The sequence below is a fragment of the Vibrio sp. 10N.239.311.G01 genome (genome assembly GCF_041465805.1).
Lineage (GTDB): Bacteria > Pseudomonadota > Gammaproteobacteria > Enterobacterales > Vibrionaceae > Vibrio > Vibrio crassostreae_C.
This window is the reverse complement of record NZ_JBFSRM010000011.1, coordinates 115343-163980: the sequence shown is the minus strand read 5'-3', so window position 1 is coordinate 163980 and position 48638 is coordinate 115343. Positions and strand designations below refer to the sequence as shown.

Sequence of the window (48638 nt, the reverse complement as noted above, 5' to 3'; positions counted from 1 at the left end):
ATAGGTTCACTAACAACGTCAGTTGGCTAGGTGACCCTCGGCTTAAGAAGGGTCAATATATACATTGCAGTTAGTGTGCCAACTTTTAAAACCACGTAAAACGGCAGTTTTATAGCAATCTGGTGCGTATTTGAGCGTTTAATTTGCGTTTTTGAAATGCCCAATTGCAAAATGCAATTGCGATTTGCAACTTTAGAGTGTTTATTCGTTTTTCGGGTTTGTGTTCTTTCTGGCGACGAATGGTGAAATAAACAAAAAGCCCGTGCGATCTAAGAGCGCACGGGCTTGGGTATTGTTTCACCAATAGGAAGTATTAGATGGAGTAGAAGAAGTACAGTTGAGACTTCATTCTAATGATGATCCCGCGTATTACGTCTAGGAACGCCATAAAGCTGATAGGCTTCTCACCGCTTACCCACGCTAATCCGACAGAGCCAACAGGAATATCGTAACCCTCTGCCTCATCAATTTTTAAACGAACAAAGTGGTGCTTGTTCTGAAGGTTTTTGCCTGTGGTAACACGAACCTGCTCATCGATACCCAGCAAACTTGCTTGCGCTTCACCAGTGGCTTCTACAATGCCTTCTACGGTTGCAGAGAACACTTTTCCTGGGTATACCGCTGTCGCAAATTCCGCAGGTTGACCGACCTTAATATTACGAATCGCTTGGTGGTTAACTCGCATCAGCACGTACTTCTCTTCGGTATACATCTGGATACGAGGCATCATTGAAACACGCTGACCTTCACGAAGAATAAAGTTCGTTACAAAGCCGTCAGTCGGTGCCGTGACTTTGGTGCTGTTCAAGTCCCATTGTGCTTGTGCCAGTGTTGCCTTTGCTGAATCGACCTCAGTTTGCTTCTTGCTCACATTGGTTTCAGCTTTGTGGATGTTCAACTTCGCATTCTCGGCATCGACTTCTTTCTTGCTAAGCTGAGATTCCAATGTCGTAACGTTATACGTCGCTAAGTCTACCTTTGCTGTTTGTTGGTCGATGTCAGTTTCAGTGATCGTATGTTCTACCACTTTGTTTTGCTTCTGGTAACGATCAAGCGTCTTTGACTGCAGTACTAAGTCTGTTTTAGCCGAATCTATTTGTGCGACTGAAGCTTTGATGTCTTCAAGCGCCGATTGATAGCTGACTTTTGCAATGCTCACTTCTTGACGAGCTGTGTCTAAAGCGACCTCTGCAGACTCAAGTTGAACGCTGGCTTTGTCTCTTGCGATGACATATTTAGTGTCATCAATTTCGTAAATTAGCTGTCCTTCAGTCACATCCTGGTTTGGGTCGATGTGGACTTTGGAAGTTTTTCCCGACACATTAGTTGAATCGGGACGCAGCTGAATATGTGGAGACTGAACCACTGAGCCTCCCGATAGATCCATCGGAGTAAAATTGAGTAGGCCAACCCATACAATCAGCAACCAAGATGTACCCCCTAGGTACGCAAACGCCTTGGTGCCTTTGTTCCAAGGCATACCAACAAGTCTGAGTAAGTAAATGAACAGTGCCCAAATTGCCAAGCCTTCTAACATGTTTGGCTCTCCTCATCTTGCTTGTCGGAAGTTGTTTGCTCCTTGGTTGTGGTCGGTGACTTCCATGTGTCTCTTAGATTGATGATGGCTTTTTCCATATCAACGAAGGCCAAAATTACTGCTAGTACCCATACCCAGTGCCATACAAAACCAATCCATGTTAATGCGGTGATCAAACCGAGTTGTTGATGCTCTTTACTGTGAGCCTTGTTGATTGGTAATTCATGCACACGCCAGAAGCCGTAACATGCAGCAGCGATGGTTGCGACTAACACTACGCCTGCAACTACGTGTAGTGCGGTATCTGCGCCGGTTCCGACAAATGGGACACTAACTAAACTCATTGATATACCCTAGGTTAAATTGAGCACCGAGTGTTATTGATATCAGATTTAGAAGTTGATAATTTACCAATTACTTTAATAATGATGTCATTATGATTTGATCTGTAATAGTGACTTCTAAGTATGGTGGCTAATGAACAATTGTAACTTCTTAAGAGCATTGGGTATTTTGGGTATTTACCAATACGCAACGACTAATAAGGCTGTGAATACTGAGCAATTAGGTATTCCTAAATCGGTGTTTAATAACCCGATGAACCTTATCCCCGTAAGTGAAGTGGACAAATGGTATGGCTTACTTGAACAACAAACCGGTGATTCCGATATTATCTTGAAGCTGGCTGATAGAGTGGATATTGAAAGGCTAGGTCCTCTCTCTAACTGGTTTTTCTCGGGGCACGATCTGGCGTCGTCTATACGCCGAGTTAACATCGGGTTGCACTGTTTGCAGTCCGGGGCTTTTCTATATGGCGCTCAAGTCGGTAATTTCATCAAATGGTGCTACGACAATCCTGCTTATACTGAGGTGGGTAAAGTTCATGACTCAATTCGAGTTGCCATCTTTATGATGAAGATATTAAGGCGTTACTTGGGAGACGACTTTACTCCCGCAGCCGTCTCTATCGCAGGTTATCGCGAGAACACTCAACTCTATCAAGAGTATTTTGGGTGCAATATTCAGTGGGGCCAGCCACGAACTGAAATCTGGATACCAAGCCAGTCGAGGTTATCGAGCAATCAAGCCCCTTCTAGCGGCAAGATGAGCTTGGCAATGAACTTTCATGACTTAGATAATTACCTCAACATGCCTGATGCCGCGGATGAGCATAAGGTGACCTATGAGATGATCAATTACAGTCGCCATTTCGGCCTGCCAACACTGCATAAAGTGTCGAGTTTGCTTGGGTTATCTGAACAGCAATTTCAACGTCGATTGCATAACTTAGGCATCAACTTTTCTACCATTATGGGCTATGCGTTAAGTAATGTGGCGGTGGAGTTGTTGATGTATTCAGTGCCAATAGATAAAGTCGCGACGAGGCTCGGCTATACCAATGTCGCGAGCTTTAATCGGATGTTTAAGAAACATCGAGGTTTGACACCCAAGCAATATGTTGAGCGCCTAAAAACTGGCCTGTAACTATTCAGAGCTAACTTATGGTTCGTTTATGGATCAGGCTGGACAAGTAAACCATCCCCCAAGTACTCAAAATGAAAGGGGCGGTGAGTGGTAACAGTGACAGTTCATGAAAACCAAGTGTGATGAGACAGCTTAACAGCATGCCTAATAGGATTAACGGCCAACGGATTCGCGGATAGGGCACAAGTGCTAAAGTGGCAAGAATGGCGTTGTACCCGTAAAGACCTTGGGCTACCAGTTCGTTAGAAGCGCCAATCAACCCGCTAAATACGGTGCTAATTATTACTGCGAGCATAACCCAAATGGCATGCTTGATATTGTTGAGTGCGATGGCGACTAAGATAACGAGCCCCGACAACGCATTTTCGATGAAGCTGACTTGGCTTATCCCTTTTAACAACGGGATCACCACTGTCGGCAGGTTGAACCACGAGTTAGCCTCAATACTGATGAGTGGCATCAGTGCGGAATCAGGTGCAGAAAACGCTGACAGCTCAAAGGTTGATTGGATAATATAAATCAGCCAAGTGGTGAGGATAAAGGCGCTAGTGTAACCGCGATATTTCTCAAAACTGAATACGATGTGGGCAATCGGCACCGTGAGTAATGCACCTAACGCAGTCACTAAAGCCAATAATGGTGTCACACCAAAAAAGTTACCGATAAATAAACCAATCAAAGCGCCATTTAGCGCGTACATTCCACTATCAATGTCGTCAACTGACTTGTTGGTGTTGGTGTTGGTGTTGGTGTACATATAGCCATAGAAAGCTAATGCATAGCTGCAACTGGCGCCAAGTAAGGTAAGAAAAGCCAGCGCCAGTGACTCAATAGAAATGGCAAGCAACAGCAAAGTCGACGTCATGATAGACGGTGTGAAATAGACTTGCCCAATGCCATTGAGCAAGCCTTGAAACGGCAGAATATCCTTGTTCGTTTTCATCGTCTGATTACATTATTGAGTCATGTTAAATTTTTGTAATTCAGATTGTATACAATTTTATCAAGTTCACCATCTTCGAGTGTTAATTCTGATACCATCGTTCACCATAAGCTTGTTGGTAATCTGGTGTTTCAATGATGCCTTCTTGTTCTGGAACGGTTTCTAACGGCCCAACAACAGTTCTATAGGGTAATACGCCAGCCCAAACTGGAATGTCCATATCGGCTTTATCATCATTCACTCCATGTTTACCAATCTTCACGGAAGCTTCTGTTAAAGGTATCGCCAACAACTCGGTCGCAGTGAGTTCTTTTTCATTACTGAGCCTCACTTCATCGGTTCTGCCCGGTGCGATTTGCTCAATAAAGATATTCAACAAGCGATCCTTTTCTTGATTGTCATCGATGACTGAAAATGACCCCAATACCACAGCAGAACGATAATGCGCACTATGATGAAATGCCGAACGAGCCAGCACCCAACCATCGAACAAGGTGAACGTTAAACAGGTTGGTTCTCCCTTTTTTAGTCCTTTTAGTAGGCGACTGTTTTTAGCTCCATGAATGTAGACTATATCACCCACTCGCCACGCGAGCATCGGGATGACCATTGGTCCTTGTTCGCCCTGCAATGCAATGTGTGCGATTAAGCTCTCATCAATAATTTGGTGCAGTTTCTCTTGTTCAAATACGGCTTTGTGAGCCCCTTTTTTAATCGTGGTTCTTTTCGTGTTAGATAACATAATCGCTCCTTAATCATTGCCTTTTGATTAATGTAGCGATTAACTGGTCTATTAAATAGAGCCACTTTTAAACACTATTTGGATCCAGTTATGCAGCCTATCGATGTCGGTGATCTACAGTTAGACGAACAACACGGCACGCGTCAAACCGCCTTGTTCCACGCGATAAGAGAGAAGATCGTTCAAGATTTATGGAGCAAGGGCAGTAAGTTACCTTCAACACGTAAGTTGGCTGTCGAGTTATCGGTGAGTCGAAATACGGTGATTTATGCGTACGAACAACTGGTTACTGAAGGCTATATCGAGAGTAAGCAAGGCTCAGGGTTTTATGTCTCGGTTGAACAACCAGAACACTTTCTAAGTTTGTCGAAGCCAAACAGTGTTCAGGATCCGAAGGTCAAACAAACAGTCAGTAAACCGAGTACAAACATAGCGACACCTAACGACATTAACCGCAGCTTTGCCCCAGGAGTTCCTGACTTAGATGCGTTCCCTTTTGCGAAATGGCAGAGGTTGCTGCAACGTCACTCTACACGTCAGAACATTGCGGGCAATCAAGAGGTTCAGGGAAGCTCAGCCTTGAGGGAAGCGTTGAGTGGGTATCTTGCAAGCAGTCGTTCCGTTCATTGTAATGCCGACAAAATCCTCGTGGAGGAACCCGGTTATCGACAAGTACATAAAATTATCGATCTGTTGAGACTAGAGTTAGAAGGTGTAAGTGTGCGTGAAAAGGTGGGGTTGGATATTGAGAAAGTGTTGGCCAGTAATGCTAAGGCTCTGTATGTCACACCGAGTAACCAATACCCAATGGGCACGACTTTAAATACTGAGCAACGCCTTAAACTGATCGATTGGGCCAATCAACATCAGTCATGGATCATTGAAGATGACTATGACAGTGAGTTCCAGTTTGCTCATCGCCCTTATACCTGCATGCAAGGGTTGGCGGGAAAGTTGGGGTTCGATGATCGCATCATCTATGTCGGCTCTCTGAGTAAGGTTATGTTCAATGGCCTTCGATTAGGGTACTTAGTGGTACCAGAAAGTCTGGTGGCGAAGTGTCTTGAGATCAAAGACGCGCTTACTGGAGACACGGCGTCCCACACACAGGAAGCTTTGGCGGATTTTGTTCGAGAAGGCGACTTGCTGCGTCATATTAGAAAGATGCGTCGGTCATACAAACTCAAGTATGAAGCCATGATAGAAGCGATTGAAAGCGAGTTTAACGGTGATCTTGAAGTGATCAGTCAGGCAGCAGGGCTACATGTGACCGTGAAGTGGTATCAAGGTATATCTGAGACTGAATGGAGTCATAGAGCTGAGCTTGAAAATATCATCATTCGTCCGTTTGATTTTTATGAATATGGATCAAGTGATGCTCGTGATTGGAGTGGGGTGGTGTTGGGGTTTGGAAATATCCGATTGGCTGACATAAAGCCGAAGATCAAACAGATCGCTCGGCTTTTTTATCAGTAATATTGGTAGGGCTTGTTTACCATTTTCTGATTCATCACGAATCGAGTTACAACTTGTCGATAGAGACGGTGGGTTTACCTTTACCTAGCCACTTCCGCCAAGGGAGTGACAATGTCACAAAAACAGTCACAGCATAGAGCATCGACCAACTTAAACAGATAAACACCAAGGTACAGATGACCAATGAAAGCATGGCAGTGTATCTAGATGCGCCTGTTAGTAATCGGCAAGCGGCTAACATTGCGAGCAGATAAACCAGAACAAAAATACCGTTGGCGAGCTTGAGAAAGAACTCAAGGTCTAAATTAGACAGCTCACCAATCACACACGAAATAAGCACGACAAAGCCAATTGCTAACGTTGGGTAGAGCGGTACGCCGCGGCTGTTCAGTTGAGCCATTCGACTTGCAGGGCTGTGTTGGCGGGCCTGAGCCCAGATCATCCGAGACAGGCTTTGTGTGTAAAGGTTTAGGCTGGCAAAGCAAGCAAAGAACCCCAGCACGCTGATGACGGTTTTGAAGCCATTACCAAACAGTTGTTCTGTTACCCAAGGGATGGATGCGGCATCGAATTCAGATGAACCGAAAGCACCCAGCTTAAGAATCACTACTGAACAAGCCCAGTACACTAGCCCCGCAACAAAACAGCCTGCAATGATGGCGATTGGGAAGTCACGTTGTGGATTTTTGAATTCCTCTCCCATGTGAGCAAAAGCTTCTATTCCGACAAAGCACCAAAACATGACAGCTAAAGCAGCGCCGATAGACCACATTGAATTGGATGAGATGGCAGGAAGAGCAACATCGGTTGCCGTGATGTCGGCTTTCCAAACAAAAGCGCTGACTAAGGCAAAAATCGACAATGCGATCACGGTTTGCAGTCGGCCAGAAGATTTACTGCCCATCAAATTGACGGCAATAAGCAGGGCGACGGTAAAGGATTGAGCACCAAGTGGTGTATCGAGAGGTGCGGGTAACAATTGTTGAGCAAAACCACCAGCCAGTGCAATGGCCGCTGGAATACCGACAGGAATAACACTCACAAACAACCACGCCACGCTTGTTTCTAATCGCTCGCTAAACGCCTGGCGCACAAAATAGGCAGTACCACCTGCATTCGGGTAGCGTTTTCCTAATGATGCGAAGGTCAGTGCAATCGGGCAAATAGCGATAAACAGGATTAACCAAGCGAGAAGAGACAACTGTCCTGCAATGCCTGCTGCGATCGCAGGGATCATAAATAATCCAGTGCCTAGCAAGGTCGTCGAGAGTTGTCCGATTCCTGAAATAAGCGTGATTTCTTGTTTGAGTTGTGTCATTCGCTCTCCTAGCTATTTGATTCTGGTCACGGTCTTCCAGTAACTTTCTTCTGGTGTGTGAGAAGTTATGATTGAGAGCATACATTGTTGACATCAATAATACAGCTAGCGAAACGTCGTAAGACACCGTCATTTTAACGGTATTAATCCGATTCAGTGTGAAAGTGTCGGCTGTCAGAATGGCTGTTATAAGTAGGAAAGTTGTGTCAAATTAGGCGTTATAAATAGAACAATAAATGAAAAGAATCAGAAGCATGGATAAATTTGATCGCCAGATTTTGGATATTCTCAAAACCAATGCACGATGCTCAGTGAGCGATATCGCCCGAGATGTCAGCCTCTCGCGCTCAGCGGTGAACGCCAGAATCAAGAAACTGGAAAGCGACAAAGTGATTACGGGCTACTGCGCTCAAGTGGCAGAACCCAACCAAACGAAGAATGTGTGCGCTTATATCTTGTTGAAGTTCGACATGTCGAGTAGTGACCATAGTTGTGAGTCTTACGCGAAACAAATCCAGAGTATTGATGAGGTGCAATGGTGCCACTCTATTAGCGGTGAGACAGATATGATGTTGTACGTGGAAGTGGAAAGCATGGAGAGCTTGAACCGAGTTCGCGATCAGCTGCAAAGTTACCCGGATCTTCGCCACTTAATGACTCATACGGTTTTGACCGAGTTTTTCAACAAACAGAATGCGACGGTGCATTCATGTTAGGCAATATCAACTTAAACCTACTGCGTTCACTGCATGTACTTCTTGAAGAGTGTCATGTGAGCCGTGCCGCCCAACGTTTGCATATCACACAATCCGCGGTGAGCCGTCAGCTCAGCCAGTTACGTGATTTGTGTGGCGACCCTTTGCTGGTCCGTGACGGCAACAAACTGGTGCCGACCAACCGTGCATTGCTACTCAAAGGTAAACTCGACGACCTGCTTGGCGAGTTTGACCACCTGTTAGATGATAAACCCTTCGAGCCGCAAGACTGGCAGGGTGAATTGGTGTTGTCTTCGAGTGATTATGTCGCTCAGTATATTCTTCCTGTGATTGTGGCAGAGGTGTCTGCTGAAGCGCCGAACATTAATCTGGCTTATCGATTGTGGCAGCCAAACTACCTTGAAGCACTGAACGAGTCTGGGATTCATTTGGCTTCCAGTATGTTTCCCACAAAGCCAGAACATGTCTCAAGTATCAAACTTGGTGAAGATAAGTCGGTGTGTTTGATGCGAAAGTCGCACCCGCTGGCTCAACAAGCGGTTTTGAGTGCAGAAGATATTGTTCACTACTCTCACATCAAAGTGACGGGTGGTGGAGATAAAGACAGTTACGCGGACATAGCATTGAAGAAGCAAGGGCTGAAGCGAAGAGTGGCTTTACAGGTTCCGTTCTTTTCATCTGCTGGTACTGTGTTATTGCAAGACGACTATCTGATGATCGTGCCAGAACATATCGCCTATAACCTAGGTCGACACCTCGATACTACCTACTTTTCGTTGCCATTTGATACGGAAATGCATACCTATTGGTTAATGTGGCATCCTAAATATGACAACGACTCTGCCCACAAATGGGCGCGAGAAAAAGCATTCCAAGCCATGCAAAAGTCGAGTTACAATATCAGTATGACTTGAAATCATAGGTGTGATGATAATCTTTGATTTCAAATAATACCTCCTGCGAATTATGGTAAGTGCCAAGTATTGAGTATTAAGCGTAGAGCGTTCAGCTGGAACGCTTTATTTTATTAGGAATGGAATGATGACAGTAACAATTTGGTTTTCTTTATTAGCGATTTGCTTGTTGGGTGCAATGTCTCCGGGCCCAAGCTTGGCGATGATCGCTAAACACAGTTTGGCTGGTGGCCGTATGAACGGGCTTATCGCAGCTTGGTCACACGCTGCTGGTATCGGTATTTATGCGTTCGCAACCATTGTTGGTTTAGCCGTTGTGCTTGAGCAATCCCCAATGTTATTTAAAGGTATTAGCTTAGCGGGGGCTGCTTATCTGCTTTATCTTGGCGTTAATGCGTTACGTTCGAAAGGTGGTGTTGCCGCGAAATTAGAAGCGGGTGAAAAGATGAGTTACATGCAGTCTGCTCGTGAGGCTTTCTTGATCTCTATCTTGAGCCCAAAGATCGCATTGTTCTTCATCGCTCTGTTTAGCCAATTTGTAGCGCTAGGTAATGAACTGACCAATCAAGTGATTATTGTCTCAACGCCGCTGATTGTCGACGGCCTTTGGTACACCTTTATCACCTTGGTACTGTCTAGCCCGTTGATTGTTGAACGTATTCGCTCGAAAGCTCAGTTGATTGATCGACTATCTGGCGTGGTGCTGATCCTGCTTGCTGTTCGCGTGGTGTGGACGATATAGCAGTAAACGATAAGAATAAGTAACTAGGGTCTGTTAACTTTTAGTGGTTAAATTTTGTTCGAGATAGAATCGTTTTAGGCGCGGCAAGGAGTATGTAGCCTAGTCATTCTAAGTTAATACTTCTTAACAAAGCATAAAACGATTCTAGCCGAACCCTTCGGGCAGCCTTTGTGGTTCATTTCTACTGCGTTATCGGCTTCTCATGTAGGCTAGCTACACTTCAAAGCCTCTGCCTTGTAGAAATTTCCCACAAAGTGCTGCAAAAATCAGCTCTAAAGGTCAACAGACCCTAGACGTTCACCAGAAACGACACTCATTAAAAAAGGCTCACTAGACGTTATCTAGTGAGCCTTTTTGATTTCTCTGGATTAGCTTTTGGAAGACTTGAGCTTATTAGCCTTCAGAGTTCAGTACGGCATCTAGCTTCGCCATCGAGTCTGAGAAGTAGGGGTTGTAGGTCAAACGCGCATGGTTCTTCCCTTCTTCACGATAGCCCCAAGCTGAGTACCAAACCTCACTGGTTGCATTGCATTGTTCTTCAAACCCTTCTGCCTGACCATTGGAGCAAATCTTCTCGCTACCATTGATTCCGTAATAAGGGTTGTTTGGTGAGAACAGTAAGCCCATGTGAGAGCCGTTCGAGATGCGTTGCTCTGGGATCTTCATGCTGTACTGAACAGCGCGAGGATCCTCGAGAGTCGTCTCTCCTTGCCAAACCAACACATTGTTTGGATTCGGCATAGATTCAGTAAAGGCTTGCTGAACGTAGTTGGTGTCAATCACGCTGTCGCCTTCACTCATCATAATAAAAACTGGTTTATCGAAGTGTTTATCTTGTAAGTCACCACGTACGACTTCTGATGTCTCGTAGTAAACCGATGCACCATTCATTGGCAACGAGTTGTAACGCAACACATTGTCTTCAGGATCTTGATCCGCCCAAGTGACAAAGTAGCTTGCTAGTCCCGCGTATTGAACGGCAGACGAGCTCGGTTGAAACGCAGGTGAGAACAGCAGTAACCCAGAGATCTTTGGATCGTTCATCGCCTGTGAAGTCACGAGGTTCGCGCCGGTTGAATAGCCGCCTAGCCAAACAGAATCATACTCTTGCTCAAGTAACTTCGTATGATGAGCCACCACACCTTGCCAATCTTCTAGGCTCGGCTGCATTAAATCACCCACGCGACTGCCGTGACCCGGAAGTAATACGGTTCTCACTAAGTAACCTTGCTCTGCCAAATGGGTAGCGATGTCTTTAAATGAGTAAGGTGAGTCGCCTAATCCATGAACCAATAATACCGCCTTGCCGTTTGGCGAGGTTGGTTGATACTCGGTTGGTGAATTGAGTTGGATCTCGAGTTGCTTGTCTTCCGTCATGAACACGCGGTTTTTCAATAACCAATCTTGTGTGTCATTGACGTAGGCATCAAAGCTGTCTTGCTGATAGCTAGGCAAGTCTGGAGATGTTTCGTAAGCGGGTATCGGTGTCTCGTTGGAACAACCAACGAGACTTAAAGTCGTTAAGGCCAGCAGTGCTAGGAGGGGCTTTCTTTGCATTATGTAATCTTGTCTCTGTTGTGCTTTCACTATGTCTGAAACTAAAGTTTAGGTTACTTTTTGCTTGAAAGGTCTTCGTATTCACCTTCAATAACACCGGCATCATTGGTTGATGACTGACGAGTGTTCATATGAGCTGCGAAACCTTGTTTCTTCATTTGATTCTGAATGCGCTTGCCAGTAATTAAAGCTGCAATAGCTAAAGGAATAGCAAGGATCAAGCTTGTGAATAACGCCAAAAGGCCAGTAAACAATGCAACAATCGTAACTAATATATTTTTCATATTCATTCCTCTTTTTCTATGTTGTTACTTTATCGCTTCTATTCTGAACGAAACATGAACGCCGTTAATAAATCTCTGAGAGTCACTATGACACGGATGTGTGCTGTTAGGGAGTTTATATGTAGTCATAATCACGCACCAAAAACATGGAATAAAACTAAGTTTAATAAAATCAATATGTTAAAAGTTGGCACGCTTGATGCTCTATAGGGGTTGGAATAAGTCACTGTAAGCAAAGTACTTACAGTTAATAAAAATTACTGGAGCCCTTATATGTTCTGTATTCAATGTGAACAAACAATTCAAACCCCAACCGTAAAAGGCTGTTCTTTCGCACAAGGTATGTGTGGTAAAACTTCGGAAGTATCCGACCTTCAAGACGTGTTGGTGCATTCTCTTCAAGGTGTTTCTTTTTGGGCCAATTTGGGCCGTGCGTGTGATGTTATTGATACTGAAATCGACGAGTGGGCGCCAAAAGCGTTTTTCGCAACACTAACCAACGTTAACTTCGACCCTGCTCGTATCATCGAATTCGCACAACAGTCCCATGAATTCAAGCAGCGTTTAGAGCAACAGGTTCGCGCGGCAGCGACATTGATTGGTTTTGAGATCCCAGCGCTTTCTGCTGCTGCTCAATTCGACCTTCCAACGGACTCTTCAGAGCTATTGGCGCTTGCCCCTCAAGCGGCGGTAAACCGTGGTCACGACTCTCAACACGAAGATGTGATTGGTCTTCGCCTTCTTTGCCTATACGGTCTAAAAGGTGCAGCAGCTTACATGGAGCACGCACGTGTTCTTGGTCAAACTGATAATGCTATTTTCGCTGAATACCATGAAATCATGGCGTTCCTAGGTACAGATCCATCAGACCTAAAACAACTGTTAGATACGTCTATGCAGATCGGCTTAATGAACTACAAGGTCATGGAAATGTTGGATAAAGGCGAGACAGATACCTTCGGTCACCCTCAACCAACAACCGTGAATGTGAAGACGAAGCGAGGTCACTGTATCCTTGTTTCTGGTCACGACCTGCATGATCTAGAAAAGATCCTTCAACAAACGGAAGGCAAGGGCATTAACGTTTACACCAACGGTGAGATGCTACCTGCACACGGCTACCCTGAACTAAACAAGTACCCACACCTTGCGGGTAACTACGGCAGCGCTTGGCAGAACCAGCAAAAAGAATTTGCGAACTTCCCAGGTGCGATCGTAATGACATCTAACTGTCTGCTTAACCCAGATGTGGGCTCGTACGCTGACCGCCTATTTACGCGTAGCATCGTAGGCTGGCCGGGTGTTGCTCACCTTGAAGGTGACGATTTCAGTGCAGTGATCGATTGTGCTCTTGCGCAAGAAGGCTTTAAGCATGACGAGATCGAGCAAATGATCACTGTCGGTTTTGGTCGTAACGCCTTGATGGAAGCAGCGCCTGCGGTTGTTGAACAAGTGAAAGAAGGCAACATCAAACACTTCTTCCTAGTGGGTGGTTGTGACGGCGACAAATCTGAACGTAGCTACTACACAGATTTCACAGCTCAAGCGCCAGAAGATTCAGTAATCCTGACATTGGCATGTGGTAAATTCCGTTTCAACAAAAACCAATTCGGCGACATTAACGGTATTCCACGTCTGCTCGATGTTGGCCAATGTAACGATGCATACTCAGCGATTCAGCTTGCTCTTGCGCTGTCTCAAGAGTTTGATTGTGGCATCAACGAACTACCACTAACACTTGTTCTTTCTTGGTTCGAGCAAAAAGCGATCGTTATCCTGCTTACTCTGTTCGCACTGGGTGTGAAAGGTATCTACACAGGCCCAACAGCGCCTGCATTCCTAACTGAAAACCTACTAAAGATTATTCAAGACGAGTTCGATATGCGTTCTATCTCAACGCCAGAGCAAGATCTTAAAACAATCTTAGCGGCTTAATCTAAGCCCACTCCCAAGCCCCGTTGTTGCTGTTCTCTAGGAACGTGCAGCGGCGGGGCTTTTTAGATTTAATTCTTTAGTATCAGTGAGGTGTGTGAACTATGTATGCATGGTCGGATAGCGATTCAATCAATTTAGTGTGTTTAAAGAAATGGCACGAGACGCCAGATACGGTCAGCTTTGAGCTTGGCAGTATTCCACAAGATTTACATTTCAATTTTAAGCCCGGTCAGTTCATCACCTTGGGTTTAGATATGCCGACGAAAACGGATTACCGTGCTTATTCCGTGGCTTCTTGCCCCGAAGATAACCGCCTGAAGTTGACGGTCAAGCGTGTGGAAGGTGGCTTGGTTTCGAACTTTATTGTTGATGAGCTTGATGAAGGTGACGAGGTTTCTGTGTTGAAGCCGGCAGGCTCGTTTAACTGTATTGATTGCATGCCAACGGCAACAAAGAAAGTAACGCTAGTGAGTGCGGGCTGTGGCATTACACCCGTAATGGCGATGGTAAAATATTGGCTGTCTCAAGACAGTGACAGTGACATTGAGATTGATTTCGTCCACATGGCACGCAACAAGCTTGAGACTATCTACTTTCAAGAACTTCATCAGCTCGATGAATCACATGCGAATTTCAACTTAAAACTGCTGTTAAAAGACAACGAAGGAACAACCGCCCCTCAAGGTCGTTTAGATAAAAACTGGTTGGTGAAACTGAGCCCAGATATCTTAGATAGAACGGTTTACCTGTGTGGGCCTGTCGGCTTCATGCAAGATATTGAGAGTTATCTGAAAGAGCTTGAGTTCAACATGGATAACTTCTATCAAGAAAGCTTTACTCCTGCTACTCAGGATGCTCAATCAGAAGCGTCAAACGCCGAAATTGCTGACGATACGAATAGTGCTGTTAAGGTATTTGTGCCTGCGTTCGGCGCTGAAGTTGAAGCGGAAACTGGCACACCATTGGCGGATTCATTAGAAAAAGCAGGCGTTCCAATTATTATCGCTTGTCGTAGTGGGATTTGTGGTTCGTGTAAATGCAAAGTGACCAAAGGATCTGTGGAATCAAGCAGCCAAGAAACATTGACGCCAGAGCAGATTGAACAGGGCTACGTGCTTGCATGTTCAAGCTCGATTCAGTCAGATGTTGAGGTTGAGTTATAACAGACGTAAAGCTGTGCAAGAGTGATGAAGACAAGATCTTATTATAGCGATAAAAGTTAGGGCGCTAGATGTAAAAAGGCCACCTAGATCAGTTAGAGAGAGCAGATCTAAGTGGCAACCCTCTTGTTTATACGGGGGAGTAAAACAAAAGGGGTTGCGAAGTCCATACAGACTTCGCAGATATAGTTATTATGTTGTGGAGCTTGTTGCGATGGACGTATCTACAAGAGCGAAGTTAATTAAACTTCTGGGTATGTCTTGTAGCGTACCCCCATCATCTGTTCCATACAGTGAACAACTTGGCAGCTGTAGCCAAACTCGTTATCGTACCAAATGTACAGCACGGCACGGTTGTCTTGTGCGATAGTCGCCACACCGTCAACCACACCTGGGTGACGAGAGCCAACCAAGTCGGTAGATACAATCTCAGTCGAGTCTGTGTAATCAATTTGTGCAGACAAAGCAGAAGACAGCGCCATTTCACGCAGGTACTCGTTCAACTCTTCTTTGTTTGTGCCTTTCTCAAGGTTTAGGTTCGCAACTGCCATTGAAACGTTTGGCGTAGGAACGCGAATCGCATTACCTGTTAGCTTACCTTCCATTTCCGGCATCGCTTTTGATACTGCTTTAGCAGCGCCAGTCGATGTCAGTACCATGTTCAATGATGCAGCACGACCACGACGATCACCCGAGTGGAAGTTATCGATTAGGTTTTGATCATTGGTAAATGAGTGCACCGTTTCGATGTGACCAGACAGCACGCCAAACTTGTCGTGAACCGCTTTCAATACTGGCGTGATTGCGTTAGTAGTACAGCTTGCTGCAGAGATGATGGTGTCTTCTGGCTGAATAACATTTTCATTCACACCAAATACCACGTTCTTGATGTCGCCTTTACCAGGTGCAGTCAGTAGCACTTTCTTCGCACCGTTACACGCAACGTGTTGGCTCAGGCCTTCCGCGTCACGCCATACGCCTGTGTTATCAACCACAAGTGCATTTTCAACACCGTAAGCCGTGTAATCCACTTCTTCTGGTTTGTTTGCGTAGATAACTTGGATGAAGTTACCGTTAACGATGATCGCTTTGCGTTCTTGGTCTACAACAATGCTGCCGTTGAATTGGCCGTGTACAGAGTCACGACGAAGCAGGCTTGCACGTTTTTCTAGGTCGCCATCTTTGCCGCCGCGTACAACGATTGCACGTAAACGCAGTGGGTACCCCGGGCCACTTTTCTCGATCAACAGACGAGTTAGCAGTCGGCCAATACGACCAAAACCGTACAATACAACGTCACGAGGTTCTGTCATTGCATCGCCTTCAAGCGATTCGATAAGTGCAGTTTGTAGGAAATCATCCAACCCATGTGTGTGTTCGCGCTCTTGCCAGAATGAATGCGCAAGGCGACCAACATCAATACGACATGGAGATAACTCCATAGAGAGAAGGTGTTGAATAATAGGTTGAGTCTGTTCTGCTGTAAGAGGAGAACCAGTGTAACGTTTTGCGATGCGGTGAGCTTTGATGATGTCGATAGTTGTCGCGTTAACTAAGGTCTTACCAAAGAGGATAACTTCTACGCCTTTTTGACGGTATAACTGACCTAAAGTTGGAGCGATGGATTCAGCAATGGTTTGACTAGTTTGCCAATCTAGGAGGTGCTTTTCGGGACTCATCTTTACTCGGGACCTTTCACGTTAAGTTTCTGCATTCATGGCGGTTGTAGGGAAGCCAATCAGCATAGGGGATTTGAGGCATCAGTCTGTGGTCTTTATTGCCACTTAAATGTGCTGATATACCTTGTGTGTAACTTGTAATTTTTATGTGGCAGGATTGTAAGGTACGACGGGTTATTCTGCTAGGAAAAATAAATGCAGACAAAATATCTGTAAATTGGCTTTATATTAGCCATAAATCAAGATTTGAACGTCGATAAAGACTATTGACTTTAATAATCTGTAGCACTTATTTTTCGTCAAAAAATACTCAATTCAAAGGATAATATGTAATACAGGTCATATTGAACATTAAAGGTGTGATCGCTAACTCAAGTTACACGTAAACAGTAAACGATAAATAAGGGAATTAACGAGTATTGATGTTTGACCTTTGAATAAGCCTAGCTTGAGTGTGAAAAGTGCATCACGCAAACGATTGGATGTCACAATTTTAACCTAACTATCCACTTTGTTAGCACGCAGAGTCATTATTCACAGTCTAGTTGAGCCGCAGAATGTGGATGTGTACTTGTTATGCCGGTGATAATAACTGGAGAAAACGTCTTTTGTTTACATTTTGCTCACTAAAACCTCGCTTGCTTACATCTCATTTGTAGAAACCTCCTCGAGTAGACCTCTCTCACGTAACGTTCACTTGTCTAAAATCGGCTTGTCTCAATCTCACTTAGTAAAGCAGACTCCTCCGCTTTAAAGCCCTGTTTTGGATGCCTGTTGATTCTAATTTTTCGTTCTGGGCTCAGAGTATCATTTGTTCATATCCAATTTGATCAATAACCCCCTGTTAATGTCCTATTCTTAATTTGGGCTAGGTAAATTACTTTCGGGAAGGGAGTAGTTATAAAAATGATAAATATGTCAATTAGATGGCGTCTTATTTTTCTTTCCACGGTTTCGGTACTCATTATGTTCGGGTTTACAGTGAATGAAGTGCTTAAGAACGATGAGAAGATGAATCACCTTGAAACAACGCGTATTAAGGTCGAAGCGCTTCAATTTTTTAATACGGTTTCAAGTGATGCTTATCGATGGTTGGTGCTGTCTAATGATTCCCCTGAGAAAGGTCAGTTGCTTTTAACACTGCAATCAGAACTGGATAGACTGACTCAGTATGGAATGCGACTTCAACGGTTCGACAGCAATTGGAGTATTGACCCTCAGTTAGCTGAATTGAAAAAGTTGTTGATGATCCTAGCTAGTACACCTGAAACGACAGACAGCAGAAAATTGACAGAGCGCGCTTTCGACTTGTTAAAAGACGTGCTGATGGAGCTGTCTGAATATCGTATGGCCTTAGTCGATGAAAATATCGGTCAAGCTGAAGCGATGTTTATCAATCTTACGCATTATGTGTTTTGGACTCAGAGAGAAGCGTGGTTAAGCTTCAGTTTGAATCGCTCCCCAGAGTTTAAAAACCAATACTTGCTTAGCTATGTCGCTGCTCTAGAGAGGCAGCAACAGCTATTAGATACATTTTTCCGTTCGGATACGCGTTCTCCAAACATTAGACAGTTGCTAAACGCTGTCGCCAAAGATGAATTCCAAGACAAATTTACATCTCGAATCCTCAAAGGGGACTTTTCATCACCCGAAATATATCAACACTTGAAAAGCTTAGAGGTTAAAAAACGGGCTATTTCAAACGCGATTGGCGCTTACACCAATCAAATACAGTTTGAACTGACCAAGAATATCGCGTTGCAGAAAAGGCAAACCTTGGTCATGACGTTGCTTATACTCATCGCTTCTGGTGTTTTGATGTGGCTTGGGGTTGCGACATCTCTGCGCTTAAACAGAAACCTGTCGATTATCTTGAAAGGTGTGTCGGAATGCGCTGATAGCTACGGCCAGCCAAAGGTGATTCGTATCCAAGGGAACGATGAGCTTGCCGAGTTCACTGAAACCCTAAATCGAGTGATGGAACGCAACTATCTGCACAACAAAGAGTTGATAACAGCAAAAGAAGACGCGATTTCGGCTAACAAAGCCAAAAGCGCATTCTTAGCAAATATGTCACATGAAATACGCACGCCACTTAACGGGATCATTGGCATGGCTGAGATCTTATCTCAAAGCCAACTGAGCCCAAATCAACAAGAAGTACTGGGGGATATCGAATCGTCTTCTCACTCTTTACTGGTGCTGCTGAATGACATACTCGACCTGTCTAAAATCGAGTCGGGTAACTTGATGTTGTCACCACACAATGCTGATTTGCGAGAAGCGGTTTATGACTCTGTGAGTGTGATTCAGTCGAAAGCGATAAGTAAGGATATTGAGCTCGACATCAATATCGATTATCAAACGCCGTCACAACTGTTTTTCGATGAGTACCGCGTGAGACAGGTGCTGACCAATCTGCTTTCTAATGCCATCAAATTTACGTCTAAGGGCACAATTACAACTGACATTGCTTATACACCTATGTCTATGGGCAGGGGCAAGCTTGAATGCAGCGTGTCTGATACCGGGATTGGGATTGAGCCCGAGAAGTTAGAGTCCATATTTGAACCTTTCACTCAAGAAGATGGCAGCATTACCCGTCAATTTGGCGGTACGGGGTTAGGGCTTGCGATTTGTCGACAGCTTGTTGATTTGATGGGTGGTTACATTACCGCGCGTTCAGTGAAAGGAGAGGGCTCTACATTCACTTTTTGTTTGTATGTCGATGTTGTAGAAGCGCCTGTTCAAACTTTCGATAACCTGAGCCGAGCGACCATCATCTCGAACTCTTTCAATTACCTCGATCAGCTCGTTAAAGAGTGTGAGCGTTTGAATGTTCGAGCCAATGTGGTGTCATCCATTGCTGCTCTTAGTGAAAGTGTAAAAGAAAGTGACTTCATACTTTATTGTCATACCTTGCACCACTCTATGGAAAAAGATCTTGCGACGTTGAAGGTGATATATCCTCTTGCTCGCGTCATCGTTTGTCAGCATCACCTATTTAAAACCAACCTAATCAGAGAAACGGTCCACTCGACTCATACCTTGCCATTCTTGGGCCGACGTTTCTTAACCAGCTTACAATCTCTCGATGTGGGCGAAGAGCAAACGCCTCAAGTGGAAGCAAAAGATGAAGAAGTTCGCTCTCTGAATCGACGCATTTTGATCGTTGAAGACAATCTGATGAATCAAAAAATAGCGAGCTTCTTCCTTGAGCAAGCGGGTTATGAATATTTGATTGCCAGTAATGGCCAAGAAGCGGTGGATGTCATCACCCAGGGTGCTCAGTTTGATGCAGTCTTAATGGACTGCATGATGCCTGTTATGGATGGCATAACGGCGACTCGTGCGATACGTCAGTGGGAAGCCGATCAACAAGTCACACCATTACCCATCATAGCTTTAACCGCCAGTGTTCTAGAAGAAGACATCAAAGATTGTTTTGAAGCCGGTATGAACGCCTACTTACCTAAACCCTATAAATCTCACCAGCTGTACGATCTTTTCAGTAGCCTTGATATTGTCTAGGGCTCCCGTATCAAGGCTAGCGCGGCGCTACTTAACGAACTTCCAATCCAAGGTTGTATTGTGCAAGGCAACGACCGACATAGCTGATGTTCAGCAAGGCTGCGACTAAGATGGTGCTGATGTGGGCGACGATTTGAATTGGCAGTGAGAAGTGATCGGCCATTGGATAAGCAACAATAATACTGAGAAGCATAAGCAAGGTTGTGATAGCTAGACTGAAGTTTGAAACAGAAAGCAGAGTTTGAAAGCGTTGAGTCATCGTCTTCATATTGAATTCCTAATTGCTATTAATAATTATGATACTTGTTATTAATATCAATTAGCGTTCCAGTTTTAATTTACATTTAAAATCATAATCTTATGTAATTTCGCTTGTTTTTAGAGTCTAAGTGACACGTGCGAATTGCAGGTCTTTATGACTTGATCGTGTTTCTTTACCATTGTCTAAACCCACAAGTATCGATGTGGAATCGAACACCTGAATATAAACCAAGCCCAACATTATTTTTTTGCCCGAATTCCGAATGAATCTTTTTAAGTTTCACGTGTAGATCTTCGCGAGTAATGTCATTTGCAGGCACTAGGTCTAAGGCACAAAACTCTAAGTGCTTACTTCGCAGTGCACCACCAGCTTGTTGATTGTAGATATCGGTTCGCTCTCCAGATACTGGTATAACAATACCGATTTCAGGCTCAATATATTGTTGTATGTACTTCAGGGTATTGATCATGTTTGGCACATGTTTCTTATTTGGGAGGGTAAACAAGGTTGTATTACTCATTGCCCAATCCGTCCCTTGCAATAGAACGAGATGCAGAGGCATGCTCTGAGTAACGCCATTGTCCTTGAGTTGTTGTCCGATTGCTCTCACTTGGTCTTGAGCGTGATTGAGGAGCATCCAACCTCGAAATGCTGATCGGGTCGGAACCTTGTAGCCATGAACATCGACCACGAGATCGTCATAAGTGATTTCGGTTTCTTCGGTATAAAGTTTCTCAAATTTTTCAGGGTAAGGTTGTGTCGTTGATAACGCCAAGGTAATCAGAATACTTCCGTACATAAAGTCTCTCCATCGCTAGTGTACACTTGTTATTTAGTTTGATACTGCTGTTGAGTTTCATTCATTTTGCTTAGGTACGCTTAAGCCTAGACGGTTAGGTTTAGATGCTTAAGTATAGACGCTGGAGTTTAGGTAAAAAAAACCCACTACTAAGAGTGGGTTACTAACATTGTTACAAGTAAATTAGCGAGGTTAGATTACTTCTTACCTTGGATTTGCTTGTCTTCTTCTGTCAGTTCACGAATGCGACGGCTGATGTCACGGCGAGCTTTAGAAATCTCAGCGCTCTTGATGATGTGGTCATCAACACGGTCTTCGTAGTCAGCTTTCATATTTTTGATAATGCCTAGGATCTCGTCGTGGGTCATCTCTGGCTTGATGTAATCAAGTAGGTTATCAAGAAGGTCGACACGCTTACGGTTGTCACGAACTTTCTTTTCGTTGTCTAAAAGTTCACGCTTAAGTTTGTTCTTACGTCGTGCTTGGTTAACAATTTCAAATACGCTGCTCATAGATTCCTTTTCCTATTCGTCAAATACGTTGTCTGCTTCTGATTAAAGCACATCAATTGATGATGTAACAGTCTTTAGATCAAAGCAAAAGTAAGGTTGTTTAATTATTCGTCACTCTCGCTGATGTGTGATTGTTTTTATCTTACCGTTCAAGTTAGTATCCCATGTAGATACTGCATTGATACGAAATGTGAAATGAATCAACAACAATTGGAAAACGAAGAATTGGACGAGAATGTCACTGAATCTTCAGCAGAACAAAACAAGCTTCGTGATGCGTATGTACAAGAGCGTACTTATTTGGAAGTCGTGGAAATAGAGCTCAACCGTTCTAAGATCATAATGATTGATGAACAGGGCAGAAAGAAACGAGTACCAATTTTGTCTGAACACTAGTTACTGCATTGTTAGGTGTTGAGATGGAATTATCAAAATAATAAAAAGGAAAAACGATGAACACAGTACTTTCCCCAATTGAAGCGAGAATTATCGGTTGTTTGATCGAGAAAGAAGTCACTACTCCCGATCATTACCCACTGACACTGAACAGTTTAACCACGGCATGCAATCAAAAGAGTAACCGTGAACCTGTTCTCTCTCTTTCTGAGTCAGATGTTTTAGATGCAGTTGATGGTTTAATCGGACGTCGCATGGTGAGTGATGAGAGCAGCTTCAATAGCCGTGTTAATAAGTATCAGCATCGTTTCTGCAACACTGAGTTCGGCGATCTGCAATTTACAGAGCAAGAGCGTGCAATCATCTGCTGTATGTTACTGCGCGGTGCGCAAACACCCGGTGAACTTCGTACTCGAACGGGTCGCCTTGCAAACTTTAGTGATGTGAAAGAAGTAGAAGCAACATTAGACAAACTCGCTGCAAGAGAAGCAGGTGCCTTGGTTGTGAAGCTGCCACGCGAAGCGGGTAAACGTGAATCACGCTACCAGCATTTGTTGAGCGGTGAAGTGGACGTTGAAGCGTTTGCGATGGCATCAGTAAGCGCGGCTGCCCCCTCTGCAACGAGTGAAAAGTTTGAAGAGCTTGAGTCTGAAGTTGCAAGCCTACGAGCAGAAGTGGCAGAGCTTAAGGCTCTGGTTGAATCACTGCTTTAAATGTCAGATGCTGATAAAAATGCGGATTGGGTCGTGTACTTGATCCGCAATCGTCACAATGCCCTTTATTGTGGCGTGACGAACAATCTAGAACGTCGATTTGAACAACATCAAACCGGTAAAGGCGCCAAAGCTTTAAAAGGTAAAGGCCCACTTAAGCTGGTTTGGAGCTTTGGTGTTGGCTCAAAAAGTGAGGCGTTGAAAACCGAATACGCGATCAAGCAGTTGCCCAAATCCCGCAAAGAAAAACTGGTATCACTCAAACTGATTATTGAGTGGCAAAAAGACAAAATTCAATATATCGAAGTCTCATAATTCATAGCTAAAATGTTTGTTATTGATTAAATCTTAATAGTGTAAGGAGCTATATCGGCTCTAGCTAAGCTTATGAATTTAAATGGTAATTACTCTTACCGTGAATGGGCTGAAATCATAATTTAACTCGTTGTTCTTAATCTCCATTCCAAATTAACATATTGCTCATTTAGAATGTCGTTCTAATTAGTGTTAGACGCTATCATTTATCATCGTTGTCCTACATAATATCCATTAGCCATACAAAGAGATGGTGTCATGCTAGGTTAAAAAATGAGCCAAAGTAGCTCATATAAAACGAGAAAAATATGAAACGTTTACTGATGTTGTTTGGACTTGCCGTATTTTCTGCGTCCGCTCTTTCCCATGGTACTCATGTCCTCAATAGGTACTGGGAATACCAAGATTATCTTTCCACTTTTCCAGAACAAAGAGCATTGACCGATAAAATGGTCGAGGCTGTACAAAATCACCCTGTGCCACTGAGAAGAATCCAAGACGAACCAATTACGATTTCCGTGGTGTATCCGGGTCAACAGATCTCGGATTACTGGGTTCGCAATATTCAAGCTTTTGAGAAGCGTCTCGATAGGCTGAAGATCCGCTATCAAATAAATCAAGTGTTTACCCGTATTAATGCCGATCTCGCGCAGCAGAGTATTTCGTTGCAAGAAGCGATTGAAAACAAGACGGATTATTTGATTTTCACGCTAGATACCACGCGCCACCGCAAGTTTATCGAGTACGTGTTGACCTCTACAGACACCAAACTGATTCTTCAAAATATCACGACGCCAGTGCGAGCTTGGGCAGATAGACAGCCATTTATGTATGTGGGTTTTGACCATGCGACAGGCAGCTTAAAACTGGCGGACTATTTTAAACAAGTAAGTCCGCCAGACAGTAAGTATTCTGTTTTGTATTACTCACAAGGCTATATCAGTGATGCGCGTGGAGATACTTTTATCCATGAAGTGAATACGGTTACCAACTTTACCCTTAAGTCTTCGTTTTACACAAAATCAAACAAAGACAGTGGCTACCAAGCGGCTAAAATCAGCATAGAGAACGATAAGGATCTAGACTTTATCTATGCATGTTCAACGGATGTCGCTCTCGGTGCAATGGAAGCGATTCGTGAATCGGGCCAAGACATCTTAGTGAATGGTTGGGGAGGCGGCTCTGCTGAACTTGAAGCCATTGCAAGGGGCGACCTAGATGTTACTGTCATGCGTATGAACGACGATACAGGTATTGCAATGGCAGAGGCGATCAAGTGGGATCTAGCTGGTTTGGAAGTGCCTACCGTTTACTCTGGTGAATTTGAAATTGTCACCAAGGAAGATTCCCCAGAACGTATTTCAGAACTTAAACAGCGAGCATTTAGGTACTCAGGTCACTAATGAAGAAAAGTTACGCCAGTACACCTAGAAACACTTTAGCTAGACTCATTACGCGTATCGTTATTTTGGTGATAGGCGTGATGGCACTTGGCGTGCTTATTCATAATTATGAAACCAGCAGTAATATCGTACAGCAAGAGACGAATCGAACGGTACAGCAAACCTCAAGCCTGATCCAAAACATGTTTGATTATCGTTTGTCGGTGCTGCAAATCCATCAAGACAGTAGCTCACACAGTGAAACTCTCAGAGAGTACATTGATACGGGTAATGACGAGACTCTGAGCTACTTTTTCTTTGGTGTTGACCAACGTGAACCGGATCATGCACCAGATTTACGCTTTGTCTCAACCCACGATGGTTTGGCTTGGGAAGACGGCAACAGTCAATTTTATGGTTTGGATGAGTCCAACTTAAAGCATATTTCTGATGAGGTTTCGTTCAGCAGTAATTGGCATTTTATTAAACTGAGGACAGATATAGGTAAGCGTCACTTGTTGGCTCGCCGTACCCCTATTGTTGATAACGCTACTGGGGAAGTCCTTGGTCAACTCTATATCGCCATTGTGCTTGACAACAACTTCTCTTTGGCTGAGTCAATCCAACAGGGCAGTAATAGCGAAAATATCGTGATTGAAGCGCACGGTACACCGGTGACATCGACATTCAGTGGTGATGAAAGCTACACCATTACTGACATCCTCAATTACCAAATGTACGAACAGTTGCCGCGTCATTTCGTTACCATCGCAACCATTAAGATTAATGCTGTTGAAACTCCTTTAATCATTCGAGCTGTTCAAAAAAATAATAATTTCGTTGCGTTAGAAGAGAATTATCAGCGTGCGATCATCGTGGTGATTGTGGTGATCATATTGATGTCTTTTTTTGCTCGGACTTGGATTCAAAAGAGAGTCTCAGCCGAGCTTGATAAGCTAATGGACTTTACTCGTTCGGCAAGTGCTAGCGAAGAGTACAACAAGTTCGATGGCTCTAACATTTTCGAATTTCATCATATTGGTTGTACTCTTGAAGACACCTTTGAGCGCTTATCTGAACAGAATCAAAAATTCCAAGATCTCTTTAACTTTGCTCATTCGCCTATCTTAGTTTGGTCTGAAAAAGGCGATTTGATTCAGATGAACCCCGCCGCTCGCATGGCGTTGTTCGATGCTGATGACAATTATGGTCCAATTGCCCAAGAGTTTGAGCAGCGAATGCTGCCTAATATTCAAATGGTGGTTCAGGGTTCTAAACTGACGGGTATTAACGTACCCATTGGTGAAAAGGTGTTTCGTTGGAACATGTCTGCTATTCGCGTGGAACACGGCATCACAGGAGTGGTGGTACAAGGGCAAGATATTACTAAGCTTATCGAGGCGGAAAGACAGGCTGATCGAGCAAGAGAAGAAGCTGAGCATCTTGCGAATGTGCGAGCAGACTTCTTAGCTAAGATGAGTCATGAGATTCGCACGCCGCTCAACGGTATTCTCGGTGTGTCTCAGCTGCTCAAGCGCTCTATGCACAATGAAGATAATCGCGAGCAGGTGGATGTACTGTGTAATAGTGCGGAACATTTACTGGCGGTACTTAACGATATCTTGGACTTCTCAAAGATTGAGCAAGGGCAGTTTAATATTCAAAAGAAAGACTTCCGTTTAGGGGAGTTAGTTAATACCTTAGACAGCATCTATCGACCGCTGTGTGAAGATAAATCCGTCGAATTTACCATTGTGAATCACTTGGTTGATGACATTGAAATCAATACTGACCAAGTACGCCTCAATCAGATCATGTTTAATCTGTTGAGTAATGCTTTTAAATTCACTCATCAAGGCGGTATCTCCGTCAGCTTTGAGATCGAGAGTATCTTTAACTCCGATCACGCCAGCTTGATCGTTCGAGTGAAAGATTCTGGCATTGGTATTGATGAAAGCAAAATTGATGCTGTTTTTGAACCCTTTGTTCAAGCCGAAGAGACCACCACTCGTGAATATGGTGGCACTGGTTTAGGACTTACAATTGTAAAAAATCTGGTCGATATGCTGGAAGGGGACATTCAAGTCCGCAGCGTGATAGGTCAAGGCTCAGAGTTCACGATAGAAATTCCTGTAGTCGTACACGCCAAGCCGCTATTAGTCGATGCTAAGCAACAAGCTGAGGTTGAGCCAGAGGCGTTGTTTAGTCGACCTTTGAATGTGTTGCTGGTGGAAGACAATCACACCAACGCCTTTATTGCTCAGGCTTTCTGTAAGAAATATGGCATGGTCGTCACCTGGGCAAAAGATGGCTTAGAAGCGATTGAGATGGCTAAGACGATTACCTATGACTTGATCTTGATGGATAACCAACTCCCTAATCTCGGTGGTGTTGAAACCACTCAGCAGCTAAGAGGTGAGATTGGTGTGTCAGCCCCTATTTATGCGTGTACCGCTGATGCTCAAGAGTCAACTAGAGACAGCTTTATGGCCGCAGGGGCGAATTACGTGATTGTAAAGCCGATTAAAGAAGAGTCGCTCCACCAAGCGTTTGTTCATTTCAAAAACTCATACTGGAATGACACAGAGCACTAGGCTTTAACTTAGTGCTCTTTAATGGAGTCTGTTGAAGAGAAGTAACTAATTTTCTGCCTTTATATCGAGCCAGCGACAAAGGCTTGTTCCAATAGCAGCGTTTTCAACTCATCACTCATATCTAGGTGTTCAGGGAATTGGATACCTAGCAACCGGCCTTGTCTTTGCCTTTTCTTACTTACCACCTTGTAGACAAGATCGTCATCTAAGTACTCATTTAAGTCAGAATTGACTTTTATCTTCCAGCCGACATCAATATCTGATTGCTGGGTAAGATAGATACCGCACCCTGACGCTGAAAAGTCGACTAGTGTGGCATCCAGCGACAAGGTATCAAAAGTGACTTCACAGCTGAGACGTACTTTATACCTTTCGTGTTCACGAATAGGCTTGGTTGCAAAGTTTGAGGGTGGGCGAAGGAAGATTAGATGTGCTGGAGAGGTGATATGAGCCAGTACATTGGTTTTGAACGCGACAATGTGCCCAAGTTCGGTGTCGGTAATCGCACGAACAATAATATCAACGTTTGTGAGCTTTCTCAGCGTCAGTGCTTCTGTCGCTTTTTGCGTAAGCTCTAGGATGAGGTACTGATCTTCTTTGTGTCCGATATAAAGTGTACTGATCTGGATTGAGTCGTCTGGGCCAAATTCCAATACACCTGCTGTTTTTGTACCTGGCTTTAGGTATCTGAACAGTTCTAAGTTTTTATCTTTATGCATATTCGTTACTGAACAATGTTAATCGTTTGATAAAATAATATAACGCCCTGATAAAACTATGTCATTAGTTTCATTGAAGTAATTAGCAGCGTACAACAAAAAAGTGAATCGCTATCTCAAGTAAACAACGGCTTACTCTTGTCGTAAAACAAGATACACTGCTGACAGATATATACTTGATGGAGAAATAGTAAATGGAACTGGAAACCTTATTGAATACTCTGGCTGAAACCCCAGAGGCCGTGCAATTTGAAGATACAATGCAAGTGATCGAAGCTCATTATGATTTTTCTGAGCGCGAATTTCGCAATGGTGAGGTAGTGAACGCTGCAGGGCAGAATAATGGTTCGTGTAAGATTTTTGCTTTTGGTTTAGAGCAAGGCCTATCAGCAGAGCAAACACTTGCTTGTTTTGGTCAATTTTATCGTAACGACGTGCTAGGTTTTCCTGAGAACAGCGACCATCAAAATATTCGTAACTTTATGGTTCATGGCTGGAATGGTATCCAGTTTTCTCAGCCTGCGCTGGTTGCAAAAGTGAAGTAGACACTAACCAGGTAACGATTAGGTCGAAATTTAATCTCAGTATTTTGAAGCGAGAAAACAACCTCTCGCTTTTTTTGTCTATGTTGAACTGGCTAGTAACTTGCTATCCAGTAACTTACTAAATGGGCTCTAAACTACTGAACGGGCAGGGCAGACAAGCACTTACGACACATACAAACTCCAGCCTTTGGAATATCGCTAGTATCTCGTTTTTCTAACTCAAAACACCAACACGTCTCTTTGCCCGCACTGATATCGCATTGAGCTGGCTCATTACACTGTGGACATTGGTGAGTCGAACTCGCGCCACTAAGATTATCCATAACCGACGTTTGCTCTTCTTCAGATAAGCCTTTCCAACCTATAATTTCATCCATTGTTCGAAAGCAGCCACTACAAATTCCGCCATTATTTTTACAAGCCGCTCGGCAAGGTGTTTTCATTTCTCTAACCTGTGATTCATTTGGGCTGAAATGTAGCATATTTGTTTCTTCTTGAAGAGCCGTTAAGCTAAGAAATTACTCAGTTAAATTTAGAAATGACCTCGTAATTTTTAGGCTTTTCATGTAGCATCTCGCCCCTTTTGTTGAGTGGGGGGATATTATGTTTATTGGATTTGATTATGGAACAGCGAACTGTTCTGTCGCGGCGATGGTTAATGGAGAGCCAAGCCTGTTACCGCTAGAAGGTAACAACCACTATATTCCCTCAACCGTGTTTGCGCCTACTCGTGAGAGTGTTTCTGAACATCTATTCCGCCACTTGAATATCAAGCCGAGTGATGCGATCGGTGAGCAAGTACTACGACGTGCGATTGCGCTGAACAGAGAAGAGAGTATCGACTTAGTGCCAGAAGACATGGCATTTGGTCAGGCTGCGTTGGACTTATATTTAGAAGACCCTCGCGATGTTTATTATGTTAAGTCCCCTAAATCTTTCCTTGGCGCGAGTGGACTGCATGATGTGCAGGTGAGCTTTTTCGAAGATTTAGTGTGCGCCATGATGGCAAATATCAAGAATCAAGCCGAACTCACGACTCAAGAGCAGATCAAGCAAGCTGTTATCGGCCGACCAATTAACTTCCACGGTCGAGGTGGTGAAGAGGCGAACAGACAAGCTGAAGACATACTGTCTCGCGCAGCTAAGCGTGCCGGTTTCCTTGATATCGCTTTTCAATTTGAGCCCGTAGCCGCAGGCCTTGATTACGAAAGCACATTAACTGAAAACCAAACAGTATTGGTTGTTGATATTGGCGGTGGTACCACCGATTGCTCATTATTAGAAATGGGACCAACGTGGTCTGGTAAAGCGGATCGTACCCAGAGCTTGTTGGCACACAGTGGGCAAAGGGTAGGGGGGAATGACCTCGATATCTATCTTGCATTCAAACAACTGATGTCACCTTTTGGTATGGGCAGCAAAGGCATTTCGGGTATTGATATGCCACTGACTCAATTCTGGAACCCAATTGCGATTAATAATGTTGAAGCTCAAAAGAACTTCTATTCAAGAGAAAACCTAGCGGCATTAAAATTACTTCGTAAAGAAGCGTCAGAGCCTCAAAAGCTAGAACGTTTGATGAAGGTTTATCACGACACTTTGGGTTACGGTATTGTGCGTAGAGCGGAAGAGGCCAAGATTGCGCTGGCAGAATCCCCTCAATATCGTGCTGCGATTAATGTTGCCTCTGAACTGGTCGAGGTAGATATCTCAGTCGAACAGATGGTTGAAGCGATTGAAACACCAAAGTCTAAGATGATTGAGTTGGTTAAAGAAGCGATTCAACAAGGCCAGAAAAAGCCAGACGTAATCTACATGACGGGTGGTTCCGCTCGTTCACCGATACTTCGTGAAGCCGTACAACAAGCTGTGCCGAATGTACCGATTGTGAGTGGTAATTACTTCGGTTCAGTAACTGCAGGTTTAGCTCGTTGGGCTGAGGTTTGCTTCAAATAAGAGTTCAATGATGAGTTATGAAGGGCAACCAGTCGCTGATTGGTTGCCCTTTTTTTGTTTTTCTCTAATGAACTTTCTATTGAACGATTTTTCCTAGCTCATATTGGGATTTGTTTCACAAAGCTAAATATTTCAGCTGAGCTCTACGTGTTACAAAATGTTTCAAAGGCAAAGGCGAGCCTCTCGATGGTCTGATGAGTTACCTTGGGTTTAGATTTTTAATGCTTTTTTAGTGATTATAAAATCAAAAATAATCAAAGTATTTATCTCAAAGAATGAAAGGAGATCCCAGTAATTGTCGTGTTAATCAACTGTTTTAAAAGGTATTTTTGTTTTTTATAGTGCGATTTTTTTTATTTTATATATTTTAATGCAACTTTTTTGTCATTCGTATATTAGTGTTTGCCTACTTGTTAAATGCAGGTAACAACTTCTCCGTAAGCACGAGGTTGTTAGTGAATAACTCACCCAGTTACATAATGGATATGACAATGAATAAGAAACTTTTAGCGCTAGCAATTTCTGGTGCAGTATTTGGTACACAGGCAGTTGCTGTAGAACTTTACAACGAAGACGGCACAGCGTTTTCTGTAGGCGGCCACGTTTCAGTAAACGTGAACGGTTCTGAAAAAGACGATGCATCAGTAGGTACAAACTCTCCACGTATCAACTTTAACGCTACTCAAGATCTGGGTAACGGCTTTACTGCTGACGCTAAAGGCGAATGGGCACTTAACTACCTAGATGGTGGTGATGACACATTTACAACACGTCTTGGTTACGTTGGTTTGACTCATGAAGAGCTTGGTCGTGTAGTTGCTGGTACACAGTGGTCTCCATACTACGATGTAGCTGCAGCAACAGATATGCCCATTGCTTTTGCGAATGACTTCCTATACGACAACCACGGTGCACTTGGTACTGGTCGTGCAGACAAAATGGTAAGCTACCGCAATGCTTTTGATTTTGGTGAAGCTGGTGAATTTAGTTTTGGTCTAGGTTGGCAGGGTGATAACGATGTTACTACTGAAACAGAAACGGTTGGTAACAACGGTTTAGTTATTACAACGCGTTCAACTGCATCTTACGGTGATCGTGTTCAAGCAACGCTTGGTTACTCTATTGCAGGTGTTAAACTAGGCTATGCATTTAACACTGGCGACTTCACTGAAGGCGGTGTCTCTAAGACTGCTGAATCTCACCTAGTATCTGCAGCATACGGTTCATACGGTTCTGGTTTATACCTAGCTGGTATCTACGGCTTTAATGAGAATATGAACGCTGGTCTTGTAAGTGGTACAACTCTTGAAGAGAGCAATGCTTACGAACTACTAGCAGCTTACGCACTTGCGAACAGCTTGAACCTAAGTGTGAACTACGAAGTTGTTGAAGGCGAAGTTCTTAAAGGTGGAACAACTACTACAGCTCGTGAAGAGTTAGCTCTACAAGCTGAATACAACTTCACTAGCAACTTTGTTGGCTACACTGGTTACCAATTCGATCTAAACGACGAAACTGGTTACAAGTCTGACGACAAGTGGACTCTTGGTGCTCGTTACTACCTATAAGTCGCAGACTTATTTAGCATAGTGTTTACTTCTTAAGTTTACCTTTTAGGATACTGTCCTAGACACCATGCTAAGCCCTCTCAAGCCTTTTGGTTTGAGAGGGCTTCTTTCGTTTTAATGCTCTTCAAATTTAACTGCCTACTTTAGTTTCATTTTCTCTAATTGATGTAAGCCGATGACTCTATTTCTGGAGGGTAGGTCGAGATATACACCGATATTTACCTAAAAGTATTCAAATCAATGAATTGAGCTCAAGATCAGAATTTAGAGATCGGTAATCATCTTGTCGAAGACTCTCATTTTATGATGCGCTAAACTCTGCTCTCTAAAAATAGTTCAGGGATAAACTATGAGCAGCGTTGTAGATCAGAAACAATTGATGAATTCGAAACGAACAGCAACCCCAACAAAAGTACTGTGTGTTGGGCGTAACTATGTCGATCACATTGAAGAACTTAACAATGCGATCCCTGACTCTATGGTGGTTTTCAATAAGCCAAGCACCAGCGTGACTTCCTCTCTTTCTTCGTTTCATCAAGAAGCACTGCACTATGAAGCTGAAATCTGCTTTATCGTTGAAAATGGCCAATACTCAGCCGTGGGCTTAGGGTTAGACCTCACCAAGCGTGAGTTGCAAAGTAGCTTAAAAGCGAAAGGCTTACCTTGGGAACGCGCCAAAGCTTTTGATGGCTCAGCCGTATTTAGTCGCTTTGTTCCAATTGATAACTTAGACCTTGCAGACTTAAACCTAGAGTTGTTTATTAACTGTGTTCGTGTTCAGAAAGGACATGTTGAGCAGATGCTTTACTCTCCAAAAACTATCCTAGAAGAGCTGTCTTCTTATACCACCTTACTAGACGGCGATGTTGTGATGACAGGTACGCCAAAAGGTGTTGGGGCCGTACATCGAGGCGATATCTTCCTTGGTCGCCTAAAGTGTGGCGATACGACATTGATTGAGATCGAATGGGTAGCAAGTTAATTAGTCTTTTCTATTTAGTTAATAAATTGGCTTTGTCGCTTAATGTTGGTTTTTAATTCGATTAAATAAACGTCGAACAACTGATTGCATCTGGAAGGGTGTTGGTAATTGATATAAAATCCGCCTCCGTTTTTATCAATGCTGACCCTCATGATCGACTTAACCATTTTACCTGTCTACCTGACTGCCGTTGTTGCACTTCTTCTTTTACCTGGCCCTGATATGTTACTGATTGCGAGTTCAAGCATGAGCTATGGCCGTAAGGTCGGCGTGTTTGCAAGCCTAGGTAATGCGACTTCTGGAATCATTCTGACAGTATTAGCGGCTATGGGTGTATCAGCGTTGATCGCAATGAGCCCAATAGCGCTTAAAGCTCTACATTTGTTAGGCGGCGCGTACTTGTTGAAGATGGGATGGGACTGCCTGCGAACAGAGCAGGGTAACGCGCCTGAGTTAAGCGATAACTTTGCAGCAAAAGCCTACTATCAACGAGCATTGATTAGTAACCTGCTTAACCCTAAAGCGTTGGTTTTCTTTGTGATGTTTCTGCCTCAGTTTGTGTCGACGAATATTGAAGCGACTTCCGGTCAGCAGATGCTTGTTCTGGGTTTATTACTGAATGTTCTCGGCTTAACGTTTAACTTTTTGCTGGTGGCGTTAGTGGGTACGATTGGTAAATCTCTCGTAGAAAACGCGAAGTTTCGTACCTATCAACAGAAAGTCATGGGCGGAGTTTTCATCGTGTTAGCTATCTGGATGTTGTCTTCTTTCTTTACTTCGTAGACGAATCAAATCAGACATCTTCTCGTGGTTAGCCGCTGAGACAAAAATGGACGCTACGAGCGTCCATTTTTTATATTTAACCGTTACATGTTGAACGCGCTAAATCGCTATGAATTCAACTCTTGTTGGTGTTGTTCAATCAGTTTCTCCATGTACTTCTCACTGCGCAGGCGAGTGTCTTCGTAGGTTTCTGTCCCTTCAAATTTTGTCACCGTCTCATAGTAGACCTTAACTTTTGGCTCAGTACCGGAAGGTCTTACGATAATGCGTGAACCATCTTCGAGATGATAGATGAGTACGTCACTTGCAGGCAGGTTAATGGCTTCAGTATTGCCTCCAATGACGAAGCGTAAAGAAGACTGCAAATCTTCAATTACAGAGATAGCGACACCGTTGATTGCTTTAGGCTGTGCCGAGCGGAGCCTAGAACCAATCGATGGTGAATCCGGGTCAAGCGCAATACTGCGTTGTGCGTTGGTGTGTACACCATGTTCCAACGATATCTGAGCAAGAAGATCCCAGACCGTTCGACCTTGAGATTTGAGCTCTTCAACCAGTTGAGCGAAAACAACGATGGCAGACAGCCCATCCTTGTCCCGTACTTGAGTACCAATTGTGTAGCCTAGCGCTTCTTCATAGGCAAACAAGAACTCGTTCTGATCATCTTCTAATTGCATGCCAATATTCGCCAACCATTTAAAACCTGTCAGCGTTTGGAAATAAGTCGCACCATGAGATTGAGCCACTTTTTCAAGTAAGGTTGAAGATACGATACTGTTACCAACTAATTGGTTTTTGGTATGCGGCTTTGAGAGTAGATAATGAGCGAATAGCACGCCGACTTGGTCACCTGTTAGCATTTTGTAAGAGCCATCATCTGTTCTCACTGCAACCGCAAATCGGTCTGCATCTGGATCGTTGGCACAAGCAATGTCGGCATCGACACTTTTGGCTAGGTTAACCACCAGATCCATCGCGCCTTTTTCTTCCGGATTCGGGAAGTTGACGGTCGGGAAGTTACCATCGGGCTCTCTTTGTTCTGCAACGCTGAATACCTTATGGAAACCAGAATCATGAAGTAGATCCTCAGCCATTTGTGCGCCGACACCATGCATTGCGGTATAGGTGATGGTGGTGTTCGCCGATTCGATCTCTTTACTCACGTATGGGCTCTGATTGATCGCAGCGCGGTAGGTTTGATAATAGCCTTCAGTTAACCACACCAACTTTCCTTGCGATTCAGCGTCACTTAGGCTCATTAAAGGGAGCGGCTTGGTCGATGCGATATCGATTTCAGCGGCAATACCCGCATCGTGAGGAGGAATGATTTGAGCGCCATTCTCCCAGTACACTTTGAAACCATTGTATTCCGGTGGGTTGTGGCTGGCCGTCACCACAACGGCAGCTGCGGCGTTGAAGTGCTCAATACCAAAGGCAACGATAGGGGTCGCCGCGACGTTCGAGGTTAGATAAACCTTAATGCCTAAAGCCGTGAGTACGGAAGCGGTATCAATCGCGAACTGCTTTGAATCTAAACGGCCGTCATAACCGACGACCACACCGCGAATGGTCGCATTAGCGACATGTTCGATTAAGTAGTGGCCGAGCCCGGTTGCTGTTTCCTGTATGACTAAACGGTTCATTCGATTTGGGCCGCATCCAACTTTGCCTCTAAGTCCTGCCGTTCCGAACTCTAATCGTTGAGTAAAGCGGTCTTCAAGTTCGTCGTGCATTCCCTCATCGATGAGGTGTTGAAGTTCTTCACGAGTTCTTGGATCTGGGTCTCTCGCTAACCAATTCATTGCATCTTGCATAATCACTAAACCTATTAATGTCTGTATGACTTACCGTTGATTTAATTTAAGTGATATTGATTCTCATTTCCATAGGGGCAATCGTAAAACTCGATATAAAATAAATTCCAACGGCAAGAGGGCACGTAGATTAAGCCACTTCAAATAATTGACTGTTTAGTAAGTAAACTTACCTTGAATAATTGGATATCACTAACTAGCCTTTTACATAAATATAACAAAATTTAACAAGTTCGCCGTTTTTGAATCTTTCATGGAAACCTCCAACGCTTTTGAACCGTATTAGTTCTTGGGTTTATATGAGGTCAGTAGCCTGCTCACAGGCTAGTTCCATGTGAGTTGTAGATTGAGATTCAGCCTTTTCATGTGTAGCCGGAATAACAATGAATGTTGTCCAGTTCGCAACGACATTTAGGTCGCAAGTATCCAATTAGGAAAGACAAGGAGAGATCTTTTGAAAAGATTACTGGTTAGGCTAGCGTGGCTTTTGAAGAGTTTTGTTGTGCTTTTAGTATCGCCTTTAGTGCACGCTAGCAGTGATTACAACATGACTCAAGGCGTCACTGAGATCAGTGGTAAGGTGTATGAACTTCATATGCTGATCTTCTACATCTGTTGTGCGATTGCCTTTGTTGTTTTTGGTGTGATGTTTTATTCGATTTTGAGGCACAGGAAATCGAAGGGCGCAGTTGCTGCCCATTTTCACGAAAGCACGAAAGTCGAAATTCTTTGGACCATCATCCCTATCATCATTCTCATCGCTATGGCGATACCCGCCACCAAAACCTTAATAGCGATGGAAGATACCTCCCAATCAGATCTGACCGTTAAAATCACCGGGTCACAATGGAAATGGCATTACAGCTATTTTGGTGAAGACGTCGAATTTTTCAGCCTTCTAGCGACCAGTGACAAAGAGATTGAAGGCCTCGAAGTGAAAGGCGCGCATTACCTGCTAGAAGTTGATAAGCCGCTGGTACTGCCTGTTGACCGTAAAGTCCGTTTCTTGATGACTTCCGATGATGTGATTCACTCATGGTGGGTGCCAGCATTCGCCGTTAAGAAAGATACCATTCCGGGCTTTATTAATGAGGCTTGGACTAAGATAGATGAGCCTGGTGTTTACCGAGGGCAGTGTGCAGAGTTGTGTGGTCGTGCCCATGGTTTCATGCCGATCGTGGTGCATGCCATGGAAGAAGATGAGTTTGACGCATGGCTAGCGGAGCAGAAAGAGTTAGCGATAGCCGAACAACAAGCCGCAAAAGATGCATTAGGTGCGTCACTTTCCTTGGTGGAGTTGAATACCATCGGTGAAGAGGTTTACAAAACTCGATGTGCGGTTTGTCACCAAGCAAACGGTGAGGGCATTCCTGGAGCATTCCCTGCCATCAAAGGAAGTCCTATTGCCCTTGGTGATGTGGATGTTCATATCGACACAATTGTTTATGGTCGTGGCGGTACGGCGATGCAAGCATTCGATAATCAGTTAACCGAGAAAGAGATCGCAGCGGTAGTAACTTATCAACGAAACGCTTGGGGTAATGATACCGGCGATATTGTTCAGGCCTCAGATATCAACGCTTATAAGGCGAAGCAAGAAGGCAGTTCTGAAAGCTCAACGGATGATGCACAAAATGATGCTAAGGATCAGTTATGAGTTCACCAATCAATAAGCCGGTGAAATCGGCTCCAGCAGAAGATCAAGTACTGAGCCATTCTGTGGAAGGCACCTTGGGCAATAATGATTTGCCTGTTGATGATCACGATTCACATGCGGCACCTAAAGGCTGGGCTCGTTGGCTGTATTCAACCAATCATAAAGACATTGGTACACTTTATTTGTGGTTCAGCTTTGCAATGTTCTTAACGGGCGGCGCCATGGCGATGGTGATCCGTGCGGAGCTGTTCCAACCGGGTTTACAACTTGTTGAGCCAGATTTCTTCAATCAGATGACTACAGTCCATGGTTTAATCATGGTATTTGGTGCCGTAATGCCTGCATTTACGGGTTTGGCTAACTGGATGATTCCGATGATGATCGGTGCACCAGATATGGCACTGCCGAGAATGAACAACCTCAGTTTCTGGATCTTGCCTTTTGCGTTTCTAATCTTAATCGGATCTTTGTTTACAGAAGGGGGCGGTCCGAGCTTTGGTTGGACCTTTTATGCGCCACTCTCGACAACTTATGGGCCAGACAGTACCGCGCTATTCGTATTCTCAGTTCATATTATGGGGATCAGTTCGATCATGGGGGCGATTAACGTGATCGTAACCATAGTGAACATGCGCGCACCGGGCATGACTTGGTTCAAGCTACCGATGTTCGTATGGACTTGGTTAATTACCGCTTTCTTGCTGATAGCCGTGATGCCCGTGCTCGCGGGTGCGGTGACCATGGTACTGACTGACAAATATTTTGGGACTAGTTTCTTTGATGCCGCTGGTGGTGGTGATCCCGTCATGTTCCAGCACATATTCTGGTTCTTTGGGCACCCCGAAGTGTACATCATGATCTTGCCGTCTTTTGGTATTGTCTCAGCCATCATCCCTGCATTCAGTGGTAAGCGCCTGTTTGGTTATCACTCGATGGTTTATGCGACCTGTAGTATCGCACTGTTGTCATTTTTGGTTTGGGCACACCACATGTTCACCACGGGTATGCCAGTATTTGCCGAACTGTTCTTCATGTATTGCACCATGTTGATAGCGGTGCCGACCGGTGTGAAAGTCTTCAACTGGGTGGCGACCATGTGGCGCGGTGCTTTGACCTTTGAAACACCAATGCTGTTTGCGATTGCCTTCATTGTTTTGTTTACGATTGGCGGGTTATCTGGATTGATGCTCGCTATCGTGCCAGCTGATTTCCAATACCACGATACTTATTTTGTTGTGGCTCACTTCCATTATGTTCTGGTAACCGGTGCCGTGTTCTCGATTATGGCTGCTGCCTATTATTGGCTGCCTAAGTGGACCGGACATATGTACGACCACAAGCTCAGCCTGTGGCATTTCTGGACGTCGGTGATTTCAGTTAATGTACTGTTTTTCCCGATGCACTTTTTAGGGTTAGCGGGTATGCCGCGTCGTATTCCTGATTATGCGATTCAGTTTGCTGACGTTAACCAAGTCGTGTCGATTGGTGGTTTTGCGTTTGGGTTGTCTCAGCTAATTTTCTTATGGCTAGCGATTAAGTGCGTAAGAGGGGGAGAGCCTGCGCCAAGTAAGCCTTGGGATAGAGCTGAAGGTCTTGAATGGACAGTACCAAGCCCTGCGCCTCACCACACCTTTACCCATCCGCCGAAAGTGGATTAGAGGGCAGAACCATGAGTGATAAGCAAAGCGATCCCAATCAAGATAAAAAACAACCTAAGCGCCTGTCTAATAAGCGATCGACCAAAAAGCTGACGGGCTACTTGGTGTTGAGCGTGGTTGCGATGTTTTGCTTCGGTTTCGCTTTGGTGCCGCTCTACGATGTCATGTGTGAGGCCTTAGGCATCAATGGCAAAACTAATACTGTTTCAGCGGTGCAACCTCAGGGAATGCAGCCAGACTACTCTCGTACGGTTCGAGTCGAATTCATGTCCCACATCAAGCCAGATATGCCATGGCAGTTTTCGCCTGAAGTTCGAGTGTTAGAGGTTCATCCTGGTGAGGTGGTTCAAACTAACTACATTGCCAAAAACCTTTCTGGAGCCTCATTGGTTGGCCAAGCCGTACCGTCGGTTTCTCCAGGTATGGGGGCAACCTACTTCAATAAGATGGAATGCTTTTGCTTTAATCAGCAGCCATTGGACGGGCACAAGAGCGCAGAAATGGGTTTGATATTTTACATTGAGCCAGATATTCCAGAATCGATACATACGCTGACGCTCTCTTACACATTATTCAATATCACGAATGAGGTGGGTGCTGCGGCCAATAAATCTGAGCCTAACGTACTCGCAAGTAACTAGGAATTTACAGAACCAGTATCAACATAAGGAGTTGAGCGATGAGTTCTAAAAAGGAAGTGTATTTCGTTCCACATCAAAGTCACTGGCCATTGGTGGGTGCTGTAGCACTGTTTTTGGTCGCGGTTGGCGCTGGCTTGACGGTGCAAAACATGGGTACCGACGCCGCAGGTGGTGTGTTTGGCAAAGCGGTGTTGTTAGTCGGGTTTGCTGTGCTGCTTTACATGCTCGCAGGTTGGTTTAGCAATGTGATCACAGAATCATTGAGTGGTCTCTATTCTGAGCAGATTTCTCGTTCTTTTAGACAAGGAATGAGTTGGTTCATCTTTTCCGAAATCATGTTCTTTGGCGCTTTCTTTGGCGCGCTTTTCTATGCTCGAATGATTTCTGTGCCTTGGATTGGTGGTGCGGGCAATAATGAAATGACCCATGAAGTATTGTGGCCGATGTTCCAATCAATTTGGCCACTAACGACGACCCCTGATGGCGTAACGACACAAGCCATGCCTTGGCAAGGTATCCCGCTTAAGAACACCATTATTCTGCTGCTTTCCTCTGTGACGCTGCACATGGCACATATCAGTCTTGAACAAAATAAGCGTATGGCTTTGATCGTGTGGTTGGAGATAACCATTGTTCTGGCTGGCTTCTTCCTGTTCTTCCAAGTTGAAGAGTATCTTCACGCTTATCAAGAGATGGGGCTGACACTTCAGTCTGGCATCTACGGTAATACCTTCTTTTTGCTGACTGGGTTTCATGGCTTACATGTCTGTTTAGGGACCATCTTTTTGATTGTGTTGCTGGCAAGGGTTGCGAAAGACCACTTCACTCCGAAAGACCACTTTGCGTTCCAAGCGGGCAGTTGGTATTGGCACTTTGTTGATGTGGTTTGGTTGGGCCTGTTTGTGTTTGTTTATGTACTTTAACGATTGAGCCTATAGGGGATTAATAGGGGCGAGGGTTGGGAGTTATCACTCCTGATCCCAGAGCAAGTAATAAAAGTAGCACGACAACGGCTGACCACATGACACGACGCCCCAAGAAGTAACTGAGTCTTTTTCCATTGTGTTTGCCCGAGGCGATTTGGATTAGGCCTTTCATCAAATTGAAAGCGATAAAAAACAGCAAAGCGACCAAGACGACTTTAAATAACAGAACAAAGGTAGATGACGCCATAGTGATAACTCCAAACCGATTGATTGATGATGAACACAAATTCCGCAGTAAAGGTTTTTGGATAGCGGTTGTTTTAACTGTGGTTTCAGTCGGCGCTTTAATCAAGTTAGGTTTGTGGCAACTCGATCGTGGTAACGAGAAATTACGTTATGAACAGCAACTATCAGAAAGAGCGCAGCAATCGTTTAGGTCATTGGACACGGTTATCTCTGAATGGAAGGGCTCGCGTACACAAGCCCAAGGTACATCTGAACAGCAGTTTTTAAATGGTTTGAAGGTTGATGTTGAATTGGAAACACCAAGTGGTTTGGTGGTCTTGTTAGACAATCAGATTAACCAAGGAACGGTGGGGTATGTGATTTACATGTTGGGTGAGGTTCAATCTAAAGAGCAAGGCAACCAGCTTTTACACGAAAAGCAGTTATTGATCGATCTTGGGTTTGTTCCGGCAAGTAATGACAGAAGAGAACTACCGCAATTAGGAAGTATCACTGTACCAACCAAAATGTCAGGGCGCTTGTATACACGCTCAATTAATCCTTTAAGTCATGAGTTGGGTTTAGAAAATACGACACCGAATAGAATCCAAAACCTAAACATAGCAGCGTTATCACAGTATACAGGAAAAGAAGTGCTGCCCTTTGTCTTCCAACCTCAGAGTTTAGATTCATGGCCTTATGAAATGTTATGGCGTCCAACGGCGATGAGGTCTGAGAAGCATTTTGGTTACTCATTTCAATGGTTTGTTATGGCTGCGGTACTTTTGTTTTTGATGTTGTTGATTGGCTATCGGTACCTAAAAGCAACACCTATCACGAGGAATAAGGATGGATAAATCTCAAGCACAAGTGAACAGGGAAATTACCGAGGCAAACATGGCTGAGCTCAGAAGCCGTCGTACTAAAGGACGCTTGGTATTAATCGGACTCGTTTTAATTTTCGCTTTGCCAGCCATTATCGCCAAAACTGTGTTGGATCAGAATTGGTATACGTCAGGTGTCACTAACTCAGGCGAATTGGTAGAACCAAGAATTACACTAGCGGATTTTGGCGTAACGGTACCCATGGCAGGAGAGGGTTGGGTTGTGGGGTATATCGCACCGATGGAGTGCGAAAGCTTGTGTGAACAACAGCTTCATTATTTGAATCAAAGCTACTTAGCGTTAGGGAAAAACAAAGAGCGAGTGACCGCCGTTGTTTTCGTCTCAGAAGGTAACTCGTTGTCGGGTTCGCTCAACAAGCCTGATTTATCTTTGTTAGCTGGTGGTGATCAGTTAAGCACCGAGTTTTCGCCGGCTTCCATTGTCATTATTGACCCGCTAGGACAGTTGGTTATGGAGTACAAAAGCGTGTCGGAACCGTCGCAGTTAGTCGGGCAATCCAAAGGTATGATTCATGATTTAAGAAAGCTACTTAAGCTGTCACGAGTTGGGTAGTTGATGGCGCAAATGCTTGAGCTTAAGCAGCGAAAGGGAATAAGTATAGGGAGATAAGTGATGCAGAATAAAGCCCCTGATTTACTGATGCTTGTGATGAGATTAACTATCTTGTTAACCCTTACCGTGATTGTTCTCGGAGCTTATACACGCCTGTCTGATGCTGGCCTTGGCTGTCCTGACTGGCCGGGTTGTTACGGTAAGATCACCGTTCCGTCTGATGCCCAAGCGGTGAGTCAAGCCAATCTGCAATTTCCAGAGCGAGCTCTTGAAGCAGACAAAGCGTGGATAGAGATGATCCATCGCTACTTTGCAGGAACATTAGGGTTGCTTATCTTTGTCGTTGTAGCTTGGTGTATTAAAAAGAACATCACACCAGTTGGTCTTCCATTACTTATCTCTGCCACTGTGATTTTTCAGGCTTTGCTTGGAATGTGGACGGTGACTCTTAAGTTGATGCCCGTTGTGGTTATGGCGCATTTGATGGGGGGTTTCACGTTGCTGTCACTGTTGTGTCTGCTCTACTGCCGTTTGTCTCAATTCCAAAGCCGTTTTGGCGAGGCTTCTTATTCTCCAACACTTAAATTTTGGGCGTTGTTTGGGTTACTCATTGTGGTTGGGCAGATACTGCTTGGTGGTTGGACATCGTCAAACTATGCCGCTTTGGTGTGTACCCAATTGCCTATTTGTGAAGGTAACTGGATGAGCTACCTCGATTTCAAAAATGCGTTCGATTTTGCTCAACACGGACACGATAACTATGAGTTTGGTGTGTTGGAGTATCCCGCGAGGCTTACCATACATGTCATGCACAGGTTCGGGGCTATTGTGGCGACATTAACGGTGCTGGTGGTCGTGTACCAGTTATGGAAGTTTGGCCAAGTGCCTCACCAAAAGCTGAGCATGATTGTCGCAATAGTGTTGTTTACTCAAATCAGCCTTGGGATCAGTAATGTATGGTTTCACCTGCCAATCTCAGTTGCGGTTTTGCATAACCTAGTCGCAGCAATGTTGCTCATCAGCATGGTTGTAACCAATTTTGTGGTGTGGCAACGCAAACCGAGTGAGAGCTTGGTGAAGAACAGTGTATTACAAGGAGGTAATCATGGTCAGTAGAACGTCAACACAGTATGAAGTGGTGGCTCAAGACGCAGCCTTAACTCATAAGATAACAGCCAATAATGACATAACTTTAAGTAACGAAAAGGCTGAAAAAAACAAAGCCACTTGGAAAGTTTATTTAACGCTGACTAAGCCTAAAGTGGTGGCTTTGATGTTGCTGACAGCATTGGTTGGGATGTGTTTGGCCGTGCCGAATGGATTGCCTTTACAACAAACTTTGTTCGGAATGATTGGGATAGGGTTAATGGCAGGTTCAGCGGCTGCGTTTAACCATTTGATCGATAAAAAGATCGACGGCCAGATGACTCGAACAAATCGACGCCCTTTACCATCCGGTGAGCTGAGTAGTGTGCGTGTGTTTAGCTTTGCAGCAGGTATCGGCTTATTTGGGTTCGCTACGTTAGTGGTGTGGGTCAATCAACTCACGGCTTGGCTAACCTTTGCAAGTTTATTGGGCTATGCGGTCATCTATACCATGTACTTGAAGCGAGCGACGCCACAGAACATCGTAATTGCAGGGATAGCTGGCGCAATGCCACCGTTATTGGGCTGGACGGCAGTCACCAACGAGCTGCATTCAAATGCTTGGTTGTTGGTGATGATCATCTTTATTTGGACGCCTCCTCATTTCTGGGCGTTGGCAATTCATCGTCGTGATGAGTATGCCAAAGTGAACATCCCCATGTTGCCTGTGACTCACGGAATCGAATACACCAAGACGTCTATTCTTCTGTATACCTTTTTGCTTAGCATCGTGTGTATATTGCCTGTATTGGTTGGCATGAGCAGCTGGATATATCTGAGCGCTTCATTGGTGCTCAACGGCGGGTTTGTTTATCACGCTTGGGTACTGAAATATCGTGATGAACCCAATATGGCCATGAAGACCTTTAAGTTCTCCATCTATCATCTCATGATCTTGTTTGTGGCTCTGTTGGCAGACCACTATCTACTTTGACAACTGGCGTTTCTACTTTTAATGAACAAGAAAACGGATGCTTTGGGCATCCGTTTTTGTTTGGTTGATGACTAAAACTCACCCAATACAAAGTAAGTATCTAGCGAGTACTTAGTCCACTTTGTTCCAAGCACTTTGCCAGTGTGAACCGACACCTGGTTCGTACTGATTTGCTGTTGGAGCCCATTGAACACAGTAGCCAGAGTATGGGAACTCTTTACACTGATAAACGCCACCATCGCTGCTTAGAACCTTTGTTCCTGCTGTGTAAGACTCAATGCTTTCTGGGAACACGAAGTCGTAATCGCCCGCTGGTGGCGGCGTTTGCTCGTCCATTAGATGGAAATCAAGCGTGTTCTGATCCACTAAGTTACCTTGGTCATCTTTCGTCACAACCACAAGCATGTGGTGACCAGCTTCAGACTTAGAAAGAGTCAGTTGAACATCTTCAACTTGTCCGTCTGTTAGAACCGATTTCTGAGATGCAAGCGCTTCACGGTGATGGTTGTACACGGTAAGCTCAGCTTGGATATCGCCTGTTGCCGCTAACGTAAGGTCAAGCTGAGTAGGTTGGCTCTCATCGATAATGTACTCTGATTCTAAGCCCGTTACTTCTAGCTCATGCTCGGGTTCTGGAGTATCAATCTTGTAGCCGACTTCAACACTGTTAAAGCCAGAGCCTGCTTTTAGATAAACAGGGTTCGTGCCGTAAACGGGTGCGAAATCGCCTTGGTCGTTCAATTGGCCTGCTTTGATTTGCGTCTGCTCTTGATTGACCTTAGAGGCAAGTGCGTAAGACCAGTTATTGGCTTTGCCTTGCTCAGTACTTTCAATCACAAGCTCAGTGCTGTATGAAGCGTTCTCACCGGATTGGTCGAATACGCGAGTATAAACAGCATCACCAACATTCAGGTCTTGTGTTGGGTTGATTTGACCGCCTTGATCCCAATCCGGGATGATAGGGCCGTCGTCATCAAACTTCACATCGATAACGTTGTAGAAAGCCATTGCAGTATCACCCACATCCCATACCGCAAGGATCACTTGATAACCTTCGCGTTCTGGCACATTACACAAGTGGCTGACTTGCATCGGTGGTTGTTCTCCATTTCCTTCAACAACACAGAATGGCGTTAAGTCAAAAGAGCTGCGTGCCAAAGGCTGGTTTGGGTTCCAGTCTGGTTGAGTAATGTAGTATTTCCAGTCGTGAGTCTTGTGATTAGCAGTGAACGTCCACTCGAAGTATTGAGAACCAGACTTGATCGGGCGCTTAACCCAGCGATCGGCTGTTTGCTCGTCAAGCGCTGCCGCTAAAGATGATTGCGCGCTGGCAATTTTTCCATCTGCAGGGCCGACTTCAGGGAAGCCTTCAGGGCCTTCCACACTTTGTGGCTCATATTGGATACCACCACAGTTGGTGTTTTTTTGTTGTGTATCACTCGCTGGGAATTTACATAGGGCGACACGACTCTCAGCAACGCCATTATTGTATGCCGAAACATAACCGTGACCGAAGCTTGCTCCACTTACGCTAAGTAGCGATAGTGCGACGAGCGATTTTTTTGGGAGTTGTTTCATTATTTGTCCTTACTGTATTTGGCCGACAAAAAAGAGAACACTCCAGCATGCATTGACACTTAAATCCTATTAAGTGGCGGCCCCGCTATCATAGACAGAATATTTGTCGACAGACCGGTGGCTTTGCGTCCTATTCTTTCAAATAGTTTGCCAGAAGTGCGTTTGAGCAAGCGAAATGTAGCCAACCAGTTTTATAAACGCGAATCAATAGATTGAAATGTGGAATGCCAATCTCGAACTTTTAATTCTTGATACAAATTAACTTGTTATATGTTTAGTTCGTTAACGTATAAATTATTGATATAAATAAAGAAAGCATTTGATCTAATCGTTTTAGTGAATGACTTTGGGTTGTTTCGCTTCGCTCTGTACAACAATTGTGCACATATCAAAACCAAACCTTTGGTTTCCACTAACCGAACCCTGACACGCCATGTATGAAAAACCGGACAATTGATTGGTATGAATTATATAAAGGAGCCGGTATGGAATTCACAGAACTAGACAGAGACGCGTTGTATCAAACGTGGATGTCACAAAAATCGAGAATGCGAATTACGCAGATGGAGTTTTCAAAAAAGCTAGGCATGAACCAGCTTGATTTCTCAAGAGTGCTAAGAGGGGAGACGCCATTAACCATGTCTTTCATTAGTCATTTTTGTCGTTTACTTCATTTGGAACCAAGGAATGTATTCCCCTCGCTAAAAGAGGGCAATGAATCGGGGCCTAAAGTGGTCTACCTGAAAAGTAGAATGAGTGTTGATGGTGAGATCCAAAATGCTTATATTGAAGGAAATCAGGTAATTGTAGAGTACGCACACACTGTTCAACATGATTAATTTTAGAGTTAGCTCTGATTTTTAACCCCCTTTTTCTACAACCTTTTCACATAGGGTATGTCATACTTAATTAGATTCCTTAATTTTGACTAAGTGCGTTATGAACCCTTTAAAAGTCCTTTTGCTTGTTGCAACCAGCATTTTCTTGCTTGGTTGTGCAGGCGGCCCAATTAAAACCGCAACTAAATTCACCAGTTATAAAGATTTTCAGCCAGTCCCTGATGGAGGCGTTGACCTAGTTTGGGCAAGGATTGGGCTACGTGATGCGCAGCGATTGAGCTCCAAGTTAGACGACTATGATTCTGTGGTGATCGACCGTGAAGCGGGTAATAAAGACTTTTCAACCATGATTGACTCGCTTGATGATGCCAAAGATGCGATCAACTATTGGGTTGAACGTTTCGGTGATACTCTACAGAATATCGATGACGCTTAGAAAAAGCCTGTAATGCTAGAGAAAGAGAACCTGATTAAACTTGCTAGAATGCAAATGCCATTTGGTAAATACGCTGGTCGTACGTTGATTGACTTGCCTGAAGAATATTTGCTGTGGTTTGATAAAAAGGGATTCCCGTCTGGTGAACTCGGCGATTTATTGAAACTGTGCCTTGCTCTGAAAATTGAAGGGCTTGATAGTGTCGTCAAGCCATTGAAAAGAATGTAATTAAATAAAAGCTCACGCTGATCACGTGAGCTTTTTTGTTTTTGAGTTCGACACAATTTTACATGCATGATGTAGCTTGAAGAATGGCTCTTCTTACCTTGCTATAAAATACGCAATCGATAGCGTGTAAATAATGCTATACAGGGTGTTTTAAATATAAAACACAAAAAAAATTGCGTTTATTTTTAATTAGTGATTGAAACTAGAGTTTTTACTAGTTAAGTTACAGGGAACAAGAAGATTAGTGCTGATAGAAAGTGACGTGAGACAACGTACATTCAGCTCAAGGATAGAAAAAAGGAAGAAGTAAGCAATGTTCCAGACTGATGATGTAAGAATTAACAAAGTAAAAGAGTTATTACCCCCTGTAGCTGTTTTAGAAAAGTTTCCAGCGACAGAAGTTGCTTCTTCTACAACCTTTGAAAGCCGCAAAGCGATCCACAATATTTTAGAAGAGAGCGATGATCGCTTGCTTGTTATTGTCGGCCCATGTTCTATTCATGACACAGAAGCTGCTCTTGAGTACGGTAAACGTTTGAAAGTGTTGCGCGACGAACTTGGTGATAACCTTGAAATCGTAATGCGTGTTTACTTTGAAAAACCACGTACAACTGTTGGTTGGAAAGGTCTAATAAATGACCCGTACATGAACGATACGTTCAAGCTAAATGATGGCCTTCGTCTAGGACGTAAGCTACTGCTGGACCTAACTGACATGGGCATGCCAACGGCAAGCGAATTCCTAGACATGATCACGCCTCAATACGTTGCTGACCTAATCAGCTGGGGTGCAATCGGCGCACGTACTACAGAATCTCAAGTTCACCGCGAACTGGCTTCTGGCCTATCTTGCCCAGTTGGATTTAAGAATGGTACTGATGGCAACATCAAGATTGCAACAGATGCTATTCGCTCTGCTAGCGCTTCTCACCACTTCTTATCAGTAACTAAGTACGGTCACTCAGCTATCGTTGAAACAGCAGGTAACCCTGATTGTCATATCATCCTACGTGGTGGCAAAGAGCCAAATTACAGCGCAGAACACGTTGGTAAGATTAAAGAAGAGCTAGCAGCTTCTGGTCTTCCACAAAAAGTGATGATCGATTTCAGCCACGCAAACAGCTCTAAGCAGTTTAAGCGTCAAATGAACGTATCTGATGACGTAAGCGCACAAATTTCTGGTGGCGACAAAGCTATCTTTGGTGTGATGATTGAATCTCATCTTGTTGAAGGTCGCCAAGACCTGGTTGAGGGCAAAGCTGCAACGTACGGCCAATCTGTTACTGATGCGTGTATTGGTTGGGAAGACACTGAAACAGTACTTCGCCAGCTGGCAGACGCTGTTGAAGCTCGTCGTAACAAATAGACTAATTACAGTCAGCGATTAAGCTACTGAAAATTCAAAGCCCTTAGTTAGCAACAGCTAATAAGGGCTTTTTTGTGGATCTTAGTTGAAAACTGGAAGTGTCTGTATTCTTAAATGAGAAAAGACAGTAACTCGTCGACTTTAAGTGACAGTAAAGCTTTATCTTGTTTGGTTTCAACGTTAAGGC

General features: G+C 44.2%; 47 protein-coding genes and 1 riboswitch (1 of these 48 cut by a window edge). Of the genes, 30 read left to right on the top strand and 17 right to left on the bottom strand.

The window, feature by feature from the left end; translation table 11 throughout:
- Positions 1–313: 313 nt before the first annotated feature.
- Entirely contained in the window at positions 314–1537 is a 1224-nt protein-coding gene (locus AB6D06_RS11370) for an HlyD family secretion protein (RefSeq protein WP_372110227.1), read from the bottom strand.
- Positions 1531–1881 carry an MFS transporter gene (locus tag AB6D06_RS11365; RefSeq protein WP_017066493.1) on the bottom strand — a complete coding sequence of 117 codons (351 nt, stop codon included), beginning with the start codon at positions 1879–1881 and terminating at the stop codon, positions 1531–1533. The genes AB6D06_RS11370 and AB6D06_RS11365 overlap by 7 nt, the downstream gene beginning before the upstream one ends.
- Before the next feature lie 133 nt (positions 1882–2014).
- Here AB6D06_RS11365 and AB6D06_RS11360 point away from each other — a divergent pair, with 133 nt between their 5' ends.
- Entirely contained in the window at positions 2015–3022 is a 1008-nt protein-coding gene (locus AB6D06_RS11360) for an AraC family transcriptional regulator (RefSeq protein ID WP_017061786.1), read from the top strand.
- A gap of 10 nt (positions 3023–3032) precedes the next feature.
- On the opposite strand, the gene AB6D06_RS11355 is transcribed toward AB6D06_RS11360, so the two are convergent.
- Both AB6D06_RS11355 and AB6D06_RS11350 read right to left on the bottom strand, forming a co-directional pair.
- Entirely contained in the window at positions 3033–3965 is a 933-nt protein-coding gene (locus AB6D06_RS11355; RefSeq protein ID WP_017064860.1) for an urea transporter, read from the bottom strand.
- 82 nt (positions 3966–4047) lie between these two features.
- Positions 4048–4707 (bottom strand): pyridoxamine 5'-phosphate oxidase family protein, encoded by a 660-nt coding sequence (locus AB6D06_RS11350; RefSeq protein WP_017061784.1) that lies wholly within the window; start codon positions 4705–4707, stop codon positions 4048–4050.
- A 90-nt stretch (positions 4708–4797) separates the two neighbouring features.
- On the opposite strand from AB6D06_RS11350, the gene AB6D06_RS11345 reads away from it, so the two are divergent.
- Entirely contained in the window at positions 4798–6183 is a 1386-nt protein-coding gene (locus tag AB6D06_RS11345; protein ID WP_372110224.1) for a PLP-dependent aminotransferase family protein, read from the top strand.
- Positions 6184–6229: 46 nt separating this feature from the next.
- Here AB6D06_RS11345 and yjeH read toward each other — a convergent pair whose 3' ends face one another.
- A complete protein-coding gene (gene yjeH, locus AB6D06_RS11340; protein WP_017066490.1) occupies positions 6230–7501 on the bottom strand; it encodes an L-methionine/branched-chain amino acid transporter in 1272 nt (423 codons plus the stop codon).
- Between the two features lie 254 nt (positions 7502–7755).
- On the opposite strand from yjeH, the gene AB6D06_RS11335 reads away from it, so the two are divergent.
- From AB6D06_RS11335 to AB6D06_RS11325, 3 genes are all read left to right on the top strand, one after another.
- Positions 7756–8217, top strand: a complete 462-nt coding sequence (locus AB6D06_RS11335) for an Lrp/AsnC family transcriptional regulator (RefSeq protein WP_017061781.1) — start codon at positions 7756–7758, stop codon at positions 8215–8217.
- Positions 8211–9131 (top strand): LysR family transcriptional regulator, encoded by a 921-nt coding sequence (locus AB6D06_RS11330; RefSeq protein ID WP_017061780.1) that lies wholly within the window; start codon positions 8211–8213, stop codon positions 9129–9131. Before AB6D06_RS11335 ends, AB6D06_RS11330 begins: the two co-directional genes overlap by 7 nt.
- Positions 9132–9258: 127 nt before the next feature.
- Positions 9259–9873, top strand: a complete 615-nt coding sequence (locus AB6D06_RS11325; protein WP_017061779.1) for a LysE family translocator — start codon at positions 9259–9261, stop codon at positions 9871–9873.
- 393 nt (positions 9874–10266) lie between these two features.
- Here the strand turns inward: AB6D06_RS11325 and AB6D06_RS11320 are convergent, their stop codons facing one another.
- A complete protein-coding gene (locus AB6D06_RS11320) occupies positions 10267–11430 on the bottom strand; it encodes a carboxylesterase (RefSeq protein WP_017061778.1) in 1164 nt (387 codons plus the stop codon).
- 53 nt (positions 11431–11483) lie between these two features.
- Entirely contained in the window at positions 11484–11714 is a 231-nt protein-coding gene (locus AB6D06_RS11315; protein WP_017061777.1) for a hypothetical protein, read from the bottom strand.
- Between the two features lie 273 nt (positions 11715–11987).
- On the opposite strand from AB6D06_RS11315, the gene hcp reads away from it, so the two are divergent.
- Both hcp and AB6D06_RS11305 read left to right on the top strand, forming a co-directional pair.
- Positions 11988–13649 (top strand): hydroxylamine reductase, encoded by a 1662-nt coding sequence (gene hcp, locus AB6D06_RS11310; protein ID WP_017068651.1) that lies wholly within the window; start codon positions 11988–11990, stop codon positions 13647–13649.
- A 101-nt stretch (positions 13650–13750) separates the two neighbouring features.
- The gene (locus tag AB6D06_RS11305) at positions 13751–14812 is read left to right on the top strand and encodes a hybrid-cluster NAD(P)-dependent oxidoreductase (protein WP_136982710.1); all 1062 of its coding nucleotides are present in this window, start codon (positions 13751–13753) and stop codon (positions 14810–14812) included.
- 239 nt (positions 14813–15051) lie between these two features.
- Here the strand turns inward: AB6D06_RS11305 and AB6D06_RS11300 are convergent, their stop codons facing one another.
- Positions 15052–16488, bottom strand: a complete 1437-nt coding sequence (locus tag AB6D06_RS11300) for a glyceraldehyde-3-phosphate dehydrogenase (protein WP_372110222.1) — start codon at positions 16486–16488, stop codon at positions 15052–15054.
- Between the two features lie 966 nt (positions 16489–17454).
- Between AB6D06_RS11300 and AB6D06_RS11295 the strand changes: the two genes are divergently transcribed.
- Positions 17455–20019, top strand: a complete 2565-nt coding sequence (locus AB6D06_RS11295; protein ID WP_102332009.1) for an ATP-binding protein — start codon at positions 17455–17457, stop codon at positions 20017–20019.
- Positions 20020–20050: 31 nt separating this feature from the next.
- On the opposite strand, the gene AB6D06_RS11290 is transcribed toward AB6D06_RS11295, so the two are convergent.
- The 3 genes from AB6D06_RS11290 to AB6D06_RS11280 form a co-directional block, all read right to left on the bottom strand.
- Positions 20051–20287, bottom strand: coding sequence for a hypothetical protein (locus AB6D06_RS11290; RefSeq protein WP_017061772.1), 237 nt, complete (start codon positions 20285–20287; stop codon positions 20051–20053).
- Between the two features lie 166 nt (positions 20288–20453).
- Positions 20454–21080, bottom strand: a complete 627-nt coding sequence (locus AB6D06_RS11285) for a D-Ala-D-Ala carboxypeptidase family metallohydrolase (RefSeq protein WP_372110220.1) — start codon at positions 21078–21080, stop codon at positions 20454–20456.
- Positions 21081–21277: 197 nt separating this feature from the next.
- Positions 21278–21592, bottom strand: coding sequence for a DUF496 family protein (locus tag AB6D06_RS11280; protein ID WP_004742367.1), 315 nt, complete (start codon positions 21590–21592; stop codon positions 21278–21280).
- A 195-nt stretch (positions 21593–21787) separates the two neighbouring features.
- On the opposite strand from AB6D06_RS11280, the gene AB6D06_RS11275 reads away from it, so the two are divergent.
- The 5 genes from AB6D06_RS11275 to luxQ all read left to right on the top strand — a co-directional run bounded on the left by AB6D06_RS11275 (position 21788) and on the right by luxQ (position 26992).
- Complete coding sequence (locus AB6D06_RS11275; RefSeq protein ID WP_017061770.1) at positions 21788–21988, top strand: hypothetical protein; 201 nt, start codon at positions 21788–21790, stop codon at positions 21986–21988.
- Between the two features lie 56 nt (positions 21989–22044).
- Positions 22045–22701: a YceH family protein gene (locus tag AB6D06_RS11270; protein WP_017061769.1), complete on the top strand. Its 657-nt coding sequence runs from the start codon at positions 22045–22047 to the stop codon at positions 22699–22701.
- Positions 22702–23016 (top strand): GIY-YIG nuclease family protein, encoded by a 315-nt coding sequence (locus AB6D06_RS11265; protein WP_017061768.1) that lies wholly within the window; start codon positions 22702–22704, stop codon positions 23014–23016.
- Between the two features lie 308 nt (positions 23017–23324).
- Positions 23325–24419 carry an autoinducer 2-binding periplasmic protein LuxP gene (locus tag AB6D06_RS11260; protein WP_229648191.1) on the top strand — a complete coding sequence of 365 codons (1095 nt, stop codon included), beginning with the start codon at positions 23325–23327 and terminating at the stop codon, positions 24417–24419.
- Positions 24419–26992, top strand: a complete 2574-nt coding sequence (gene luxQ / locus AB6D06_RS11255; protein ID WP_229648190.1) for a quorum-sensing autoinducer 2 sensor kinase/phosphatase LuxQ — start codon at positions 24419–24421, stop codon at positions 26990–26992. Before AB6D06_RS11260 ends, luxQ begins: the two co-directional genes overlap by 1 nt.
- A 59-nt stretch (positions 26993–27051) precedes the next feature.
- Here the strand turns inward: luxQ and AB6D06_RS11250 are convergent, their stop codons facing one another.
- Positions 27052–27711 carry a PilZ domain-containing protein gene (locus tag AB6D06_RS11250; RefSeq protein ID WP_102332012.1) on the bottom strand — a complete coding sequence of 220 codons (660 nt, stop codon included), beginning with the start codon at positions 27709–27711 and terminating at the stop codon, positions 27052–27054.
- Between the two features lie 194 nt (positions 27712–27905).
- On the opposite strand from AB6D06_RS11250, the gene AB6D06_RS11245 reads away from it, so the two are divergent.
- Positions 27906–28256, top strand: coding sequence for a HopJ type III effector protein (locus AB6D06_RS11245; RefSeq protein WP_017061764.1), 351 nt, complete (start codon positions 27906–27908; stop codon positions 28254–28256).
- A gap of 134 nt (positions 28257–28390) precedes the next feature.
- Here the strand turns inward: AB6D06_RS11245 and AB6D06_RS11240 are convergent, their stop codons facing one another.
- Positions 28391–28699, bottom strand: coding sequence for a DUF1289 domain-containing protein (locus AB6D06_RS11240; protein WP_229648188.1), 309 nt, complete (start codon positions 28697–28699; stop codon positions 28391–28393).
- A 160-nt stretch (positions 28700–28859) separates the two neighbouring features.
- On the opposite strand from AB6D06_RS11240, the gene yegD reads away from it, so the two are divergent.
- The 4 genes from yegD to AB6D06_RS11220 all read left to right on the top strand — a co-directional run bounded on the left by yegD (position 28860) and on the right by AB6D06_RS11220 (position 33545).
- Positions 28860–30212 carry a molecular chaperone gene (yegD, locus tag AB6D06_RS11235; protein WP_017064846.1) on the top strand — a complete coding sequence of 451 codons (1353 nt, stop codon included), beginning with the start codon at positions 28860–28862 and terminating at the stop codon, positions 30210–30212.
- Positions 30213–30703: 491 nt separating this feature from the next.
- Positions 30704–31780 carry a porin gene (locus AB6D06_RS11230; RefSeq protein ID WP_102332013.1) on the top strand — a complete coding sequence of 359 codons (1077 nt, stop codon included), beginning with the start codon at positions 30704–30706 and terminating at the stop codon, positions 31778–31780.
- A gap of 349 nt (positions 31781–32129) precedes the next feature.
- Entirely contained in the window at positions 32130–32762 is a 633-nt protein-coding gene (locus tag AB6D06_RS11225) for a fumarylacetoacetate hydrolase family protein (protein WP_102428783.1), read from the top strand.
- Between the two features lie 150 nt (positions 32763–32912).
- Complete coding sequence (locus AB6D06_RS11220) at positions 32913–33545, top strand: LysE family translocator (protein ID WP_017068640.1); 633 nt, start codon at positions 32913–32915, stop codon at positions 33543–33545.
- A 107-nt stretch (positions 33546–33652) separates the two neighbouring features.
- Here the strand turns inward: AB6D06_RS11220 and AB6D06_RS11215 are convergent, their stop codons facing one another.
- A complete protein-coding gene (locus tag AB6D06_RS11215; RefSeq protein WP_372110217.1) occupies positions 33653–35359 on the bottom strand; it encodes a phospho-sugar mutase in 1707 nt (568 codons plus the stop codon).
- A gap of 454 nt (positions 35360–35813) precedes the next feature.
- Between AB6D06_RS11215 and coxB the strand changes: the two genes are divergently transcribed.
- From coxB to AB6D06_RS11195, 4 genes are read left to right on the top strand one after another with little or no spacing between them, the layout of a single operon-like run.
- Positions 35814–37016: a cytochrome c oxidase subunit II gene (gene coxB / locus AB6D06_RS11210; protein ID WP_372110216.1), complete on the top strand. Its 1203-nt coding sequence runs from the start codon at positions 35814–35816 to the stop codon at positions 37014–37016.
- Complete coding sequence (gene ctaD, locus AB6D06_RS11205; protein WP_048612910.1) at positions 37013–38674, top strand: cytochrome c oxidase subunit I; 1662 nt, start codon at positions 37013–37015, stop codon at positions 38672–38674. The genes coxB and ctaD overlap by 4 nt, the downstream gene beginning before the upstream one ends.
- A gap of 11 nt (positions 38675–38685) precedes the next feature.
- The gene (locus tag AB6D06_RS11200; protein ID WP_017064839.1) at positions 38686–39315 is read left to right on the top strand and encodes a cytochrome c oxidase assembly protein; all 630 of its coding nucleotides are present in this window, start codon (positions 38686–38688) and stop codon (positions 39313–39315) included.
- A gap of 38 nt (positions 39316–39353) precedes the next feature.
- Positions 39354–40238 carry a cytochrome c oxidase subunit 3 gene (locus AB6D06_RS11195; protein WP_009845661.1) on the top strand — a complete coding sequence of 295 codons (885 nt, stop codon included), beginning with the start codon at positions 39354–39356 and terminating at the stop codon, positions 40236–40238.
- A 19-nt stretch (positions 40239–40257) separates the two neighbouring features.
- Here the strand turns inward: AB6D06_RS11195 and AB6D06_RS11190 are convergent, their stop codons facing one another.
- Positions 40258–40488, bottom strand: coding sequence for a DUF2909 family protein (locus tag AB6D06_RS11190; protein WP_017066085.1), 231 nt, complete (start codon positions 40486–40488; stop codon positions 40258–40260).
- A 1-nt stretch (position 40489) separates the two neighbouring features.
- On the opposite strand from AB6D06_RS11190, the gene AB6D06_RS11185 reads away from it, so the two are divergent.
- The 4 genes from AB6D06_RS11185 to cyoE are packed head-to-tail and all read left to right on the top strand — an operon-like array spanning position 40490 to position 44004.
- A complete protein-coding gene (locus AB6D06_RS11185; protein WP_372110215.1) occupies positions 40490–41323 on the top strand; it encodes an SURF1 family protein in 834 nt (277 codons plus the stop codon).
- The gene (locus AB6D06_RS11180) at positions 41316–41924 is read left to right on the top strand and encodes a hypothetical protein (protein WP_017061753.1); all 609 of its coding nucleotides are present in this window, start codon (positions 41316–41318) and stop codon (positions 41922–41924) included. Before AB6D06_RS11185 ends, AB6D06_RS11180 begins: the two co-directional genes overlap by 8 nt.
- Before the next feature lie 60 nt (positions 41925–41984).
- Positions 41985–43040 carry a heme A synthase gene (locus tag AB6D06_RS11175; RefSeq protein ID WP_372110214.1) on the top strand — a complete coding sequence of 352 codons (1056 nt, stop codon included), beginning with the start codon at positions 41985–41987 and terminating at the stop codon, positions 43038–43040.
- Positions 43030–44004 carry a heme o synthase gene (gene cyoE, locus AB6D06_RS11170; protein WP_017066082.1) on the top strand — a complete coding sequence of 325 codons (975 nt, stop codon included), beginning with the start codon at positions 43030–43032 and terminating at the stop codon, positions 44002–44004. Before AB6D06_RS11175 ends, cyoE begins: the two co-directional genes overlap by 11 nt.
- Positions 44005–44115: 111 nt before the next feature.
- Here the strand turns inward: cyoE and gbpA are convergent, their stop codons facing one another.
- Positions 44116–45582, bottom strand: coding sequence for an N-acetylglucosamine-binding protein GbpA (gene gbpA / locus AB6D06_RS11165; protein WP_372110213.1), 1467 nt, complete (start codon positions 45580–45582; stop codon positions 44116–44118).
- A gap of 72 nt (positions 45583–45654) precedes the next feature.
- Positions 45655–45744, bottom strand: a riboswitch (cyclic di-GMP riboswitch).
- Positions 45745–46067: 323 nt separating this feature from the next.
- Between gbpA and AB6D06_RS11160 the strand changes: the two genes are divergently transcribed.
- From AB6D06_RS11160 to aroG, 4 genes are all read left to right on the top strand, one after another.
- A complete protein-coding gene (locus AB6D06_RS11160; RefSeq protein ID WP_017061749.1) occupies positions 46068–46421 on the top strand; it encodes a hypothetical protein in 354 nt (117 codons plus the stop codon).
- 100 nt (positions 46422–46521) lie between these two features.
- Positions 46522–46857: a hypothetical protein gene (locus tag AB6D06_RS11155; RefSeq protein WP_372110212.1), complete on the top strand. Its 336-nt coding sequence runs from the start codon at positions 46522–46524 to the stop codon at positions 46855–46857.
- Between the two features lie 12 nt (positions 46858–46869).
- A complete protein-coding gene (locus AB6D06_RS11150; RefSeq protein WP_004730103.1) occupies positions 46870–47085 on the top strand; it encodes a DUF3820 family protein in 216 nt (71 codons plus the stop codon).
- A gap of 313 nt (positions 47086–47398) precedes the next feature.
- Complete coding sequence (gene aroG, locus AB6D06_RS11145) at positions 47399–48451, top strand: 3-deoxy-7-phosphoheptulonate synthase AroG (RefSeq protein ID WP_017061746.1); 1053 nt, start codon at positions 47399–47401, stop codon at positions 48449–48451.
- A 110-nt stretch (positions 48452–48561) separates the two neighbouring features.
- Here the strand turns inward: aroG and AB6D06_RS11140 are convergent, their stop codons facing one another.
- Positions 48562–48638: the end of a phosphomannomutase/phosphoglucomutase gene (locus AB6D06_RS11140; protein ID WP_065585021.1), read on the bottom strand. 1348 nt of this gene lie beyond the right edge of the window; only the last 77 of its 1425 coding nucleotides appear in the window; the start codon falls outside the window, past its right edge; it ends in the stop codon at positions 48562–48564.

What these genes read in the sequence shown, in the direction of transcription:
- AB6D06_RS11370 (WP_372110227.1), bottom strand. Translation starts at nt 1,537, where the DNA reads ATGTTAGAAGGCTTGGCAATTTGGGCACTGTTCATTTACTTACTCAGA.
- AB6D06_RS11365 (WP_017066493.1), bottom strand. Translation starts at nt 1,881, where the DNA reads ATGAGTTTAGTTAGTGTCCCATTTGTCGGAACCGGCGCAGATACCGCA.
- AB6D06_RS11360 (WP_017061786.1), top strand. Translation starts at nt 2,015, where the DNA reads ATGAACAATTGTAACTTCTTAAGAGCATTGGGTATTTTGGGTATTTAC.
- AB6D06_RS11355 (WP_017064860.1), bottom strand. Translation starts at nt 3,965, where the DNA reads ATGAAAACGAACAAGGATATTCTGCCGTTTCAAGGCTTGCTCAATGGC.
- AB6D06_RS11350 (WP_017061784.1), bottom strand. Translation starts at nt 4,707, where the DNA reads ATGTTATCTAACACGAAAAGAACCACGATTAAAAAAGGGGCTCACAAA.
- AB6D06_RS11345 (WP_372110224.1), top strand. Translation starts at nt 4,798, where the DNA reads ATGCAGCCTATCGATGTCGGTGATCTACAGTTAGACGAACAACACGGC.
- yjeH (WP_017066490.1), bottom strand. Translation starts at nt 7,501, where the DNA reads ATGACACAACTCAAACAAGAAATCACGCTTATTTCAGGAATCGGACAA.
- AB6D06_RS11335 (WP_017061781.1), top strand. Translation starts at nt 7,756, where the DNA reads ATGGATAAATTTGATCGCCAGATTTTGGATATTCTCAAAACCAATGCA.
- AB6D06_RS11330 (WP_017061780.1), top strand. Translation starts at nt 8,211, where the DNA reads ATGTTAGGCAATATCAACTTAAACCTACTGCGTTCACTGCATGTACTT.
- AB6D06_RS11325 (WP_017061779.1), top strand. Translation starts at nt 9,259, where the DNA reads ATGACAGTAACAATTTGGTTTTCTTTATTAGCGATTTGCTTGTTGGGT.
- AB6D06_RS11320 (WP_017061778.1), bottom strand. Translation starts at nt 11,430, where the DNA reads ATGCAAAGAAAGCCCCTCCTAGCACTGCTGGCCTTAACGACTTTAAGT.
- AB6D06_RS11315 (WP_017061777.1), bottom strand. Translation starts at nt 11,714, where the DNA reads ATGAAAAATATATTAGTTACGATTGTTGCATTGTTTACTGGCCTTTTG.
- hcp (WP_017068651.1), top strand. Translation starts at nt 11,988, where the DNA reads ATGTTCTGTATTCAATGTGAACAAACAATTCAAACCCCAACCGTAAAA.
- AB6D06_RS11305 (WP_136982710.1), top strand. Translation starts at nt 13,751, where the DNA reads ATGTATGCATGGTCGGATAGCGATTCAATCAATTTAGTGTGTTTAAAG.
- AB6D06_RS11300 (WP_372110222.1), bottom strand. Translation starts at nt 16,488, where the DNA reads ATGAGTCCCGAAAAGCACCTCCTAGATTGGCAAACTAGTCAAACCATT.
- AB6D06_RS11295 (WP_102332009.1), top strand. Translation starts at nt 17,455, where the DNA reads ATGTTCGGGTTTACAGTGAATGAAGTGCTTAAGAACGATGAGAAGATG.
- AB6D06_RS11290 (WP_017061772.1), bottom strand. Translation starts at nt 20,287, where the DNA reads ATGAAGACGATGACTCAACGCTTTCAAACTCTGCTTTCTGTTTCAAAC.
- AB6D06_RS11285 (WP_372110220.1), bottom strand. Translation starts at nt 21,080, where the DNA reads ATGTACGGAAGTATTCTGATTACCTTGGCGTTATCAACGACACAACCT.
- AB6D06_RS11280 (WP_004742367.1), bottom strand. Translation starts at nt 21,592, where the DNA reads ATGAGCAGCGTATTTGAAATTGTTAACCAAGCACGACGTAAGAACAAA.
- AB6D06_RS11275 (WP_017061770.1), top strand. Translation starts at nt 21,788, where the DNA reads ATGAATCAACAACAATTGGAAAACGAAGAATTGGACGAGAATGTCACT.
- AB6D06_RS11270 (WP_017061769.1), top strand. Translation starts at nt 22,045, where the DNA reads ATGAACACAGTACTTTCCCCAATTGAAGCGAGAATTATCGGTTGTTTG.
- AB6D06_RS11265 (WP_017061768.1), top strand. Translation starts at nt 22,702, where the DNA reads ATGTCAGATGCTGATAAAAATGCGGATTGGGTCGTGTACTTGATCCGC.
- AB6D06_RS11260 (WP_229648191.1), top strand. Translation starts at nt 23,325, where the DNA reads ATGAAACGTTTACTGATGTTGTTTGGACTTGCCGTATTTTCTGCGTCC.
- luxQ (WP_229648190.1), top strand. Translation starts at nt 24,419, where the DNA reads ATGAAGAAAAGTTACGCCAGTACACCTAGAAACACTTTAGCTAGACTC.
- AB6D06_RS11250 (WP_102332012.1), bottom strand. Translation starts at nt 27,711, where the DNA reads ATGCATAAAGATAAAAACTTAGAACTGTTCAGATACCTAAAGCCAGGT.
- AB6D06_RS11245 (WP_017061764.1), top strand. Translation starts at nt 27,906, where the DNA reads ATGGAACTGGAAACCTTATTGAATACTCTGGCTGAAACCCCAGAGGCC.
- AB6D06_RS11240 (WP_229648188.1), bottom strand. Translation starts at nt 28,699, where the DNA reads ATGAAAACACCTTGCCGAGCGGCTTGTAAAAATAATGGCGGAATTTGT.
- yegD (WP_017064846.1), top strand. Translation starts at nt 28,860, where the DNA reads ATGTTTATTGGATTTGATTATGGAACAGCGAACTGTTCTGTCGCGGCG.
- AB6D06_RS11230 (WP_102332013.1), top strand. Translation starts at nt 30,704, where the DNA reads ATGAATAAGAAACTTTTAGCGCTAGCAATTTCTGGTGCAGTATTTGGT.
- AB6D06_RS11225 (WP_102428783.1), top strand. Translation starts at nt 32,130, where the DNA reads ATGAGCAGCGTTGTAGATCAGAAACAATTGATGAATTCGAAACGAACA.
- AB6D06_RS11220 (WP_017068640.1), top strand. Translation starts at nt 32,913, where the DNA reads ATGATCGACTTAACCATTTTACCTGTCTACCTGACTGCCGTTGTTGCA.
- AB6D06_RS11215 (WP_372110217.1), bottom strand. Translation starts at nt 35,359, where the DNA reads ATGCAAGATGCAATGAATTGGTTAGCGAGAGACCCAGATCCAAGAACT.
- ctaD (WP_048612910.1), top strand. Translation starts at nt 37,013, where the DNA reads ATGAGTTCACCAATCAATAAGCCGGTGAAATCGGCTCCAGCAGAAGAT.
- AB6D06_RS11200 (WP_017064839.1), top strand. Translation starts at nt 38,686, where the DNA reads ATGAGTGATAAGCAAAGCGATCCCAATCAAGATAAAAAACAACCTAAG.
- AB6D06_RS11195 (WP_009845661.1), top strand. Translation starts at nt 39,354, where the DNA reads ATGAGTTCTAAAAAGGAAGTGTATTTCGTTCCACATCAAAGTCACTGG.
- AB6D06_RS11190 (WP_017066085.1), bottom strand. Translation starts at nt 40,488, where the DNA reads ATGGCGTCATCTACCTTTGTTCTGTTATTTAAAGTCGTCTTGGTCGCT.
- AB6D06_RS11180 (WP_017061753.1), top strand. Translation starts at nt 41,316, where the DNA reads ATGGATAAATCTCAAGCACAAGTGAACAGGGAAATTACCGAGGCAAAC.
- AB6D06_RS11175 (WP_372110214.1), top strand. Translation starts at nt 41,985, where the DNA reads ATGCAGAATAAAGCCCCTGATTTACTGATGCTTGTGATGAGATTAACT.
- cyoE (WP_017066082.1), top strand. Translation starts at nt 43,030, where the DNA reads ATGGTCAGTAGAACGTCAACACAGTATGAAGTGGTGGCTCAAGACGCA.
- gbpA (WP_372110213.1), bottom strand. Translation starts at nt 45,582, where the DNA reads ATGAAACAACTCCCAAAAAAATCGCTCGTCGCACTATCGCTACTTAGC.
- AB6D06_RS11160 (WP_017061749.1), top strand. Translation starts at nt 46,068, where the DNA reads ATGGAATTCACAGAACTAGACAGAGACGCGTTGTATCAAACGTGGATG.
- AB6D06_RS11155 (WP_372110212.1), top strand. Translation starts at nt 46,522, where the DNA reads ATGAACCCTTTAAAAGTCCTTTTGCTTGTTGCAACCAGCATTTTCTTG.
- AB6D06_RS11150 (WP_004730103.1), top strand. Translation starts at nt 46,870, where the DNA reads ATGCTAGAGAAAGAGAACCTGATTAAACTTGCTAGAATGCAAATGCCA.
- aroG (WP_017061746.1), top strand. Translation starts at nt 47,399, where the DNA reads ATGTTCCAGACTGATGATGTAAGAATTAACAAAGTAAAAGAGTTATTA.